The 57,671-nt window shown below is 64.3% G+C and carries 50 protein-coding genes and 5 pseudogenes (2 of these 55 cut by a window edge); 20 read left to right on the top strand and 35 right to left on the bottom strand.

The features are described from left to right. A protein-coding gene (locus tag ALC15_RS23885; RefSeq protein ID WP_050629380.1) for a carboxymuconolactone decarboxylase family protein crosses the window boundary here: on the bottom strand, positions 1-104 show its 5' portion. It extends 379 nt beyond the left edge of the window; only the first 104 of its 483 coding nucleotides appear in the window; its start codon is at positions 102-104; its stop codon lies beyond the left edge, outside the window. 83 nt (positions 105-187) lie between these two features. Here ALC15_RS23885 and ALC15_RS23890 point away from each other — a divergent pair, with 83 nt between their 5' ends. From ALC15_RS23890 to ALC15_RS44875, 4 genes are all read left to right on the top strand, one after another. Next, positions 188-757, top strand: coding sequence for a MarR family winged helix-turn-helix transcriptional regulator (locus tag ALC15_RS23890; RefSeq protein ID WP_094194062.1), 570 nt, complete (start codon positions 188-190; stop codon positions 755-757). 112 nt (positions 758-869) lie between these two features. Next, positions 870-2,105 carry a lytic murein transglycosylase gene (locus tag ALC15_RS23895; protein WP_050629381.1) on the top strand — a complete coding sequence of 412 codons (1,236 nt, stop codon included), beginning with the start codon at positions 870-872 and terminating at the stop codon, positions 2,103-2,105. A 295-nt stretch (positions 2,106-2,400) separates the two neighbouring features. Further along, complete coding sequence (locus tag ALC15_RS23900) at positions 2,401-2,634, top strand: DUF6894 family protein (RefSeq protein ID WP_050629382.1); 234 nt, start codon at positions 2,401-2,403, stop codon at positions 2,632-2,634. Between the two features lie 9 nt (positions 2,635-2,643). Next, on the top strand, positions 2,644-2,811 hold the full coding sequence (locus tag ALC15_RS44875) for a hypothetical protein (RefSeq protein ID WP_167350163.1): 168 nt from the start codon (positions 2,644-2,646) through the stop codon (positions 2,809-2,811). 333 nt (positions 2,812-3,144) lie between these two features. Here the strand turns inward: ALC15_RS44875 and ALC15_RS23910 are convergent, their stop codons facing one another. The 7 genes and pseudogenes from ALC15_RS23910 to ALC15_RS23940 all read right to left on the bottom strand — a co-directional run bounded on the left by ALC15_RS23910 (position 3,145) and on the right by ALC15_RS23940 (position 10,828). Next, complete coding sequence (locus ALC15_RS23910) at positions 3,145-3,954, bottom strand: SDR family NAD(P)-dependent oxidoreductase (RefSeq protein WP_050629384.1); 810 nt, start codon at positions 3,952-3,954, stop codon at positions 3,145-3,147. Positions 3,955-3,971: 17 nt separating this feature from the next. Beyond that, positions 3,972-5,813: a single-stranded-DNA-specific exonuclease RecJ gene (gene recJ / locus ALC15_RS23915; protein WP_050629385.1), complete on the bottom strand. Its 1,842-nt coding sequence runs from the start codon at positions 5,811-5,813 to the stop codon at positions 3,972-3,974. Positions 5,814-5,868: 55 nt separating this feature from the next. After that, on the bottom strand, positions 5,869-6,588 hold the full coding sequence (locus tag ALC15_RS23920; RefSeq protein WP_050629386.1) for a haloacid dehalogenase type II: 720 nt from the start codon (positions 6,586-6,588) through the stop codon (positions 5,869-5,871). 93 nt (positions 6,589-6,681) lie between these two features. Then, the gene (glpX, locus tag ALC15_RS23925) at positions 6,682-7,680 is read right to left on the bottom strand and encodes a class II fructose-bisphosphatase (protein ID WP_029083354.1); all 999 of its coding nucleotides are present in this window, start codon (positions 7,678-7,680) and stop codon (positions 6,682-6,684) included. A 79-nt stretch (positions 7,681-7,759) separates the two neighbouring features. Then, a pseudogene (locus ALC15_RS23930) lies at positions 7,760-9,078 on the bottom strand (homoserine dehydrogenase). Positions 9,079-9,116: 38 nt separating this feature from the next. Next, the gene (locus ALC15_RS23935) at positions 9,117-10,337 is read right to left on the bottom strand and encodes an LL-diaminopimelate aminotransferase (RefSeq protein WP_050629387.1); all 1,221 of its coding nucleotides are present in this window, start codon (positions 10,335-10,337) and stop codon (positions 9,117-9,119) included. Positions 10,338-10,552: 215 nt separating this feature from the next. Then, on the bottom strand, positions 10,553-10,828 hold the full coding sequence (locus ALC15_RS23940) for a hypothetical protein (RefSeq protein ID WP_050629388.1): 276 nt from the start codon (positions 10,826-10,828) through the stop codon (positions 10,553-10,555). A 292-nt stretch (positions 10,829-11,120) separates the two neighbouring features. On the opposite strand from ALC15_RS23940, the gene ALC15_RS23945 reads away from it, so the two are divergent. Continuing rightward, entirely contained in the window at positions 11,121-12,929 is a 1,809-nt protein-coding gene (locus tag ALC15_RS23945) for a PHA/PHB synthase family protein (protein WP_050629389.1), read from the top strand. A gap of 73 nt (positions 12,930-13,002) precedes the next feature. Beyond that, positions 13,003-13,401, top strand: a complete 399-nt coding sequence (locus tag ALC15_RS23950) for an MAPEG family protein (protein WP_050629390.1) — start codon at positions 13,003-13,005, stop codon at positions 13,399-13,401. 172 nt (positions 13,402-13,573) lie between these two features. On the opposite strand, the gene ALC15_RS45525 is transcribed toward ALC15_RS23950, so the two are convergent. Further along, positions 13,574-13,717 carry a hypothetical protein gene (locus ALC15_RS45525; protein WP_158226507.1) on the bottom strand — a complete coding sequence of 48 codons (144 nt, stop codon included), beginning with the start codon at positions 13,715-13,717 and terminating at the stop codon, positions 13,574-13,576. Between the two features lie 157 nt (positions 13,718-13,874). Beyond that, entirely contained in the window at positions 13,875-14,228 is a 354-nt protein-coding gene (locus tag ALC15_RS23955; protein WP_210168602.1) for a hypothetical protein, read from the bottom strand. A gap of 321 nt (positions 14,229-14,549) precedes the next feature. Between ALC15_RS23955 and ALC15_RS23960 the strand changes: the two genes are divergently transcribed. Further along, the gene (locus ALC15_RS23960) at positions 14,550-15,977 is read left to right on the top strand and encodes a DUF1254 domain-containing protein (RefSeq protein WP_050629392.1); all 1,428 of its coding nucleotides are present in this window, start codon (positions 14,550-14,552) and stop codon (positions 15,975-15,977) included. 160 nt (positions 15,978-16,137) lie between these two features. On the opposite strand, the gene ALC15_RS23965 is transcribed toward ALC15_RS23960, so the two are convergent. The 6 genes and pseudogenes from ALC15_RS23965 to ALC15_RS23990 all read right to left on the bottom strand — a co-directional run bounded on the left by ALC15_RS23965 (position 16,138) and on the right by ALC15_RS23990 (position 21,550). Then, the gene (locus ALC15_RS23965; protein WP_050629393.1) at positions 16,138-16,728 is read right to left on the bottom strand and encodes a class I SAM-dependent methyltransferase; all 591 of its coding nucleotides are present in this window, start codon (positions 16,726-16,728) and stop codon (positions 16,138-16,140) included. Positions 16,729-16,739: 11 nt separating this feature from the next. Further along, complete coding sequence (gene argC / locus ALC15_RS23970; protein WP_050629394.1) at positions 16,740-17,717, bottom strand: N-acetyl-gamma-glutamyl-phosphate reductase; 978 nt, start codon at positions 17,715-17,717, stop codon at positions 16,740-16,742. Positions 17,718-17,820: 103 nt separating this feature from the next. Beyond that, positions 17,821-18,867, bottom strand: a complete 1,047-nt coding sequence (gene argC, locus ALC15_RS23975) for an N-acetyl-gamma-glutamyl-phosphate reductase (protein ID WP_050629395.1) — start codon at positions 18,865-18,867, stop codon at positions 17,821-17,823. Next, positions 18,867-19,537 (bottom strand): annotated as a pseudogene (locus ALC15_RS23980) (FMN-binding negative transcriptional regulator). Before ALC15_RS23980 ends, argC (ALC15_RS23975) begins: the two are co-directional and overlap by 1 nt. A 346-nt stretch (positions 19,538-19,883) precedes the next feature. Next, complete coding sequence (locus ALC15_RS23985; RefSeq protein WP_050629396.1) at positions 19,884-20,873, bottom strand: MBL fold metallo-hydrolase; 990 nt, start codon at positions 20,871-20,873, stop codon at positions 19,884-19,886. Positions 20,874-21,019: 146 nt separating this feature from the next. Then, positions 21,020-21,550 (bottom strand): DedA family protein, encoded by a 531-nt coding sequence (locus ALC15_RS23990; RefSeq protein ID WP_050629397.1) that lies wholly within the window; start codon positions 21,548-21,550, stop codon positions 21,020-21,022. An 82-nt stretch (positions 21,551-21,632) separates the two neighbouring features. Between ALC15_RS23990 and ALC15_RS23995 the strand changes: the two genes are divergently transcribed. The 4 genes and pseudogenes from ALC15_RS23995 to ALC15_RS24010 all read left to right on the top strand — a co-directional run bounded on the left by ALC15_RS23995 (position 21,633) and on the right by ALC15_RS24010 (position 26,277). Beyond that, positions 21,633-22,106 (top strand): cbb3-type cytochrome c oxidase subunit I, encoded by a 474-nt coding sequence (locus ALC15_RS23995; protein ID WP_244486230.1) that lies wholly within the window; start codon positions 21,633-21,635, stop codon positions 22,104-22,106. 126 nt (positions 22,107-22,232) lie between these two features. Further along, positions 22,233-24,291: pseudogene (gene parE, locus ALC15_RS24000) on the top strand (DNA topoisomerase IV subunit B). A gap of 226 nt (positions 24,292-24,517) precedes the next feature. Continuing rightward, positions 24,518-25,309, top strand: a complete 792-nt coding sequence (locus tag ALC15_RS24005) for an outer membrane protein (protein WP_050629399.1) — start codon at positions 24,518-24,520, stop codon at positions 25,307-25,309. 198 nt (positions 25,310-25,507) lie between these two features. Further along, positions 25,508-26,277: pseudogene (locus ALC15_RS24010) on the top strand (glucose 1-dehydrogenase). Positions 26,278-26,350: 73 nt separating this feature from the next. On the opposite strand, the gene ALC15_RS24015 reads toward ALC15_RS24010, so the two are convergent. From ALC15_RS24015 to ALC15_RS24025, 3 genes are all read right to left on the bottom strand, one after another. Next, the gene (locus ALC15_RS24015) at positions 26,351-27,127 is read right to left on the bottom strand and encodes an outer membrane protein (protein WP_050629400.1); all 777 of its coding nucleotides are present in this window, start codon (positions 27,125-27,127) and stop codon (positions 26,351-26,353) included. A gap of 197 nt (positions 27,128-27,324) precedes the next feature. Then, positions 27,325-28,569, bottom strand: coding sequence for an FAD-dependent oxidoreductase (locus ALC15_RS24020; protein WP_200914689.1), 1,245 nt, complete (start codon positions 28,567-28,569; stop codon positions 27,325-27,327). Between the two features lie 63 nt (positions 28,570-28,632). After that, on the bottom strand, positions 28,633-30,129 hold the full coding sequence (locus tag ALC15_RS24025) for a caspase family protein (protein WP_050629401.1): 1,497 nt from the start codon (positions 30,127-30,129) through the stop codon (positions 28,633-28,635). 219 nt (positions 30,130-30,348) lie between these two features. On the opposite strand from ALC15_RS24025, the gene ALC15_RS24030 reads away from it, so the two are divergent. The 7 genes from ALC15_RS24030 to ALC15_RS24060 all read left to right on the top strand — a co-directional run bounded on the left by ALC15_RS24030 (position 30,349) and on the right by ALC15_RS24060 (position 40,390). Further along, the gene (locus ALC15_RS24030; protein ID WP_050629402.1) at positions 30,349-31,302 is read left to right on the top strand and encodes an AraC family transcriptional regulator; all 954 of its coding nucleotides are present in this window, start codon (positions 30,349-30,351) and stop codon (positions 31,300-31,302) included. Positions 31,303-31,417: 115 nt separating this feature from the next. Beyond that, complete coding sequence (locus tag ALC15_RS24035; RefSeq protein WP_050629403.1) at positions 31,418-32,032, top strand: TetR/AcrR family transcriptional regulator; 615 nt, start codon at positions 31,418-31,420, stop codon at positions 32,030-32,032. 186 nt (positions 32,033-32,218) lie between these two features. Further along, positions 32,219-33,016: a helix-turn-helix transcriptional regulator gene (locus ALC15_RS24040; protein WP_094194064.1), complete on the top strand. Its 798-nt coding sequence runs from the start codon at positions 32,219-32,221 to the stop codon at positions 33,014-33,016. A 153-nt stretch (positions 33,017-33,169) separates the two neighbouring features. Further along, entirely contained in the window at positions 33,170-33,397 is a 228-nt protein-coding gene (locus ALC15_RS24045; RefSeq protein WP_050629405.1) for a hypothetical protein, read from the top strand. Further along, positions 33,394-37,017, top strand: coding sequence for an autotransporter outer membrane beta-barrel domain-containing protein (locus ALC15_RS24050; protein WP_050629406.1), 3,624 nt, complete (start codon positions 33,394-33,396; stop codon positions 37,015-37,017). The genes ALC15_RS24045 and ALC15_RS24050 overlap by 4 nt, the downstream gene beginning before the upstream one ends. A 517-nt stretch (positions 37,018-37,534) precedes the next feature. After that, positions 37,535-39,007, top strand: coding sequence for a DEAD/DEAH box helicase (locus ALC15_RS24055; RefSeq protein WP_050629407.1), 1,473 nt, complete (start codon positions 37,535-37,537; stop codon positions 39,005-39,007). 315 nt (positions 39,008-39,322) lie between these two features. Beyond that, the gene (locus ALC15_RS24060; protein ID WP_050629408.1) at positions 39,323-40,390 is read left to right on the top strand and encodes a GGDEF domain-containing protein; all 1,068 of its coding nucleotides are present in this window, start codon (positions 39,323-39,325) and stop codon (positions 40,388-40,390) included. A gap of 238 nt (positions 40,391-40,628) precedes the next feature. Here the strand turns inward: ALC15_RS24060 and ALC15_RS24065 are convergent, their stop codons facing one another. From ALC15_RS24065 to ALC15_RS24125, 13 genes and pseudogenes are all read right to left on the bottom strand, one after another. Continuing rightward, positions 40,629-41,354, bottom strand: coding sequence for an ABC transporter ATP-binding protein (locus tag ALC15_RS24065; RefSeq protein ID WP_050629409.1), 726 nt, complete (start codon positions 41,352-41,354; stop codon positions 40,629-40,631). Next, positions 41,351-42,094 (bottom strand): ABC transporter ATP-binding protein, encoded by a 744-nt coding sequence (locus tag ALC15_RS24070; protein ID WP_050629410.1) that lies wholly within the window; start codon positions 42,092-42,094, stop codon positions 41,351-41,353. The genes ALC15_RS24065 and ALC15_RS24070 overlap by 4 nt, the downstream gene beginning before the upstream one ends. A gap of 2 nt (positions 42,095-42,096) precedes the next feature. Continuing rightward, on the bottom strand, positions 42,097-43,101 hold the full coding sequence (locus tag ALC15_RS24075) for a branched-chain amino acid ABC transporter permease (protein WP_094194065.1): 1,005 nt from the start codon (positions 43,099-43,101) through the stop codon (positions 42,097-42,099). Continuing rightward, positions 43,098-43,967: a branched-chain amino acid ABC transporter permease gene (locus ALC15_RS24080; protein WP_050629411.1), complete on the bottom strand. Its 870-nt coding sequence runs from the start codon at positions 43,965-43,967 to the stop codon at positions 43,098-43,100. The genes ALC15_RS24075 and ALC15_RS24080 overlap by 4 nt, the downstream gene beginning before the upstream one ends. A 41-nt stretch (positions 43,968-44,008) precedes the next feature. Beyond that, positions 44,009-45,187 (bottom strand): ABC transporter substrate-binding protein, encoded by a 1,179-nt coding sequence (locus ALC15_RS24085; protein ID WP_244486232.1) that lies wholly within the window; start codon positions 45,185-45,187, stop codon positions 44,009-44,011. Between the two features lie 586 nt (positions 45,188-45,773). Next, positions 45,774-46,253 carry a TfoX/Sxy family protein gene (locus ALC15_RS24090; RefSeq protein ID WP_050629413.1) on the bottom strand — a complete coding sequence of 160 codons (480 nt, stop codon included), beginning with the start codon at positions 46,251-46,253 and terminating at the stop codon, positions 45,774-45,776. A 146-nt stretch (positions 46,254-46,399) separates the two neighbouring features. Then, positions 46,400-46,789, bottom strand: a complete 390-nt coding sequence (locus tag ALC15_RS24095; RefSeq protein WP_050629414.1) for a HesB/IscA family protein — start codon at positions 46,787-46,789, stop codon at positions 46,400-46,402. Between the two features lie 74 nt (positions 46,790-46,863). Further along, complete coding sequence (locus ALC15_RS24100) at positions 46,864-47,235, bottom strand: SUF system Fe-S cluster assembly protein (RefSeq protein WP_021081118.1); 372 nt, start codon at positions 47,233-47,235, stop codon at positions 46,864-46,866. Next, the gene (locus ALC15_RS24105) at positions 47,232-48,479 is read right to left on the bottom strand and encodes a cysteine desulfurase (protein ID WP_094194066.1); all 1,248 of its coding nucleotides are present in this window, start codon (positions 48,477-48,479) and stop codon (positions 47,232-47,234) included. The genes ALC15_RS24100 and ALC15_RS24105 overlap by 4 nt, the downstream gene beginning before the upstream one ends. Then, positions 48,476-49,798 carry a Fe-S cluster assembly protein SufD gene (sufD, locus tag ALC15_RS24110; RefSeq protein WP_050629415.1) on the bottom strand — a complete coding sequence of 441 codons (1,323 nt, stop codon included), beginning with the start codon at positions 49,796-49,798 and terminating at the stop codon, positions 48,476-48,478. The genes ALC15_RS24105 and sufD overlap by 4 nt, the downstream gene beginning before the upstream one ends. A 17-nt stretch (positions 49,799-49,815) precedes the next feature. After that, entirely contained in the window at positions 49,816-50,568 is a 753-nt protein-coding gene (gene sufC / locus ALC15_RS24115; RefSeq protein ID WP_050629437.1) for a Fe-S cluster assembly ATPase SufC, read from the bottom strand. Positions 50,569-50,626: 58 nt separating this feature from the next. Continuing rightward, positions 50,627-52,122 (bottom strand): annotated as a pseudogene (gene sufB / locus ALC15_RS24120) (Fe-S cluster assembly protein SufB). Positions 52,123-52,215: 93 nt separating this feature from the next. Then, entirely contained in the window at positions 52,216-53,373 is a 1,158-nt protein-coding gene (locus tag ALC15_RS24125; protein ID WP_050629416.1) for a cysteine desulfurase family protein, read from the bottom strand. A 440-nt stretch (positions 53,374-53,813) separates the two neighbouring features. Here ALC15_RS24125 and ALC15_RS24130 point away from each other — a divergent pair, with 440 nt between their 5' ends. Further along, positions 53,814-54,461, top strand: coding sequence for an alpha/beta hydrolase (locus ALC15_RS24130; protein ID WP_016843213.1), 648 nt, complete (start codon positions 53,814-53,816; stop codon positions 54,459-54,461). A 78-nt stretch (positions 54,462-54,539) separates the two neighbouring features. On the opposite strand, the gene ALC15_RS24135 is transcribed toward ALC15_RS24130, so the two are convergent. The 3 genes from ALC15_RS24135 to ALC15_RS24145 form a co-directional block, all read right to left on the bottom strand. After that, the gene (locus ALC15_RS24135; RefSeq protein ID WP_050629417.1) at positions 54,540-54,869 is read right to left on the bottom strand and encodes a DMT family transporter; all 330 of its coding nucleotides are present in this window, start codon (positions 54,867-54,869) and stop codon (positions 54,540-54,542) included. A 3-nt stretch (positions 54,870-54,872) separates the two neighbouring features. Next, the gene (locus ALC15_RS24140; RefSeq protein WP_050629418.1) at positions 54,873-55,550 is read right to left on the bottom strand and encodes a glutathione S-transferase family protein; all 678 of its coding nucleotides are present in this window, start codon (positions 55,548-55,550) and stop codon (positions 54,873-54,875) included. An 82-nt stretch (positions 55,551-55,632) separates the two neighbouring features. Then, the gene (locus ALC15_RS24145) at positions 55,633-56,736 is read right to left on the bottom strand and encodes an anhydro-N-acetylmuramic acid kinase (protein WP_050629419.1); all 1,104 of its coding nucleotides are present in this window, start codon (positions 56,734-56,736) and stop codon (positions 55,633-55,635) included. A gap of 152 nt (positions 56,737-56,888) precedes the next feature. Between ALC15_RS24145 and tyrS the strand changes: the two genes are divergently transcribed. Beyond that, positions 56,889-57,671: the 5' portion of a tyrosine--tRNA ligase gene (gene tyrS, locus ALC15_RS24150; protein ID WP_050629420.1), read on the top strand. 471 nt of this gene lie beyond the right edge of the window; 783 of the gene's 1,254 nt are visible here — the first part of the coding sequence; its start codon is at positions 56,889-56,891; its stop codon lies beyond the right edge, outside the window.

The following is a 57,671-nucleotide window of genomic DNA, read 5'->3' on the forward strand; positions in this document are numbered from 1 at the left end:
TCGAGACCGGCCTTCGCCGCGAACTGGCCGAGCTCACGCACGACGGCGAAGACATCGGGGGCGAGCTTCTCGAAGTCGGCGTATTCCTTGCGGGCATGTGACATTGGCTTGGCCTCATGTTATCAGTGTACTGACATATTATCAGAGCTCTGATATAGAGCAAGGCGCGGACATTCGCGAAGGCATCATGGCGGCAATGCAGAAACGAGGGAAATCCGGTACGGCCGAGCGGCGCCCGGCAGAAAGAGCGGCGGGCAAGGTTGCGACGGCGGCCGGACCGGCCGCGGACGCCCTGCCCGCCTCCGCCGTGCCGCCGCCCGGCGAAGGCAAGCGCGGCGAACAGGGCTATCTCGCCTATCTGCTGCGGCAGGCGCATGCCGCCTCACGGCTGTCGATGGAGCGCCAGCTGGGGAGCCTCAACGTCACCTCGCCGCAGTTCGTGGTACTGACCATGCTGAAGGCCTATCCGGGGCTCTCAGGCGCCGATCTGGCCCGGGTGGCGCTGCTGACGCCGCAGACCGTCAGCGTGATCATCCGCAACCTCGAGCGCGATGGCGCGATCCGCAAGTCGCCGCATCCCGTCCATGGCCGGGTGCTGCAATGGACCCTGACCAGTCATGGAACCACGCTGCTGGAGAAATGCCGGCATATCGCCCAGGCCCAGGAGCGGCGGCTCGCCGCCGGCCTCGATGCCAAATCGGAACAGGTGGTTCGGCAATGGCTGTCAAAAATCGCCACAGATTTGCAGGATAGCTAGAGCATGCCCCGGAAAAGTGGGAGCCGGTTTTCCGACAAGGTCATGCTCAAATCATACTTCCTGCGGCGGCGTGGCTTTTGGCTCACCCGATCGGCGCCGCTAGACTGGCCCGATGAAACAGCCTGATTCTCCGAATTCCCCTGCACGCCGCACCTTCCTGAAGGGCGGGCTCGCCGCAGGTGTGACGCTTGCCAATCCGTTCGGCGCGCTGGCCGCCGCCCCTCCGGGCTTCGATCAATGGCGCGACAATTTCCGCGCCCGCGCGCTCGCCAAGGGCATCTCGGAGGCGACCTGGAATCGCTGCATGGGGCGGGTCGAGCCCGACATGAGCGTGTTCAGGCAGATGCGCAACCAGCCGGAATTCCACGAGCAGATCTGGCAGTACATCAACCGCCGCGTCTCCGACTGGCGCATCATCCACGGCCGCGAGGCGCTGAAGAAGAACGAGGCGCTGTTCGCCAGGATCGAGCGCGACTTCGGCGTCGAGCGCGGCACGCTGCTCGCGCTGTGGGGCGTTGAATCAGCCTATGGCGATCCGCTGGTGCAGCAGAACCACATGACGCCGGTGTTTCCCTCGCTCGCGGCGCTCGCCTGGAACGAGCCGCGCCGCAAGGCCTATTGGGAGACGGAGCTGATCAACGCGATGAAGATCGTGCAGCGCGGCTGGAGCACGCCCGAGGAGATGAACGGCTCCTGGGCCGGAGCGATGGGCCATTCGCAATGGATGCCGGAAGTCTGGCTCAATGTCGGCTTCGACTATGACGGCGACGGCAAGGTCTCGCCGTTCGGCCGGCCCGACGATGCGTTGGGCTCGACCGCAAAATACCTCGTCAATCGCGGCAAGTGGCACCGCGGTGAGCACTGGGGCTACGAGGTCCGCGCGGCGAGCGGCGGCGCCAGCGGCAGCCGCACCTATGCGGCCTGGGCGAGCGCCGGCGTCGTCAGAGCCGACGGCCAACCATTCCCGCAGCCGAATGCGTCGGCGCAGCTCTGGATTCCCGTCGCCGGCGGCCCCGCTTTCCTGCTGGGCCCGAACTTCAACTCGGTGAAGAGCTACAATCCCTCGATGAACTACGCGCTCGCGATCTGCCATCTCGGCGACCGCTGTCTCGGCGGGCCGCCCTTCATCCAGCCGTTCCCGGGCTCCGAGCGCGCGCTGACGCTGGCCGAGGTGCAGGAGATGCAGACGCGGCTGACCAAGGCCGGCTTCGACACCGGCGGCACCGACGGCCGCGTCGGCAACGACACCATGAAGGCGATCAAGGATTTTCAGATCAAGGCCGGCCTGCTGCCTGCCGATGGTTACGGCGGACTCAAGGTGCTGGCGCGGCTGCGGCAGGGAAGTTAGCTCTCGTCATCGCGAGAAGCGCGCGACAAAACTGCAAGGCAATTTGCGCTGAAGCTACCGAAGCAATCCATGTTCTCCGCAGTGATTGCTTCGCGGGGCCCGTCATCGGGCGCGCCGTCATGCGTTCTGGTGCCGACGAGGGCTACGCGCTGACCTGCCTCCCAGGCATCCACACGGGCACCAGCGCCACGACGGACGTCTTCCGTACCTGCCCTTAGGGAATCGACCTGAATTTCCTCCTGACATCTCCAATGCTACCCAACCACCGTGAGGTCCTGCCTGAAGGAGACGGACAATGGGTCAGCTCTATTTCCACTGCTCCCACCCGAAGGGGACATTGATCGACCGATGCGGCGCCGCCATAGCCGATCTGAACGAGGCCCACGATCATGCCACCGGCGTCGTGCGCTCTTTCCTCATGAAGCTTAGTCCTGAGGACTGGCGCAGCTGGGTACTGCATGTCTGCGATGATCGGGGCGACGACGTGTTCTTGATGCCCTTCTCCTTCGTGCTCGGCAAGCCACACTGAGAGGCCGCCATGTCCATCACACAGTCACTCCTGGTCCTTGAACAGCCACTGAAGACCTCCATCGCGAAGTGGTGGGAGCTGCTCGACAAAGCCCGCGATCCCTACCGTCCAGAGCGCTACTACATGCGTGGCCCGGGCCCGAAATGGCGCGCCAAGCATGGCAACGACGCCTTGTAGATTGGAGCCTTGTCCGGCTTTCCCCCGGAGCAGCATCCAGGTTTGCGCGGCACGATCAATGTTGACGATGTTCGCGATTACGGGTGCCACACGACAATCCAGCGGCAAATCAGTGCTTCCGTCGTCGAGCCAGTTGCCGTGGGAATGCGAACTTACATCCTCGTTGCTGTTTGACGACTGAATCCGAAAGCCAGCCTCGTCATTGCGAGAAGTTGCGCGACGAAGCGATCCATCGCTCCGCGGATGCGGAACCGTGGAGCGCTTCGCCTCGCTCGCAATGACGCGTCAGACGCGCCGCCGTCGTCCACGCAGCGTGGACGATGCTTGCTCCGCTCAGGGCTGCCGCACCACGCCGCCGGCGTTCATGCCGCCATCGATCACAAGCTCGCTGCCGGTGACGTAGCGCGAGGCATCCGAGGCGAGATAGAGCACGCCCTGCGCGATCTCGATCGCCTGGCCGGCGCGGCCGAGCGGCGTCGCGAACCTTGCGCGCTCCTCCGGATCGATCGGTGCGTTCTGGCCGGCGCCCGTCGCGCCGGTCGGAATCTTACCCCAGATCGGCGTGTCGATGATGCCGGGATGCACGGAGTTGACGCGGATGCCATCGCCGACCTGCGCGCATTCCATTGCGATCGACTTGGCGAACAGCCGCACCGCGCCCTTGGTCGCGCTGTAGCCGGAGAGCGACGCCGCACCGCGCAGGCCGGCCAGCGACGACATCATGATGATCGAACCGCCGCCATGCTTGCGCATCAGCGGCAGCGAATGCTTCACCGACAGAAACACGCCATCGATGTTGATGGCAGTCTGCCGGCGCCAATCAGCGAGCGACATCTCGACGATCGAGGGCGCGCCGATGCCGATGCCGGCGTTGGAGACCATGATGTCCAAGCGGCCATGGCGCTTGCCGATCTCAGCGACGACCTCGATCCAGCGCTCCTCGCTGGTGACGTCCTGCGGCAGGAAGCTCACCTTGCGTCCGGCCTTGGTGAGCCGCGCGGCAAGCTCGGGCCCCCTCAACTCGTCGATATCGGTCGCAATGACGGTCGCGCCTTCCTGCGCCAGCAATTCGACGATCGCCTCGCCGATCCCAGATGCGCCGCCGGTCACCAGCGCGACCTTGCCTTCAACCTGTCCAGACATGTCCTCTCCAACGTTTCTTATCGGATCACCGTCGGGCCCTGATCCGGCGCCGCGACGTCGAGGACACGGAATTGCACACGTTCGGTGCCTTGCCAACGGTCGACTGCAAGAGAGCCCGCCACGTGCAATTGCTGACCGCGATTTTGCGTCAAGGCGCTGCCGAGCTTCTGTCCGATGGAGCGGAATGCGATACCGTTGACGATGGAACCGTCGCCGGACTTGAAGCGCAGCCGCAAATGCGCCTGCCCGACTTCGTCGGCATAGACCAGCTGGTGCGACGGCAGCGCGATCACCGGCTCCGGATTGGCGCTGCCGAACGGTCCTGCGCGATTGAGCGTCGCGGCAAATTCCGGCGTCACTGCGCGTGCGGTGACGGCGCCATCGATGAACAGCTCGTTCTCGTGGCGCGAGTTGGCGACGTCGGCCGCCAGCGCGCTTTCCATGTAGGCACGAAATTCAGCGAGCTTCTCCTTGCGCAGCGTGACGCCCGCCGCCATCGCATGCCCGCCGCCCTTCATTAGCAGGCCGTCATGCACCGCCTGCCGCACCGCCTTGCCGAGATCGACGCCGCCGATCGAGCGGCCCGATCCGGTGCCGATGCCGCCCGGTTCGAGCGCGATCGCAAATGCGGGACGCGCGAACTTCTCTTTCAGCCGCGCCGCAACCAACCCGACCACGCCGGGATGCCAGCCTTCCGCCGCGGTGACGATGACAGCGCCCTTGTCCTCGAGCCCGAGCGAAGCCAGTGCCTCCGCTTCGGCCTGGGCTTCAGCCGCCTGCTCGATCACGCGCCGCTCGGTGTTGAGACGGTCGAGCTCGGCCGCGATCCGCGCCGCCTCCGAGACGTCGCCTTCGAGCAACAGCCGCACGCCGAGATCGGCGCGCCCGATGCGGCCGCCGGCATTGATCCGCGGCCCCAGCATGAAGCCGAGATGCCAGGCCTCCGGCGGGCCATTGAGCCGCGCCACATCCATCAGCGCGGTGTGGCCGACATGATCACGGCGGCGCATCGCGATCAGGCCCTTTGCAACGAAGGCCCGGTTGAGCCCGATCAGCGGCGCGACGTCGGCGACGGTGCCGAGTGCGACGTGGTGCAGTACGCTGAGCAGGTCCGGCTCCGGCATCTCACGGCTCCAGAAGCCACGCTGGCGCAGCTCGCGATTGACGGCGACCAGGGTAACGAACACCAGGCCGACGGCGGCGAGATGACCGAGCCCGGAGAGATCGTCGGGCCGGTTCGGATTCACCAGCGCGTCGACCTCGGGCAATTCATCGCCGGTCTGGTGATGATCGATCACCACGACCGACATGCCGAGCTTCCTGGCTTCAGCCAGCGGCTCGATGCTGGTGGTGCCGCAATCGACGGTGACCAGCAGTGTCGCGCCCTTGGCCGCCAGCGCGCGGACGGCGTCGACGTTCGGCCCATAGCCTTCGAAGATGCGGTCGGGAATGTGGATCAGCGGGTCCAGCCCGCAATGACGCAGATGCCAGGTCAGCAGCGCCGCCGAGGTGGCGCCGTCGACGTCGTAGTCGCCGAAGATCGCAACTTTCTCGCCGCGCACCGCGGCATCCGCGATGCGCTTGGCCGCGTGCTCCATCTCGGTGATCGTGTACGGATCCGGCATCAGCTTGCGGATGGTCGGGTCGAGGAAGTCGGCAACCTCGTCGATTGCGACGTCGCGCCCCGCCAGCACACGCGCCAGCATTTCCGGCAGGTTGTAGCGCTGCACGATCGCGAGCGCCCGCGCCGCCCCTCGCGCATCCAGCCGGTCGCGCCAGAGCTTTCCGGTCAGCGACCGCGTCACGCCGAGGAACGCCTGTGGCGCCTCGATCGGCAGTGCGGATGCGTGGAGCGTCATGATTCCTTGTCCATTCAGCAGGAATCGTAGCGCTTCAGTGAATCCCAGGCCAGTTCTAGCAGCCCATCCGGCTGGCGATTTCCCCGAAATCCTTGGCCACGATGTCCCAGCTGCCGGTGGCCTCGAAATCGACCTTCTGCAACGGACCGTACTCGGTCGGCCGCGCCACGAAGGCGGTCTTCAGGCCGTGCTTCTGCGCGTGCTTGAGGTCGTAGTTGTGGGCGGCGACCATCATCACCTGCTCCGGCGGCAGGCACAGCAGCTTCGCGGCGCCGAGATAGGTTTCCGGATCGGGCTTGTAATGCTCGAATAGCTCGGCCGACATCACGAGGTCCCAGGGAAGTCCTGCGAACTTCGCCATGTTGGTCAGCAGCGCGACATTGCCGTTGGAGAGCGGCGAGATGATGTACTTCGTCTTCAGCCGGGTCAGGCCAGCGACGCTGTCGGGCCACCCATGCAGGCGATGCCAGCCCAGCGTCAGATGATGCAGGTCGGCTTCGGTCAGCCCCTTGATGCCGAGCTGCGCGACCAGCTTCTCCAGCGAGCGGCGGTGCAAGACGTCGAGGATGACATAGCCGTTCTGCGGGTTCTTGCGCACCTCGTCCATCGAGGCCGTATAGACCGCGCGCCAGCCGTCGACCAGCGCGGTCCAGTCGGCATTGATGCCCCGCGTCTCGCCCCATTTGGTGAAGTCGTTGATCAGGCTGGTGCGCCAGTCGACCACCGTGCCGAACACGTCGAACACCAGCGCCTTGACCCCGGACAGATCGGACATGCGCGTCTCCCTTTGTTGTTCTTGTTGGTTCGTCATTCCGGGCCGAAGCGAAGCGTCGAGCCCGGAATGACGGAGATCGTAGTCCGCCTTTGGTTAGTCGAGGTGGAACTTCTCGAGCTGGCGGTGCTCGGCCTTGATGTAGCGCACGGTGCCGGTGACCGAGCGCATCACGACCGTCTCGGTCTCGATCACGTCCTTCTTGAACTTCACGCCGGTCAGCAGCGAGCCGGTGGTGACGCCGGTGGCGGCGAACAGGCAATCGCCCTTTGCCATGTCCTCGATGCCGTAGATCATCTTCGGATCGATGACCCCCATCTTGTGCGCGCGCTCGCGCTTCTCCTCGGTGTCGAGGATCAGGCGGCACTGCATCTGGCCGCCGATGCAGCGCAGCGCGACCGCCGCGAGCACGCCCTCCGGCGCGCCGCCGGTGCCGATATACATGTCGACGCCGGTCTCGTCCGGCTTGGCACAGTGGATGACGCCGGCGACGTCACCATCGGTGATCAGCTGCACGGCGGCGCCGGTCGAGCGCACGCTGTTGATGATGTCGGCATGGCGCGGACGGTCGAGCACCAGCACGTTGATGGCGGTCGGGTCGACGCCCTTGGCCTTGGCAAGGCGGCGGACGTTGTCGGCCGGCGGCGCGTCGAGCTCGATCACGTTCTTGGCGTAGCCCGGACCGATCGCGATCTTCTGCATGTAGACGTCGGGTGCGTGCAGCAGCGTGCCGCCGTCGGCCATCGCCATGGTGGCGATCGAGCCCGGCATGTTCTTGGCGCACAGCGTGGTGCCTTCGAGCGGGTCGACGGCGATGTCGACCTTGGGACCGGCATTGAGGCCGACCTTCTCGCCGATGAACAGCATCGGCGCCTCGTCGCGCTCGCCCTCGCCGATCACGACCGTCCCCTCGATCGGCAGCTTGTTCAGCTCGCGCCGCATCGCGTCGACCGCAGCCTTGTCGGCGGCCTTCTCCTGACCGTGGCCGCGCAGCCGCGCGGCCGACACCGCCGCGCGCTCCGTCACGCGCACGATTTCGAGCGTCAGGATGCGCTCGAGCAGCATCTGCGGCGGAACGGAAATATGGGTCGACATCGGCGTACTCCTTAAGCCTCGGGGACAGGCCAGCCTGCCCGCATCAATCGTCTCACGCCCGACCCGTTCAGGCCATGCGTTAGTTTTTCTCGATCCGGATCACCTGCGGCCGGCCGCTGATGACCTTATCGCGCTGCACTGCGGCCAGCGCCCGATGCACGGCATCCTCGCTGGTCGCATAGGTAATCAGAATGACCGGAACCGGTGAAGGTTTTTGGCCGCTCCATTCACATCGACGCCATCCGGGTGGCGCTGCACGATGGATTCCAGAGATATCTTCTGTTCCGCAAGCCGGGTGGCGATTGTTGCGGCAGTGCCTGCAAGATCGCGCGCCATCAGGCGGATATAGTAGCCACCTTCATGGCGTTCCATCGGCGCCTTGGTGGTGTCGCGCAACCGCTCGACCGGCCGGCCGAACGGCTTGGCGCGGATGCCGCGGGCGACGTCGGCGATGTCGGCGACCACGGCCGAAGCGGTCGCGCCGCCGCCGGCGCCCGGGCCGACCAGCGTGATCGGCGGAATCCCCTCGCCGTCGATCGCGACCGCATTGGTGACGCCCATCACCTGCGCGATCGAGGATGATTTCGGCACCATGGTCGGGTGCACGCGCTGCTCAATGCCCTTTGCCGTGCGGACGGCAACGCCGAGCAGCTTGACGCGGTAGCCGAGTTCCGAGGCCGCCTTGAGGTCTTCCGGCGTGATCGAGGAGATGCCTTCGACATAGACCGCGCTTTCCGCAACCTTGGTTCCGAAGGCGAGGCTCGCCAGGATCGCAAGCTTCTGTGCGGTGTCGTGACCATCGACGTCGAATGACGGATTGGCTTCGGCGTAGCCGAGACGCTGGGCGTCCTTCAGGCATTCCTCGAACGACAAACCCTCCTGCTCCATCCGGGTCAGGATGTAGTTGCAGGTGCCGTTGAGGATGCCGTAGACGCGGTTGACGCTGGTGCCGGCAAGGCCTTCGCGCAGCGTCTTTACCACCGGAATCGCCGCACCGACGGCGGCCTCGAAGTTCAGCGCACCGCCATGCTTCTCGGCGGCCGCGGCGAGACGCAGCCCATGCTTGGCGATCAGCGCCTTGTTGGCGGTCACGACCGACTTGCCCGTCTTCAGCGCGGTCTCGATCGCGGACAGCGCGGGATCGCCGGCGCCCCCCATCAATTCCACGAAGCAATCGATATTGGGATCCTCAGCCAGCGCCTGCGGGCTCTTCGCCCAAGCGATGCCGCGCAGGTCGAGGCCGCGCTTCTTGGCTTTCGAGCGCGCCGTGACGGCGACGACGCGAATGGGCCGGCCGCTGCGCTCGGCCAGCGCCCGTCCTTGCGTTTCGATGAGGCGGACGACATCGGCACCGACGGTGCCGAGCCCCGCTATGCCCACGTTCAGGGGTGCGACCATGGATTTAAGGGACCTGGAGATTAAGCAACCTGGAAGGATTAGCGTCGGTTGGCGAGAGGAACGACGTTGTGCAACGTTTCGATGCCGCTTTCAAGGAAGCGGCGCACGCCGCGCGCGGCCTGCCGGATGCGCTGCTCGTTCTCCACCATCGCGATGCGGACATAACCTTCGCCGTGCTCGCCGAACGCGACGCCGGGCGACACCACGACGCCGGATTTCTCCACCATCAGGGTCGCGAACTGCATGCTGCCGACCGCCTCGAACGCCTTGGGCAGCGGCGCCCAGGCGAACATCGAGGCCTGCGGCGGCGGAATGTCCCAGCCGGCGCGGCCAAATGACTCAACCAGCGCATCGCGCCGCTTGCGGTAGGTGTCGCGCATCTCGCGGATGCAGTCGTCGGGACCGTTCAGCGCGGCGGTCGCCGCCACCTGCACCGGCGTGAAGGCGCCGTAATCGAGGTAGGATTTGACCCGCGCCAGCGCTGCGATGATGCGCTCATTGCCGACTGCAAAGCCCATGCGCCAGCCGGCCATCGAGAACGTCTTCGACATCGAGGTGAATTCGACGGTGACGTCGAGCGCGCCGGGCACCTGCAGCACCGACGGCGGCGGCTTGTCCTCGTCGAAATAGACTTCGGCGTAGGCGAGATCGGACAGGATGAAGATGTCGTGCTTCTTCGCGAACGCGACGAGATCCTTGTAGAAGTCGAGGTCGGCGACATAGGCGGTCGGGTTCGATGGATAGCAGACGATCAGCGCGATCGGCTTCGGGATCGAATGGATGATCGCCCGCTCGACCGCCTCGAAGAATTGCGGTGTCGGCTCCGACGGCACCGAGCGGATCACGCCGCCCGCCATCAGGAAGCCGAAGGCATGGATCGGGTAGCTCGGGTTCGGGCACAGCACGACGTCGCCGGGCGCGGTGATCGCCTGCGCAACGTTGGCAAACCCCTCCTTCGAGCCGAGGGTGGCCACGACCTGGGTGTCGGGGTTGAGCTTGACGCCGAAGCGACGCGCGTAATAGGCGGCCTGGGCCTTGCGCAGGCCGTTGATGCCGCGGGAGGCCGAGTAGCGGTCGGTGCGCGGCTTGCCCAGCGTCTCCTTGAGCTTCTCGATCACATGCGGCGGGGTCGGCAGGTCCGGATTGCCCATGCCCATGTCGATGATGTCGGCCCCGGCGTTGCGCGCGGCCGCCTTGGCCTGGTTGACCTTTTCAAAGACGTAAGGCGGCAAACGGCGAATGCGGTAAAAATCTTCCATGGGACCCTTGCTCCGACAACCGCGATGCCAGAATCGCCCCCTTTGCTGGCTTTGCGGAGCCTCAACGGCCTCCTCCAGAAATCACACCAAATCAATGACTTAGAGCGAATTCAGGGGCGCGATCTGGGGGCTGTGCCCGGATCTGCGGTTGAATTGGATTTCTTTTAGCACGGACACCGGGCGGCGCCAGCGCTGATCGGCCGCCTGGTGGGGCCTTACTTGCCGGCCTGGGCCGCCGTCGAGGCCTGGTGCTCGCGCGCGGCGATCAGCTCCTGCTCGATCTTGGCTTGGTCCGCCGGCTTGATCGTCGGATCGGCGCGGTCGGGCGGAAGGTCATGGACCGGGAGGTAGCCGTTGGCATCCTTTTGCCGCGCCGGCGCATCGGCCGGCATCGCCATATCGGCGATCGTGCTCGAGCAGCCGCCCAGCGCCAGCGATGACGCGAGCAGCACTGCGGCCGCGAGCCCCCTGTTCTTTCGATCGATCGGCATGCGCCGAATTGTCCCCAACAAGCTAGCGCGCACGTGGCACGGTTGCCGACACGGGTCGCACTGGTACGAGCCTTGCAGCGTCCCCGCTGCGTTAATCCTGGCTTCAGCGTTTCAAACCATTGTCGCCCGAAACGCTTAAAGCGTGAACAGCAAAAGCGACCCCTGAGGCTTCAATATGACGGAACAAAGATTTTTTGTCGCACCGCAACAGAGCGAAACGTCTGATTTTCACTGATTTTCGTTGCCGCACCGCGCGATGACGCCCCCTAAACGACGCGATATTGTCCCTGAAATGAGCAACGTCAGCACCGATACCCAAGCCCCCCCGAAATTCAACGCCGAAGCCTTCGCCATGAACATCGCGCGGGCGATGGAGAGCAGCGGCCAGGCGCTGGCAGCCTATCTCAAGCCGCGGCAGAGCGGGGAAGTCCGCGACAAGCCGCCGAACGAGTTCGGCGAGGTCATCAAGACCTTCAGCGTGATCGCCGAATACTGGCTGTCGGACAAGGAGCGCGCCTCGTCGCTGCAGATGCAGCTCGGCAAGGATTACCTCGATCTCTGGGGCTCGGCGGTGCGCCGCATGGCCGGCGAAGCCGACGCCAAGCCCGCGATCGCGCCCGCTCCGCGCGACAAGCGCTTCCAGGACCCGGAGTGGAAGTCGAATCAGTTCTTCGACTTCATCCTGCAGCTTTACCTGTTGACCTCGAAATGGGCGCAGCAGCTGGTCAACGACGCCGACGGCATCGACCCGCACACGCGAAAGAAGGCCGAATTCTACGTCCAGCAGATCACCAACGCGCTGGCGCCGTCGAACTTCGTCCTGACCAATCCGGAGGTGCTGCGCGCCACGGTCGAGACCAATGGCGACAATCTGGTGCGCGGCATGAAGATGCTGGCCGAGGATATCGAGGCCGGCCACGGCACGCTGAAGATCCGCCAGTCCGATTCGAGCAACCTCGAGGTCGGCGTCAACATGGCGACGACACCGGGCAAGGTGATCTACCAGAACGAGCTGATGCAGCTGATCCAGTATTCGCCGGCAACGGAGAACGTGCTGCGCACGCCGCTGCTGATCGTGCCGCCCTGGATCAACAAGTTCTACATCCTCGATCTGCGTCCTGAGAAATCCTACATCAAATGGTGCGTCGACCAGGGCATCACGGTGTTCGTGATCTCCTGGGTCAATCCGGACAAGGAACTCGGCAAGAAGACCTGGGCCGACTACATGACCGAGGGCCCGCTCACGGCGATGGACGTGATCGAGAAGGTTACCGGCGAGATGAAGGTGCACACCGCCGGCTATTGCGTCGGCGGCACCATGCTCGCCTCGACGCTCGCCTACCTCGCCGAGAAGCGCCGCCAGCGCGTGACGTCGGCGACGTTCTTTGCTGCGCAGGTCGACTTCACCCACGCCGGCGATCTGCTCGTCTTCGTCGACGAGGACCAGATCTCGGCGCTCGAACGCGACATGCAGGAATCCGGCGTGCTCGAGGGCAGCAAGATGGCGATGGCCTTCAACATGCTGCGCTCGAACGACCTGATCTGGTCGTATGTCGTGAACAACTACCTGAAGGGCCAACCGCCCTCCTCGTTCGATCTGCTGCACTGGAATTCGGATGCGACGCGGATGCCGTCTTCGAACCATTCCTACTATCTGCGCAACTGCTATCTGGAGAACCGGCTGTCGACCGGCACCATGGTGCTCGACAATACGCTGCTCGATCTGTCGAAGGTGAAGGTTCCCATCTACAACCTCGCCGCACGCGAGGATCACATCGCACCGGCGGAATCGGTGCTGTACGGCTCGCAGTTCTTCGGCGGACCGGTGAAATACGTGCTGTCCGGCTCCGGCCATATCGCCGGCGTGGTCAACCCGCCCGCCTCGAAGAAGTACCAGTACTGGACCAACGACAACATCAAGGACATGAAGCTCGCCGACTGGCTGAAGGGCGCCGAGGAGCACAAGGGTTCGTGGTGGCCCGACTGGCGCAACTGGCTGGAGAGCCATGATCCGGAGACGGTGCCGGCACGCATGGTGGGCTCGAACGGGGCGCAGGTGCTCGAGGACGCTCCGGGCAGCTATGTCCGCGTCCGCGCGTAGCGCCAACTCTTCCGCTCAGCTATAAACGGACGATCCCGGCGGTCGGGAATCGAATTCACGTGAGGGGGAGACGATGACGCGCGAACTGTTCTGGCTGTCGCTGACGGTGATCCTGACCGGGCTGTTGTGGATCCCCTACATCATCAACCGCTGCCAGGTGCGCGGCCTCTCCGGCGCGATGGGCAACCCCTCGCGCACCGACAAGCCCCAAGCCGAATGGGCCAACCGGCTGATGTTCGCGCATGACAACGCGGTCGAGAACCTCGTGATCTTCGCGCCGCTGGTCCTGATCCTCAACGCAGCCGACTACTCCACCAAATGGACGGTGCTGGCCTGCGCCGTCTATTTCTGGGCCCGCGTCGCCCATCTGATCGTCTACACGCTCGGCCTGCCGGTGTTCCGCACCCTGGCCTTCACGGTGGGCTTCCTCGCCCAGGCCGTGCTGGCGCTCGCGATCTTCAAGATCGTCTGAACCGCGCGGTCACGCCGGCGGCGGCAACCGCCGCGCCGGCGCTTGTGTCTTACCCGCGCACGACGATACCTGCCGCCGGCGCCTCGCCGGTCGTCTTGATCATGCGTGTAACCGGCGAAAGTCGCATCGATGGCCGCCCACCCTCCTGCGCGCCGAGCGGGTGGCGGCGAGATCACGCCATCGCGATCGCTGCTGCGAATTCACCGGCAAGGGAAACTGCTCCTCGCACCCCGTACATCAGGTTCAGACTATTTCGCTTGGCAGGGTCGAAGGCAGCATTCGCGGAACGCAGTTGATTGCCGTCCCGCACGATCAATATGTTCTCCCGTTTTCTACCAGCGGTAGTATAATTGCGGATCAATACTGAATCGTGTCCTCGATCGAAGGCGTCCCGAATTGTCGCAGACACCGCCCGAAAATCCTCGTCACCAGTCCATTTTAGAGTTGCCGGATTCTCCGCCCGGTGAAGAAGTTTATACACCTGCGGATATTCGCGGGCCGCGATCCGGGGCCCGCAACGCAAACTCGCTCGCAATCTCTGGATTCAGACTTAGCGAAACTCCGGGTAATACCTGTCCCGGCGCATCTGTGGGGACGCTTTTTATTGCGTCGAATGTCCGCCCAGTACCGTGATAAAGAGGCGTCTCAGTCCTGAAGCCCATTTCACTGGCTCGCGCCATGCGCGACTCGATATCCATTGCCAGTTGCTTCCCCGCGCCACCTCCCGGCACCATACCTGCCGCCGCCTTGGCCGCGCCCCATAAGTCGTCGCGGTTCTTTGCATCGATCAGATCGGCCGCAAAGAACGGTACGGCGAAAGGCGTCAACGAGAGTATGTTGCCCATACCGTTTACGAGGTGACGGGGGCATAGGCGTCCGCACCGAGTGCCATAGGGCCGTCTACAACACGATCGCCAACCCATTCGCTCGGCGTTGATCTCGTTGCTTTCAGCTCGCCGGCGGGCCGGAAGGACTGTCTCCAATCGTAAGCCGGCGCGTCCGGACGGCCGGGCATCGCGGGAACATCGTCGGGCGCCTGCGTGTCGTTTGATCCGTATCAATGCCGTGCCCACGGCTCCTGCAATGGTTTCGATTCTGTCGGACCCGAAGCGCGGGACATCTCGCGCGGTGCTAAGCTGGGAGGCCTCATGAGAAAGAGCACGATTGGTAGTTTGCTCCTGGGTCTTGTGCTTTTGCCTGTCGTCTCCCTCGCTGCCCAGGCGCAGAGCACCGTCACCGAGCAGGAGGCGCAATCCATTGCCAGGGATGCCTACGTCTACTTCTATCCTCTGGTGAGCATGGATGTGACCCGCAAACAGCTTACGAATGTCGAGCCCGGCAAAGGGTACGGCGCCCCCATGAATTCATTTTCCCACGTTCCGACCTTTCCCACAGCCGACATGAGGCAGGTCGTCCGACCAAATTTCGATACGTTGTATTCTACCGGGTACCTCGACCTCACCAGGGAGCCGATGGTCCTCTCGGTCCCGGACACGGATGGGCGTTATTATCTTCTGCCGATGCTCGATATGTGGACGGACGTATTTGCTTCGCCCGGTTGGCGCACAACGGGAACGCAAGCGCGCAATTTCCTCGTCACGCCGCGCGGCTGGAGCGGAAACTTACCGGCGGGATTTATCCAAATCGAAGCGCCGACCCCGTACGTCTGGATTATCGGTCGCACCAAAACTGACGGACCGCCGGATTACGATGCGGTTCACAAAATTCAGGCCGGTTATAAAATCACGCCACTCTCGGAATGGGGCAAACCGTCCAAGCCCGTGGAGGTGAAAATCGATCCGACGATCGATATGAAGACGCCTCCAAAAACCCAGGTCGATAGCATGAAGGGCGGTGATTACTTCGTCTATGCGTCCGAACTTCTCAAGCTGCAACCGCCCCACCTCACTGACCAGCCGATTATTGCCCAGATGAAGCGGATCGGCATTGAGCCGGGCAAGAGCCTGGACATCAGCAAGCTTGATCCCGTGGTGAAGAAGGCGCTGGAGGATGCGCCGGCGGCCGGGCAACAACTCATGGAGTGGAAAGTGCCAACGATCGCCAGGATCGCAAACGGTTGGTCGATGAATACCGATACGATGGGCGTGTACGGCAACTACTACCTCAAGCGCGCCATTATCGCGCAGCTTGGCCTCGGCGCGAACGTACCGGAAGATGCGATCTACCCGCTCAACCTCGCCGATGAAACCGGCAAGCCGCTCGACGGCGCAAGCAAATACACCATCCACTTCGACAAGGGCGCGACGCCGCCGGCAAATGCCTTTTGGTCGCTCACACTCTACGACAGTAGCGGCTTTCAGGTTGCAAACAGTCTTAATCGCTTTGCGGTGAGTAGCTGGATGCCGTTCAAATACAACCCAGACGGCTCGCTGGACCTCTACTTCCAGAACGAGAGCCCGGGATCGGATAAAGAGGTCAACTGGCTGCCCGCGCCGAAGGGGCCGTTCAACTTGACGATGCGCGTCTATGCCCCAAAACCGGACGCTCTCACCGGCAAGTGGAATCCGCCGCCCATCACCAAGGTTCAGGGGGCGTCGAACCTGACGGCTCAGTAAACACCCAGGCGGGCATCACGTGGCTCAGGCATCTGTGCTCACGTTTCGCTGAATGTCGGCTCATGGCCCTTTTGCGGCCCCGAGAGATGTCCGCCTTTCCGCCGCTGTTGCGGTTGAGCGGACATCAGGCGGCCGGCCGCTTTATGAGTACACGACCTGGTCACCCGGCTTTGCGCACGACGATATGCAGCATCGTCGCCGGCGCTTCGTCAAAGCTCCTGATCTCGCTGGTGTCGGACGAGACTTGCGTCCAAGCACCTGACGATGCGTAGGTCGCCGCCAGCCAGTCGGCCTCGGGATAGTTGTAGTAGCGGCCGATGCTGTCACGGCCGTCGCCATGGCCGATCTTGTAGCTCGCGTAGAAGACGCCACCGGGTTTCAGCGCGCGATGGATGCGGCCGACGATGCCGGCCAATTCGTCGCGCGGCACGTGCAGCAGGCAGGCGCTAGCCCAGACGCCGTCATAGGCCTCGCGATCCCTTAGCTCATCGAACAGCATCGCCTCGACGGGGTGATTGATGCGACGCGCCGCGACCTCGGCCATCTCGGGTGAGCCGTCGGTCGCGCGCAGCACGAAGCCTTCGGCAAGCATGACGGCGGCATGATTGCCGGCGCCGCAGCCGAGTTCGAGGATCGCCCCGCCCGGCGGCAACAGCTTGAGAAAGCCGATCAACCGGGTGGACGGTGCTTTCGCCCACCCGGCATAGGCCTCGGCATTGCGCCGGTAGAATTGCAGCGTGGCGTCGTCCACGGTGCGTGCCGTCAGATGTCGGAGAGCCCGAGCATCAGCCGCATGTTCTGGACCGCGGCACCCGAGGCGCCCTTGCCCAGATTGTCGAGCCGGGCGACCAGCACCGCCTGGCGATGCTTGTCGCCGGCAAACACGTAGAGCTCGAGCTGGTTGGTCTCGTTGAGCGCTTCCGGCTCGATCTTCCCGCCCGCGGCGGCCTCGTTCTGCAGCGGCATCGCGGTGACGTATTTGCTGCCGGCATACCACTTCGCCAGAACGGCCTGCAGATCGGCTCCATCAGGCTTGCCCGGCAGCGCGTCGAGCTGCAGCGGCACCGACACCAGCATGCCCTGCCGGAAATTGCCGACCGACGGGACGAACAGCGGCCGCCGCGTCAGATGCGAGTACAGCTGCATCTCCGGCACGTGCTTGTGCTCCAAGCCGAGGCCGTAGAGGTGGAAGGCCGGTGCCGAGCCGTCCTCGAAGCTCGCAATCATCGACTTGCCGCCGCCCGAATAGCCGCTCACCGCGTTGATGGTGACGGGATAATCGGCAGGCAGCAGCCCGGCATCGACGATCGGCCGCAGCAGCGCGATCGCGCCGGTCGGATAGCAACCGGGATTGGAGACCTTCGGCGCGTTGCGGATCTTGTCGGCCTGGCCGGGCGCGAGCTCCGCAAAGCCATAGGCCCAGTCCGGCGCGACGCGATAGGCGGTCGAGGCGTCGAGCACCTTCGGCGCTGAATTCCCCATCGTGTCGATCAGCGCGACGGTCTCCTTGGCGGCATCGTCAGGCAGGCAGAGGATCACGAGATCCACCTCCTCCATCAGCGCACGCTTGGCACCGGCATCCTTCCGCTTGTCCTCGGCGATATGCTTCACCGCGACGTCGCCGATCGAATGCAGCCGCTCCTGGATGCCGAGGCCGGTGGTGCCGGACGCGCCATCGACGAACACGGTCTTGGTCGCACCGCCCTTGGTCTTCGGCTGATCGGTATCGGTGAGGGTCATGGCACGTTCCTTTCAAGCTCATTCGTTTGGTTTGCTAACACATCTGGCCGCGCCTGTGCTGCCATAGATTGAGCGCATCCTCGTCCGCGACAACAACCCCCGCTCACGGAAACAACGCGATCTGCTCCAGTCCGGTGGTTTCGGGCAAGCCGAACATCAGGTTCATGTTCTGGATCGCCTGTCCGGCCGAACCCTTCACGAGATTATCGAGCGTCGAGAGCACGATGGCGCGGTTCTTGATCCGGTCGGCGACGACACCGATCTGAACGTAGTTCGAACCACGCACGTTCTGCGTCTGTGGCAGCACGCCCTTCTTCGTCACATGCACGAACGGCTCGTTGGCGTAGGCCTTTTCCAGTTCGGCGCGCAAATCGTCCGGCGTAGCCCCGTTGAGCTTGACATAGGATGTGCAGAACTCACCACGCGCCATCGGAATGAGATGCGGGGTGAAGTTCACCGTCACGGCCGAGCCGGCGGCTGCGCCGATCTCCTGCTCGATCTCCGCCGAGTGTCGATGGCTTCCGATCGAATAGGGCGACAACCCTTCGCCGGCCTCGCTGAACAACGTGTTCTGCTTCAGTCCGCGTCCGGCGCCGGTCACGCCCGACTTTGCGTCGATGATGATATCGTCGACGTCGATCAGCTTTGCCTTCGCCAGCGGAACAAGCGCCAGCAGCACCGCCGTCGGATAGCAGCCGGGACAGGCCACCAGCCGCGCGGCCGTGATCTTCTCCCGGTAGAGCTCGGTCAGCCCATAGACGGCCTCGTCCTGCAATTCGAGCGCCCGGTGCTCATGACCGTACCATTGCGCGTAGCTGTCCTTGTCGCGCAGCCGGAAATCCGCGGACATATCGAGGATCTTGATTGCGGGATTGGCTTTCAGCACCGCGGCGATGATCTCTTGCGTCGTCCCGTGCGGCAGTCCGCAGAACACGGCATCGAGCCGCGTCCAGTCGACCTTTTCCCATTCCACGAGTCTTGGCAGGTCGAGCATGAAGAAGTGAGGAAACACCTCGCTCATCGTCTTGCCGGCATGGGTGTTGGCGGTAAGCGCGGTGATCTCGGCATTCGGGTGCCGCGCCAACAGCCGCACCGCGTCGGAGCCGGTGTAGCCGGACGCGCCCAAAATTCCGATTTTCTTCTTCGTCATCACTCGCCCCTCGGAAGCGCAGTCAGTTCGGTCTGTATTGTCGCGAAAGCCTGCGGGCGCACCTCGCGCATCAAGGCAGCGATGTCCCGGGCACCGGCTTCGGCCTGCAGAGCGAGCGCGTCGCCGACCGCCGCGAAATCGGTTTCGGACTTGTGCTGGTTCAGCTTGAAGCTGCCCTCCACCTCTTCCACCGTCATCTCCAGACCCACGATGGCCTTCTTCATTGCTTCCAGCCGCGCGGCGGTCATCTTGCCCGACACCCACGGCTTTTTCGGCAGCAGCCGGCCCTCGAACTTGGCGCTCAGTGCGTCGATCTGAACGGCAAGCTCCTGATCCGACAGTGTCCGCACCGGCCCGGTCAGATGCACCGCCTGATAGAGCCAGGTCGGCACCTGATCGGGTGACACGTACCAGTCCGGCGAAACATAGGCGTCGCGCCGGTGACGGCCAGCAGCCAGGGTACCCCGCCCGCCAGCTTTACCAGCGGATTGTGACGGGCAACATGAAACAGCGCCCGCGGCGTGCCGTCGGCGGCGTAGGTCAGATAGAACGGCAGCGCGGAGGCGATCGGCTTGCCGCCGTCCCACGCGCAGGCAAGGCCGAAGCCGCGCGCCTCAGCGAAGGCGAGGCTTGCGGCACGGTCGGGCTTGAAAGGCTGCGGCGTATACATGGTCGAAACTCCTGCATAACGAGGAGCCGCCAGATCGAACCGCGTGTCTTTTTGAGGAGAGCGCCGCGGGATCAGATCCGGCGGCAGAGGCGATGGTCTTAAACGCGAGCGACCGCCCATACCGCGAGAATGCGGCGGCGGCGGGCGATGATGATGGTCGCGGCGTTGATCATGCGCGCGGCTATAGGGCCGCGCCCCTCTTGCGTCAAGATGTAGTCTCGTCATTCCGGGGCGCGCGCCTTGCGCGCGAACCTCAGATGCGCAATTGCGCATCGGGGAACTAGAGATTACGGAGCGAGATTCCGGGTTCGATGCTCACGCACCGCCCCGGAATGCCCCGCTAAGTCTAGATCACCGGATTCCACGGAGCCGGCACGACACGGTAGCCGCTGCCGTCCTTCACCACATTACCGAGGCCCGGGAACGGATAATGGAAGCCCTGCACCTGGAGCCGCTCCGCGACGATCATGTCGTAGACGCGGCGGCGGGTCTTCTCGGCGACGTCGGCGTCCTGGTCGAAGAACGCGTGCCAGCCGGGATTGGTCGCGAACAGATACGGATTGTTGGTGACGTCGGACTGGATGAAGACCTTCTCCGAACCCGAGGCCAGCACGTAGGAGGTGTGGCCCGGCGTATGGCCGACAGCCTCGACCGAGGTGAGGCCCGGCGCGATCTCCTTGCCCCATTCATAGGGGCTGACCTTCTTCTTGAGGGCAGCCTCGAAGATGTTGCGGTTGTTCTTGAACAGGCCCTGCATGCGGCCGGCCGGCGCCCGGCTCATCTCGCCATCGTCCATCCAGAACTTCCATTCGGTCGCCGGCACCAGCACTTCGGCGTTCGGGAACGCCGGCGCGCCCTCGGCGGTGAGCAAGCCGTTCACGTGATCGCCGTGGAAATGCGAGATCACGACCATGTCGACATTCTTGGGATCGAATCCGGCTGCGACGAAATTGTCGGCGAACAGACCGTTGGCGCCCTTGGAACTGGCCTTGGCCAGCGCGCCATTGCCGGTGTCGATCACGACCAGCTTGCCGCCGGTATTGAGCACCAGCGGCGCGTACCAGATCGTCACCATGTCACGCGGCATGAACGCCTTGTCCAACGCCGCGTTGACGTCGTCCCGCTTCGCGTTCGGGATGAAGGAGTCCTCCAGCTTGAAGACGGTCTTGCCATCGGACACCGCGGTGACCGTGATGTCACCAACCTTGTAGCGATAGAAGCTCGGCGCCTGCTTGTCGGCCGCGGGCGACGCGGCATTGGCCGGGAGCGCCGGCAACAACGGTGCAGCGGCGATGCCGGCAGCGCCGGCGAGAGCGTGACGTCGTGTCAATTCCATGTGTTGTCCTCCCAGTGAAATGGCGCCCGATGAACTCGCGCTTGGTGACGCGGTTGTAACAACGTTTCGATGCTCGCGCGATGGTGGCATCACGAGCACTTGTCATCCCGCCTAACCCCTGCATTGCAGCCTTATTCCGGCTCCCGCTACACCGCGCGCCACATCCATTCGAGGGCCTGGGCAATGACGTCGCCGAACAAAAGGAGCGCCGCCGACCAGACCAGCGCGGAGACGAAATTGGCGATCTGGAACTGCCAGTACGACATCTCGAAAATGCCGGCTGCCAGCGGCACCGAGGCGCGGAGCGGACCGAAGAAGCGGCCGATGAAGATGCTGGGCACGCCCCAGGTCTTCACGAAGGCTTCGCCGCGCGGCAGGATCTCCGGATAGCGCGACAGCGGCCACATCTGCGCGACCTGCTCCTTGTAGCGATAGCCGAACCAGTAGGAGACCCAGTCGCCGAGCGCGGCGCCAATGCCGCCCGCGATCCAGATCGGCCAGAAATTGATTCCGCTGACGCCGATCAAGGCGCCGATCGCAACCAGCGCGCCCCAGGCGGGCACCAGCAACGAAATGAAGGCGAGTGATTCAGCGAACGCCAGCAACATGACGATCGGAGCGGCCCAGGCCTGGTGGTGGCGGACGAATTCGGCCAGGGCCCGCGCAAAGTCTTCCATCTCGTCGTGTGCCTTCCGCTCCGTTGAACCTCGAATGAACCTTTCTAGCGGCACGCAGCCTAAGAACAGGTAAGCCAGCCCATTGCGTGACATCAAGTCACAAAGGCGGGGATCAAACGTGATTTCCGGTAAGGCCCCTGCGGTCCGGCTGGCTGGCATCTCCCTCACAAGAAAAAGGAAATACTGGATGATCGGGTCGCTGATGATGTGCGTGGGCGTTGTCGTCTTGCTGTTCGGAATGCTCGCGGGCATCGCAATGGGTATCCAGCACGACTTCACGCTGGGGCCGGCGCACGCGCATCTCAATCTGGTCGGCGGCGTGCTGCTGTTCCTGTTCGGCCTGTACTACCGGCTGGTGCCGGCGGCCGGCCGCATGCTGCTGGCTAAAATCCAGGGCTGGCTCCATATCATCGGTGGCGTGCTGTTTCCGGCCGGCGTGGCCGCCGTGCTGTTGGAAGGTCCAGCGTTCGAGGCAGCGCCCATCGTGGGATCGCTGATGGTGGTCGCGGCAATGGCCCTGTTCACGGTCGTTGTATTCCGCACCTCGCGGGCGTAATCGCAGGCTCCTATCTATGGAGACGGCCGGGCCCGAGGCGCGGTCGCCCCCATTGGCAGCCCGTTCCGTGGCATAGTCAGAGCAACCGATTCGCCGCGCCAGGACTGGCGCGCCACTTGAAGAAACATGGCCAAATCATTGAAGTCGAACGCCAAAAGCAAATCTGCTGACGATCTGTTCGGAGCGCCGGAACAGAAGGCGCGCACCCCGGCGAAGGCCGCTTCCCGGCCCGCGGGAGGCGCCGAAGCCGGCTATACCGCAGCTGACATCGAGGTCCTGGAGGGCCTGGAACCGGTCCGTCGGCGCCCCGGCATGTATATCGGCGGCACCGACGAGAAGGCGCTGCACCACCTGTTCGCCGAGGTGATCGACAACTGCATGGATGAGGCGCTGGCCGGTCACGCCACCTTCATCGACGTCGAACTGACCGCCGACGGCTTCCTGACCGTGACCGACAATGGCCGCGGCATTCCGGTCGACCCGCATCCGAAATTCCCGAAGAAGTCGGCGCTCGAAGTCATCATGTGCACGCTGCACTCGGGCGGCAAGTTCGACTCCAAGGTCTACGAGACCTCGGGCGGCCTGCACGGCGTCGGCGTCTCCGTGGTCAACGCGCTCTCCTCGCGGCTCGAGGTCGAGGTCGCGCGCAGCGGGCAGCTGCATCGCATGACCTTCGAGCGCGGCCATCCCAAGGGCAAGCTCGAGGACCTCGGCAAGGTCAACAACCGCCGCGGCACGCGGATCCGCTTCAAGCCTGATACCGACATCTTTGGCGCCAAGGCGGCGTTCAAGCCGCAGCGCCTGTTCAAGATGACGCGCTCGAAGGCGTATCTGTTCGGCGGCGTCGAGATTCGCTGGCACTGCGACCAGGAACTGCTGAAGGGCGTCGAGGACGTCCCGGCAGAAGCAAAATTCCACTTCCCCGGCGGCTTGAAGGATTATCTCGCCGCGGCGATCCACGCCGACACGCTGGTGCATCAGGATATCTTCTCCGGCAAATCCGGCCGCAGCGGCGCGCATGGCGCGTGCGAATGGGCTGTCGCCTGGACGGCCGATGCAGATGGCTTCCTGTCGTCCTACACCAACACGGTGCCGACGCCCGACGGCGGCACGCATGAATCCGGCCTGCGCAGCGCGCTGCTGCGCGGCCTGAAGGACCACGCCGAACGCGCCGGCCAAGGCAAGCGCGCAGCTCCATCACCTCGGAAGACGTGATGGTGGCGCGGCCGTCATGCTCTCGGTGTTCGTGCGCGAGCCCGAATTCCAGGGCCAGACCAAAGATCGCCTCGCCACCGCCGAAGCGCAGCGCATCGTCGAACAGGCGATGAAGGACCCGTTCGATCACTGGCTGTCGGGCAACCCGAACCAGGCCAACCGGCTGCTCGATTTCGTGATCGATCGCGCCGAGGAACGGCTGCGCCGCCGCCAGGAAAAGGAAACCGCGCGCAAGACCGCCGGCAAGAAGCTGCGCCTGCCCGGCAAGCTCGCCGACTGCTCCGACGCCGGCACCGAAGGCTCCGAACTCTTCATCGTCGAAGGCGACTCGGCCGGCGGCAGCGCCAAGCAGGCGCGCGACCGCAAGACGCAGGCCGTGCTGCCATTGCGCGGCAAGATCCTCAACGTCGCATCGGCCGGCAAGGACAAGCTGACCGCCAACGCGCAGCTCTCCGATCTCGTGCAGGCGATCGGCTGCGGCACGCTCGCGCATTACCGTGAAGAGGATCTGCGCTATCAGCGCATCATCATCATGACCGACGCCGACGTCGACGGCGCGCACATCGCTTCGCTATTGATCACCTTCTTCTACCGGCAAATGCCGCGGCTGATCGACGAGGGGCATCTCTATCTGGCAGTGCCGCCGCTCTACAAACTCAAGCACGGCACCAAGTCGGTCTACGCCCGCGACGACGCGCACAAGGAAGAGCTGCTCAAGAGCGAATTCAACGCCAACGCCAAGGTCGAGGTGAATCGCTTCAAAGGCCTCGGCGAAATGATGCCCGCGCAGCTCAAGGAAACCACGATGGATCCGACCAAGCGCACGCTGCTGCGCGTGGTGCTGCTGGCCGACGATCGCGAAGGCACCGCCGACTCGGTCGAGCGGCTGATGGGAACCAAGGCGGAAGCCCGCTTTGCCTTCATCTCCGACAAGGCCGAATTCGCCAGCGACGACCTGCTCGACGTCTAAGCCCAACCGGCTGATCTGAAACGATTTTTTGGCCGCCTCCGCTCGGGGCGGCCGTTTTTCATTCGGCTGTTTGGAGAGCGTCGGCGGCTTCGTTTTCGGGCGGTTGTGTCTCACCCGCAACAGCATTTCCGGCGGAACCACGTATAGTCCCCAACATGAGTTTCGGGAATCGGTGCCAGCGCACTCCCGTCAGCGACCCGATCGAACGCTAGTCGAGGATTTGGATATGAAGAAGATTTTGCTCGCTCTGACCGCGGTTGCTGCGATGACGGGTTCCGCGTCGGCTGCCGATCTGGCCGCCCGCCCCTACACCAAGGCTCCGGCCCCGATCGCGATGGCGCCGAGCTGGACCGGTTTCTACATCTTCGGCGGCGGCGGCGGCGGCGTCTGGGACGCTGACACCGGCGTGCAGTCGACCGTCACCGGCGCGCCGATCCTCGGCTTCAACCAGCGCCAGGGCGGCGATGGCTGGTACGGCACTGTCGGTGCCGGTTATGACTGGCAGACCGCCAACAGCTGGGTCCTCGGCGTATTCGCCGACGGTCAGTTCGGCAGCCTGAAGGGCACGATCCAGGATCAGGGCCTCGGCGTCGCCGGTACCATCAAGAACGACTATAACTGGGCCGTCGGTGCACGCCTCGGTTACCTGATCGCGCCGAACGTTCTGTCCTACGTCAACGCCGGCTACTCCAGCTCGCACTGGAAGGGCACCACTCTGTTCAACACCGCGACCGCGCTCCCGGTCGGCGGGCACACCGACGGCTTTGACCGCAGCGGCTGGTTCGTTGGCGGCGGCGTCGAGAACAACCTGAACATCTTCGGCATCACCGCGCCGGGCTGGTTCATGAAGACCGAATATCGCGCCGCCTACTACGACAGCAAGAACATCTCTGAGCTGGCTGACGTCACCAACATCTCGAACGGTCGCGACATCACCTTCAAGCCGCTGGTGCAGACCATCAGCACCTCGCTGGTCTACCGCTTCAACTGGACCGGTCCGGTTGTTGCCAAGTACTGAGCTACAGACTGATCCCTGCTGATCCAGCAGACGAAAAGCCCCGGCATTGTCCGGGGCTTTTTTGTTGCCTGAACACTTCCGGGAGCAATCTCCCGCGCACCCTTTTGCTGCAGGGCCGACCGGCCGCGCCCGATCTGGTCAGGCCTGTGACGATCAGGCACTCTCGCGACCGGATTCAAACCACAGCGGACAACAACAATGAGAAACGGACAGTTTGATCTCTCGGGCCGGGTCGCGATCGTCACCGGCGGCAATGGCGGCATCGGGCTCGGCATGGCGCGCGGTCTCGCCGATGCCGGCGCGGCGGTTGCCGTGGTCGGCCGCAACGAGGCGAAATCGAAGGCCGCCGTCGAGGAGCTCGGCAAGCGCGGCGTCAAGGCGATCGCGGTGGCCACCGACGTCACCGACAAGGCCGCCGTCGCCGCCATGGTCGAACGGGTAATCGGCGAGCTCGGCCGGATCGACATCCTCGTCAACAACGCCGGCATGAGCATCCGCAAGCCGCCGCACGAGCTCGAGCTCGACGAGTGGAGCAAGGTGATCGACACCAACCTCACCAGCGCCTTCCTGTGCTCGAAGGCGCCTACCCTGCGCTCAAGGCGTCGGGCCACGGCAAGATCATCAATATCGGCTCGATGATGTCGATCTTCGGCGCCAGCTTCGCTGCGGCCTATGCCGCGAGCAAGGGCGGCATCGTGCAGTACACCCGCGCCTGCGCCAACGCCTGGGCTCCCGACAACATCCAGGTCAACGCCATCCTTCCCGGCTGGATCGACACCGATCTGACCAAGGGCGCGCGTCAGCAGGTTGCCGGGCTGCACGAACGCGTGCTCGCACGGACGCCGGCGGCGCGCTGGGGAGCGATCGACGACTTCGCCGGCATCGCCGTATTCCTGGCCTCGCCGGCGTCGGATTTCGTCACCGGCACCGCGATCCCGGTCGACGGCGGCTATTCGGTCATGGCCTGAGACCAACGCGCGCCAAAACACAAGAGCCCCGGCGCGCCGCCGGGGCTCTTGCATCCTGTTCGCCTCGTAGAACTCAGTAGCGCGCGATCACCGGCGCGTCGAACTTGTAGTTCACGCGCACCACCGCCCACTGGATATCGCGCGGCTTGGCGTCGAACGTATAGGTGCCCACCGCCGTGCCGGCGAGCTGATAGGTCTGACGCTCGAACGCTGCGTAATTGTATTCGACGCCGATGGTCCAGTTGCGGGTGATGCCGTACTCCCAGCCCGCACCGACGGTCCAGCCGCTGGCCCAATGGGTCTGGCTGCCGGAGCCGGTCGCCGGCGGAACGTTGTCGACGACCGACAGGCGATTGTTCACGCCGGCATAGCCGCCCTTGAAATAGAGCAGATTGTTCTGGATCGCGTAGCCGGCGCGGCCGACGATCGTCGCCATCGCATTCGAGCGCCAGTTGAACTGATCGTCGCGGCCGGCGCCGAACACCGTGTTGGTGACGCGGCCCGAATTATCGAGCCCGGAGATCGTGCCCTCGACGCCGAACACGAAGTTGTTGGCCTGCCAGTTGTAGCCGATCTGGCCGCCGCCCATGAAGCCCGAGCCGCGCTGCCGAAAGCCCTGGCCGGGTGCGAGATCACCGAACACCGTCGTGTTTGCGCTGTTGACCCACTGCTCGTTGGTCCAGGCGCCGCCGAGATGGCCGCCGATGTAGAAGCCGGACCAGTTGTAGAGCGTTTCGACATAGGCCGGCGCCTTGGTGTAGGGACGCGCGGCGAGGTCGGCGGCCGCAGCGGCGCTGAGGCCGAGCGCGCTGGCTGCAGTCAAGGCGGCAATGAATTTGGCATGAAACACGGCGGCACCCCCAGGTTGTCTGATGGGCACAGCTTTCACAGAGAGCCCTTACCAAAAGAAAACCGCGGGAACCGGCAGCGCAGATTCCGTGTCCGCCGGTTTCGAATCATGTCCCGCTGTTGCAGCTACGCAACTTCTAGCGGCCAGATTAAGCAGCTGTTATCCCTGATAAATTCCATCCAAAGCGCGGCCGCGCGTCAGCTCGCGGCCGGCGAATGCACGTGCTCCGGCCGCACCCCGACCGCGACGAGACGCGCCGTCAGGCCCTGCAGCCAGGGCATCGCCGTGATCAACCGCAGCGCGAACGGGACCGGCTGATCGCCTGCCTTCAGCGCGGCGCTGATGATGTTGTCCTGCGCGATCACCTGCATGCGCTGCGTCACACGCACCGGGAATTCGCGGCGCCGGCGCACCGCGTCGAGTTCATTTTCGGACGGCACGCCGTGAACGAGCTTCGCCGCCAGGACGTTGGCGGTCGCGACCGCGTCCTGCACCGCGAGGTTGACGCCGACGCCGCCGATCGGCGACATCGCGTGCGCGGCGTCGCCGATGCAGAGCAGGCCCGGAAGCGTCCAGCGCGTCAGCCGGTTGATCGCGACCGTGAGCAGCTTGACGTCGTCAAAGCTCTTCACGTCGGCGATGCCGGCTTTCAGGATCGGCGCCAGTCGCAGCACGTCGTCGAGCAACGCCGGCAATCCCCTCGCCTTCACCGCCTCGTATTGTCCCTTGGCGATCACGTAGGCGCATTGCCAATAGTCGCCGCGGTCGAACGTCACCATCATCTTGCCGTGGTCGATCCGCGCGAACAAATTCTCGGTCTCGTCCGGACGCCGCCCGACGCGAAACCACAACACGTCCATCGGCGCGCCGATCTCCTCGACGGCAAGACCGGCGCGCTCTCGCACGATCGAATGGCGGCCGTCGCAGCCGATCACAAGATCCGCCTCGATGTCGATCGGGCCATCCGGCGCGTTCGCACGCACGCCGGCAACCGCGTCGCCGCGCCGCATCAGGTCGGTCGCCTCCGCGTTCATCAGCACCTTCAGCGAGGCAAAACGCTTGCCGCTCTCGCGCAGGAAATTGAGAAAATCCCACTGCGGCATCATCGCGATGAAAGGATATTTGACGCTGAGGCGGCTGAGGTCGGCGATCCGGACCGAGGTGCCGCCGAACATGCCGTCGAGCTTCTGGATGTCCTGGTGCGGCAGCTTCAGGAAGCCGTCGATCAGACCGAGTTCGTCCATCACCTGCAGGGTCGAGGGGTGCACGGTGTCGCCGCGAAAGTCACGGAAGAAGTCGGCGTGCTTCTCCAGCACCACGACGTCGACCCCGGCGCGCCCGAGCAGATAGCCGAGCATCATGCCCGCCGGCCCGCCGCCGACCACGCAGCAGCGCACCTTCATCCGACGTCTGTTCGATCCTGCCGGATTGCCCGCATCCATGATGCTGTCCTTACGGTTGTCTCGCCGCTCCCTTGGTAACGCGGGTCGGGCGACAAGGATAAACTATCGCCTGAAGGTCTTGATCTCCGACACGCTGCCGTCGCGATAGGTCAGCTCCACCGAGACCGATTTGGTCTGCGGCGCGAGCTTCAGATAGGGTTGCGCATCGGACGGGATCGCGCTCGGATCGCGCGAATTGCAGGACGGCATCTTCAACACCTTATCCGGCACCGCGCTGTCGATGCCGATCCGCACCTCGCGGATCGCGCAGCGATACGACATCAGGTGGGTGTAGTAGACGAGCAGCCCGTTGAACTCGCGGAACGACAGCCAGCTCGTCGCGGTCATGTCGAGGATCTTGCGCTGGTCGCGGATCAGCGCGGCGTCGGGATCGAACTTGATCGGGAACGGTCCCTGCATCTCGCCCTGGGTGTCGACATAGCGAAGCTCGATCGTGGCCGCCGGCGCGTCGGCCGGCAGCTCGATCGACGGATTGGGCATCCGCTTGCGCGTGCGCGGATCGAGCGTGTCCATGAAGCCGGTCTCGCGGAAATCGCCGCTGTCGCCGATCCGCCAGGAAATGCCGAGCGTCGGATCAGCGATCGAGAACACCACGGTCCAGCCGCCATTGTGCCGCGAGAAGCTCGCGATCGGCGCGTTGATCGAGTCCTCCTTCGGCAGTTTCGGCACCGATACCGGCGGCAGCGCAGCCACCTGCTGCGGCGGCGCGGACGGCTTGGCCGCCTCGGCCTGCGCCTTGGCGTTCCCGTTCAGGAAGACGTCGTCGACCATCTGGTCGAAATAGACCGGGATCTGCTTGTGCTTCACGGTCTCGGCCATCTCGCTGACCAGGCGCCGCGTACGCTGGGCGACCTGCACGAGGTTCTCGCCGGGCTGCAACAGCTCCTTGGCAAAGGTCCGCGTGAACACCGAATTGGGATTGGCATCATCGTTCGACAGCCGGTCGAGCGCGGTCTGGCGCGGCCCGGCCGAGAACACCGAGAACACGCCTTCCGGCAGCTGCATCATCGGCGCAAGGCCACCGCCGCCGGCAACCGCGCGCGTGCCGGCCCGCTCGAACGGATTGTTGCGGCAGGCGTCGAACACCAGGATCGAGGTGCGCGCCTTCTTGTTCTGCAATCGCTCGATGATGCGGTCGGCGAGAACCGAGGCGTCGCGCACCAGCTCCTCCTGCCCTTCGGTCGCCGCCGGCACGTCGGTCGGCAGCAGGAAGTTCTGGCCCGCGATCTCGAAGCCGTGACCCGCATAGAAGAAGAACGCGGTATCGCCGGGTTCCACGGCGCGGTCGAACGCGAGCAGCGTCTCGGAAAACGCCTGCCGGTTCAGATTCTCGGCCACCATGACGTTGAAACCGAGCTGCTTCAGCGTGTCGCCCATGGTGCGGGCGTCGTTGACCGCCTTCTGCAGCTTGGGCACGTTCCTGTAGTCATTGTTGCCGATCACCAGCGCGACGCGCTTTTCGGCCTGGGCAGGCGCCGCCGATGCAACGAATGCGACCGCCAACAGGGTCGCCGAAAGTCTTGAAAGCCAGCTCTTCATCCCAATTCCCGCCTGCGCCGCGCGTGAGACCGCCGCCTAATAGTCGGATCAGCCGTTTGGCCGGTTCAAGGCCCGCGGCGGATGGCCGTCATGGCCGCCCATCCCTGGTGACCATGGGGCGCCCCACCCGTCCCAGGTCAAGTTTCTTTTTACGGCCCGCGTGATAGATTTGGGCCCTCACTCCCGCGCGAGCTCTCCACAGGTCCCAAGGGCTTTTCCGTGTACACATGGTCCACTGAGCAGGTCGATCCCCGGGATCGCTTCGACTATTGGCGCGAAGTGCGCGCCAAGGGGTTATTCGGTGTCACGGCCGAACTCGAGTCCGAGCACCGCCGCAATTTCTTCGGCGAGTTCTCGCTGCGCAAGCTCGGCGATGCCGGCCTGGTCGAGCTGCGGGCCTCGCCCTACCGCGTCGAGCGGCGCGCAGGCGACATCGCCGATGCAGCCAGCGACAGCCTGTGCATCTACCAGCAGCTCGGCGGCGGCGGCTGGTTCGGCGGCGCGCGGCTCGATGAGTTCGCGGTGCGCGACGGCATGTTCGCGACCAGCTATTCGGATCTGCCCTATCGCACTCTCCCGCTGCACCAGGACGGCTTCCACCTGCGCATCATCAAGATCCCGGTGACCGACATCGTCCCGCCGGGCGCCGAGCTCGGCGAACTCGTGGCCAGGCCCGTGCAGGATGAGACCGCGCTGCAGCCGCTGCTGGAATCATGCTTCCACGACCTCGTCGACGGTAACGATGCCGCGGCGGCGGACCCGGCCCCGATGGTGCAGGCGCTGGCCCATATCGCGCTGATCGAGCGCGGTATCATGCGGCCAAAGAGCCGGCTTGCGCAGCAGGCGTTGCGAACCGCCCACCTGTCGCTGGCCCGCCGCCTCATCCGGCGCCATCTGTCGAATGCTGCAATGACGCCGGGCCTGATAGCCGGCCTGCTCGGCATCTCGGTCCGTCACCTGCACATCCTGTTCGAGGAGACGGAGAAGAGTTTCTCGGAGACCGTCACCGCGCTTCGGCTCGCACAAAGCCGCCGCCTGCTCCGCGAGCAGTCCGGCCAGACCATCGCCGAGGTTGCCTTTGCCTGCGGCTTCGAAAGCCTTGCGACGTTCTACCGCCTCTTCAATGCCTCGGAATCGATGACGCCGGGCGACTACCGGGCCCGCCTGGCCTAAGCGTCCACCCGGACGCGCAGGCGCACCGGGCTCTTGCGGGTTGCTAAAGCGCGCTGATGCCCGTAATCGGGATTCCCGGCGTCACGCGCCGTTCCTCGTCGTCCCCGGACTCCTGATGTCGAAGAAGATGATCAAGCCTGGTCCCGACCTGCTGACGCAGGTCAATCAGGCTTTTCTCGACTACGGCTACAGCGGGCTGTCGATGGTCGGGCTGGCCAAGGCCTGCGGCTTCACACAGCGCGCGCTGTACTACTACTTCAGCAACAAGGAAGAGGCGTTTCGCGCCGTGATCGCCTGGCGCCACGTCGAGGACGTCGCGCTCGCGCTGGAGGCCGGCCGATCGGTGCGGGCAAAGGGCGGCGGCGCGCTGGATATCTTCGCGACGATTCTCGACGTCCGCTACGGCGAGACGCGACGCCGCCTCACCGGCTCGCCGCACACCGTCGAGCTCAATGCCGAGGCCTTCAGGCGCTGCCGCGACTTGATGGTCAAATCTGCCGTCTCGTTCCAGGCCGATCTGGAAAGACTGGTGATCGACTTGCAGGCCGCGCGGCTGCTGAAGCTGAACGGTGAGTTCACGCCGGAGCAGATCGCACAGGCGCTTGCCGACGGGGCGCGCGCCGTCAACCAGGCATTGCCGCCGATCGCGCGCGACGACTTCTCGGCCCGCTACCGCCAGATGTGCGCCATGGTGCTCTACGGCTGCGCCGTGATGCCGAAGCGGAAGTAATCCGCGCGACCACCGGCGCGCAGCCGGCGCTGATCCACAAACCCCTCCGACAATCGGCCATTAGGCGCCGGCCGGACCGTTTCGCCGGCCTACCGATAAGTTTTGGCACGTGTTAGCTATTTCATATTTTACATGACTATGTGAAATATACGATATTGCATCGCAAGACCTTTTGGGGAGTCTCGAATGGCTGACACGGGGCAAACGGACGATCCGGCCGACCGTCGCGCGATCCGGCATCCTCTGGATCGAAGTGAACAGCCTGCGCGCATTGAGAAGATAATTTCCGTCGACTTCGCCAGAACCGCGCTGGCGCTTCGCCCGGTCTCGGCACAGCCGATTTCCTTACCTGCGAGGCGCGCTCTGATGCAGAGCGAGGGGTTTTGCACGATGCGCACAAAGCTTGAGGACGGCACGCACACGCGCGCCGGCGATGCCGTGGATCAGACCGCAGCTCTCGAGCTTGCCCGTCGGGGTTCTCCGACGACCAGCAATCGCGGCTGGGCACCGCTGCTCGAAGCCTGCCTTGCCGACTTCAAGGACGCGACGGAGGCCGGAGATACGGTGAGCATTCCTGCGCTGGTTAAGATCGTGGCCGACCTTGCGCTGATCGAGCGCGGCGCGATCAGGCCGGGCAGCCGCCGCGCGCAACAGGCGCTGCGCGTCGGCCGGCTCAGCCTCGCGCGCCGTCTGATCACCCGCCACCTCGCGAAGCCCGCGCTGTCGCCGGGCATGGTCGCCGACATGCTCGGCGTCTCGGTCCGCTATCTGCACGTCCTGTTCGAAGCGACCGGAGCGAGCTTCTCGCAGACCGTCACCGCCCAGCGCCTGAGCGAGAGCCGCAAGCTGCTGTGCGAAAAGCCGCCGCGGCCGATCGCCGATGTCGCCCTCACCTGCGGGTTCGGCAGCCTCGCTACCTTCTACCGGATCTTCAGCGCATCCGAAGGCCTGACGCCCGGTGAATACCGGGCTGCGGGGCTCTAGCCGCGACAACGACCTGATGAGGCCATACGGCCACAGTTGGCTGCATTTTCGCAGCAAGTCCGCTTTGGATCGACGGTATGCGCGCACTGAGAAGACGGCGCACGAATGTTGCGCCAGAAACAACCAGTTACATTGGCATGCGGGGGCAAGGTCATGGCGAGCGGCGGCAGGCCGGGGATGTGGCGCGGCGCGCTGCTTGGATCGGCGTCGTTGATCGCGCTGAGCTCCACGGCAGAGGCTGCGGTCTATTGCACGGGCGTCGGCACCGCCAACGTGCTCTGCGATGCCGCCCATCCATCGGACGGCGGACTCAACACGAGTTTCGGCGGTGATCTCACGGTCAACATCACGCCGGCGCCGGGATCACGACCCGCGGCGTGACCGCGAGCAGCAGCGGCAACCTCACTTTCAATCACAATGACCCCGCAGGCATCACGGCACAACAGCCGTACAATGGCATCGGCCTCTCCGCCCTCGGCACGATCACCTACACGGGATCGGCCGACGTCACCGCCGACGGGTACGCGATCACTGCCGGGATCGGCAACGGTCTGACCTCCATTACACAGACCGCCGGCACGATCAGGGGCGGCACCGGCATCCAGGCCATGGGCAGCGGACCGAATGCCAGCGTCAACATCAACACGGTTGGAAGCCAGATCGTGGCCGGCCTTGGAATCTACGTCCTGACCGACGGCAGCCAATCCGATGTCACGATCGCGACAGGCGCAGTCACCGGCACTGCGCCCATGGGCGCCAGCGCAATCTTCGCCCGGATGGGACAGAGCCTCCATACTGCGCGCAATCTTTCCGTCACCACCAACGGCGCGATCGTCGGCGACATCTATCTTCAGAACGGCGGCGTCGGCACTGTCGACCTCACCACCAATGCGAGCGTCTCGGGCAACATCACCCTCGAGGGAAACAATTCGGCGAACACCAGCGCGTTCACGGTGAAGCTCAATCAGGATGTCAACGGCTCCGTGACCTTGCAGAACTACGGTACCGGCACCACGACGGTCCGAACGCACAGCATCACCGGCGGGACGCTTTCGGTGTCCGCCGGCGGCGGTGCCAACAACAGCCTTGTCGTGGACGGCAATATTGCCAGGGGAAGCGGCCCCGATACGGCCTACTACGGCGCCCTGGCGTCCGTCGTCTTCTCTGCCGCCAGCGGCACCAACACCGCGACCTTCAATGGCGACATTTCCGGAACCTTCGACACCAGGACGTCGACCTCCGCTTCGGCCGGTGGCACGGTCGTCGGCCTCGCGGCCCGGCTGGGAAGTTCATCCAGCAACGGATCGGCGACACTGAATGCCAACGGATCGATCACGGTCACCGGCATGACAAGGTCCGGCTACGTCGCAAATGTGACCGGAGCGTCCCTGTCGGCCTCCGGCGTGGTCCCGGTCGACTTCAACCTGCACGGCGCAGTGACGGCAACATCGATCAGCGACATTGCGTCGGCAGTTGCTGGCATCAGCATGGTACAAAACAATCTGGGCGCAGTTCGGTTGACCGCCGACGGCGCCGTGACGGCGACCGCGATCGGCGCTGGCAGCACGGCCACCGGAATCAGCGCGTCAGGCAGCAGCTTTGCTCCGAGCAACATCAACACCGGCACGCTCACCGTTCACGCCAATGGCGATGTGAGCGCGACTTCGGACGGCGCCGCAATCGGCATCACGCTGAACCGTGGCAGCACCAGATTCGCTGCCCTGACCGCGGGGCTGGGCGGCATCGATCTCGATACCAAGGGGACCGTGAGCGCAACCTCGGCAAGCGCGGCGGCGATCGGCATCAGCGGCGTCATCGTCAATGGCGCCGACAACGCCGCAGCGCTGTCGCTGCGCGCCGAGGGCAATGTGATTGCGAGCGGCAAGGCGCCCGGAAGCTACGGCATCTTCGCCCAGCGCGACGGTCTCGGCGACATCAGGATCGAGGCGCTTGCCGGCGTGCAGAGTTCGGGCATCGGCATCGCCGCCTCGCGCTCGACGCCGGGCAACATCTTCATCACGACCGGGACGTCAGTCACCGGCACCACCGGCATCGTGACGTCGGGCGGCACCACCACGCTGATCGCCAACGGCACCATCACCGGCACCGGCGGCACTGCCGTTCAGTTCGGCGGCACCAACGATGTGCTGCAGGTGCAGTCCGGCGCCGTGTTCAACGGCAACATCGTCGGCAGCGGCACCAGTATCGTGCAGTTCGGCGGAACGACCGCGTCGAGTTTCGATCTCTCGAAACTTGGTATTGGCTTTTCCAATTTCGGGGTTCTTGCCGGCTCGAACTGGAGCTTCACCGGCAGCAATTCGAGCTTTGCCGGGACCGTCAACGTCGACAGCATGTTCATCCTCAACGGCGCAATGCCGAATGCCAATGTCACGGTCGGCCCGAGCGGGACCCTCGGCGGCAACGGCACGATCGGCAACACTGTGATCAGCGGCACGCTGTCGCCCGGCAATTCGCCGGGGACCATCACGATGGCAAGCCTGACGATGACGACGGCGGCAACCTATCTGGTGCAAGTCACGAACACGGTCAGCGACAAGGCGGTCGTGACGGGCACCGCCAACATCGCCGGCAACGTCATTGTGCAACCGCTCGAACGGATCACCAGGAAGACCACCTACACGATCGTCAACGCGGGAACGTTGAGCGGTACCTTCGGCTCGGCAAGCCTGTTGCTCGCCAACAACCTCGCGCGCAATCCGATGCTGAGCTATGTCGGCAACGACGTGCTGCTGTCGGTCGATCCCGGCCTGCTCTCCCCGATCCTGCCGGCCAACGCGGGCGGCAATCACAGGAGCGTCGCAGGCGCGATCGACAACAGCCTGCTCGGCGGCGGCAATCTCTCCGGCGCCTTCAGCGCGATCTTCAACCTGTCGGGCGACAATCTGCTGAACGGCCTGACCCAGCTCTCCGGCGAGAGCGCGGCCGGATCGCAGCAGACCACGTTCAACGCCATGAACCAGTTCATAGGCACGATGCTCGATCCCTTCGTCGACGGCCGCGGCGCCACGGCGACGCCGGCCGGCGCGACGCCTTACGCTGACGACAATTCGCTGGCCTACGCGGCAAAGCATCCGACCGGCGACGCCACCGCCGCGATCTATCGCAAGGCGCCGGTTGCACAGGGCTATGATCCGCGCTGGAGCATGTGGGCGGCGGCCTACGGCGGCTCACAGTCCACCGACGGCAACACCGCACTCGGCTCGAACAACACCACGAGCCAGGTGTTCGGCACCGCCATCGGTGCCGACTATCGCTTCTCCCCGAACACCATCGCCGGCTTCGCGCTCGCCGGCGGCGGGACCAATTTCAGCGTCGCCAACAGCGGCGGCGGCCGCTCCGACCTGTTCCAGGCCGGCGCTTTCATCCGGCACAATATCGGCGCGGCGTATCTTGCAGGTGCGTTGGCCTATGGCTGGCAGGACGTCACGACGGATCGCACCGTGATGGTCGGCAGCGTCGATCGCTTGCGTGCCGAGTTCAAGGCCAATGCCTGGTCGGGGCGCGCCGAGGGCGGCTATCGCTTCGTCGCGCCATGGATCGGCGGCATCGGCCTCACGCCCTATGCCGCCGGCCAGTTCACGACGTTCCGGCTTCCGGGCTACGCCGAGCAGGCCATCGTCGGCGCCAACACCTTTGCGCTCGCCTACAACGCCAAGAGCGTCACCGACAGCCGCAGCGAGCTCGGCCTGCGCGCCGACAAATCCTTCGCGCTGTCGGATGCCGTGCTGACGCTGCGCGGCCGCGCCGCCTGGGCGCATGATTTCAATCCCGACCGCAGCATCGCCGCGACATTCCAGACCCTGCCCGGTGCAAGCTTCGTCGTGAGCGGCGCGGCGCAGGCCGCCGACTCCGCGCTCACCACCGCCTCCGCCGAACTGAAATGGGCAAACGGCTGGTCGGCACTCGCAAGCTTCGAGGGCGAGTTCTCCAACGTGACCCGCTCCTACGCCGGCAAGGGTGTGGTCCGTTATGCGTGGTAGCGCCATCGATCCGCGGCGGAGCTGTCACATGTGGCTATAGGCCATGACGACGTGGAAACGTGCATCTGCGCGATTTCTGAATATTAGAAACGTACCCGCGAGTTGCCCGACGTGTCAACCTGCCTGGTCGAACGCCGGCCGCCCGCCGCCTCCTTTGCTTTGCATGGGGTTGTTTTCGATATTTTGGCGACGCGCCCCCCGCAAAGGCGGCGCGGGGTCTCGTCATCGGATCCGGGACTGGCGATTCATTTGACCGCCAAATGACGGAAATGGCGGTTATTTTGGCGAAAACGTTAAGGTTTTTCGGATATCCGGCCGGTTCCAAGATTGACTTTACCGGTTTCGCCCCTATGTTGCGGGGCAACGCGGCCCTCGGATCGAAACGCGATTCGTCAGGTTTGCCGTCCGTCAGCGTTAGTCAGAGCCCCCGAGCTTTATAGAAAAGCGAGCCGTTTCGGGGCCGAACGCGACAGCCTTTTACCTTCGATTCCGAACGGCGGTTTCGACCAGAGGCTCAATGTCTTTTTCCAATCTAGGCCTGTCCGATAAGGTCCAAGCCGCAGTTGCGGCCACCGGTTACACCACCCCCACCCCCATCCAGGAACAGGCAATCCCGCACGTTCTCGCCCGGCGCGACGTGCTCGGCATTGCCCAGACCGGCACCGGCAAGACCGCTGCCTTCGTTCTTCCGATGCTCACCATCCTCGAGAAGGGCCGCGCCCGGGCACGGATGCCCCGCACCCTGATCCTCGAGCCGACCCGCGAGCTTGCCGCGCAGGTGAAGGAGAACTTCGACAAATACGGCGCCGGCCAGAAGCTCAACGTGGCCCTCTTGATCGGCGGCGTCTCGTTCGGCGACCAGGACTCCAAGCTGATGCGCGGCGTCGACGTCCTGATCGCAACCCCCGGCCGCCTGCTCGACCACACCGAACGCGGCGGACTGCTGCTCACCGGCGTCGAGCTGCTGGTGATCGACGAAGCCGACCGCATGCTCGACATGGGCTTCATCCCCGACATCGAGCGCATCTGCAAGCTCGTCCCCTTCACGCGGCAGACCCTGTTCTTCACCGCGACGATGCCGCCGGAAATCAGCCGCATCACCGAAGCCTTCCTGCACAACCCGGCCCGGATCGAAGTCTCCAAGCCCGCAACGACTGCGGTGACCGTGACCCAATCCCAGGTGCCGGCCGGCCGCGAGCCGCACGAGAAGCGCGAGATCCTCCGCCGCCTGCTGCGTGACGCCAAGGACCTCAACAACGCGATTATCTTCTGCAATCGCAAGCGCGAAGTCGCCGTCCTTCACAAATCGCTGCAGAAGCACGGCTTCAGCGTCGGCGCCCTGCATGGCGACATGGACCAGAGCGCACGCATGGCCGCGCTCGATCAATTCCGCAAGGGCGAGCTGCCCCTGCTGGTGGCCTCCGACGTCGCCGCCCGCGGCCTCGATATCCCGGCCGTCAGCCACGTCTTCAATTTCGATGTGCCGCATCATCCCGACGACTACGTCCATCGCATCGGCCGCACCGGCCGCGCCGGACGTACCGGCACTGCGATCTCCATCGTCACCCCGCTCGACAGCAAGTCGATGGCCGCGATCGAGAAGCTGATCGGCCAGCAGATCCCGCGCACCGAGGGCGACTACACCGTTCACAGCGAAGCCGGCGACGAGGATGCCGCGCCGCGCCGCTCGCGCAGCCGCGACGGTTCGCGCGAGGGTGCCCGTGGCGGCCGCAAACCGCGGCGTGAGCGCGAAGCGCGCCATGGCGAACGCGAGCCGCGTCACGACCAGGAGCCCCGCCAGGAGCGTGCAGCCAAGCCGGAGCGCGAGCCGCGCCATGGCCGCGGCAGTTCGCCTCAGGCTGCTCCGTCGCACGTGCCGTCGATCGGGCGTGCCGAGCCTCGGCGGCCGCAGCGCGAGGTCGACCACGAGCCTGCCGATCATTCGCACCTGCCCGCCTTCCTGCTGCGACCGGTGCGCGCACGCGCCTGAGGCTTGCCGTGCAGCCGCCGCGCCAGCGGCGGCCAATCCGGACCGTTGACGTTGCCGCCTAGCTGTCACCGCACCTGCTGATCTCCGGCGTTTGAAGCAAATGCGCGCGGTTTTCGTATCGCACTGGCACGCAAGCGAAATGCTGCCGAAAGCCGCATGCAAACGCGACAGCGGAAGGTGCATCAACGACAGTCACGGCCGGCGTCCCGTAGTTCTACTGTTTACCTTGCCTTCACTCTCGTCCCGTACCCTCGCCCCAATAATTTAGTCATTGCTGCCGGGCACGACCGGCATGGGCGCATTGAGGACGTAACAGTGGTCAAACTGCTGGACGAACACGAACGTACGTTGGCCTTTGCCGAAGTCGCGCTTGGTCAGATCCGCTCGCTTCGCCAGACTGCCGTCCCCCGCAACTATGAGATCTGGTACGTCTACGCGACCGGATACAACGCTCCGCTCAACAAGGTCATCAACGAGACGCTGGCGCGCAGCGGCAAGCTCTCTGAATCCGATCTCGAGCAGATCTACGAAACCTACCTTTCGCACATCAAGACCTCGGACCGCATCGACAAGGTCGGCGCCCGCGTCATCGGCGAGATCGATGCCGTCATGAAGCTGATCACCGATGCGCTCGGCGTGTCCGCGACCTATGACGCCAGCCTCGTCGGCGCCAGCGACCGCCTCTCGACCGCGACGACCCGCGACCAGATCAAGACCATCGTCGAGGGGCTCGCCAAATCAACCCGCGAGATGCGCGAGACCAACCAGGCGCTGGAGAACCGGCTTGCGCTGTCGAAGTCGGAGATCAACGAGCTGCAGCACAGCCTCGAGGCGATCCGCGCCGAAAGCCTGACCGATCCGCTCACCGGTCTCGGCAACCGGAAATATTTCGACCGCTCGATGGACATGGCAGTGCAGGCGGCATTGGCCAGCGGCGAGCCGCTGTCGCTCCTGATGTTCGACATCGACCATTTCAAGTCGTTCAACGATTCCTACGGCCATCTCACCGGCGATCAGGTGCTGCGGCTGGTGGCGCAGTCGCTGAAGCAGACCATCAAGGGTCAGGACATCACCGCCCGCTACGGCGGCGAAGAATTCGCCGTGGTGCTGCCCAACACCGCCCTGCGCCAGGCGCTGACGGTCGCCGACCATATCCGCCGCGCCGTGATGGCGAAAGAATTGAAGAAGAAGTCGACCGGCGAGATCCTCGGCCGCGTCACGATCTCGGTCGGCGTCTCCATGCTGAAGCCGACCGACGATACGGATGCGCTGATCGAGCGCGCCGATGCCTGCCTCTACGCCGCCAAGCGCGCCGGCCGCAACCGCGTGATCTGCGAGGCCGATCCGGAATTCAGTGCCGAGACCCAGACCCGCGTCGCGTGACCTGGAAGCGGGATAGAGAGACGCGACCGCGTCCGATCCCGCCATCCTTCATTTCGTCGCAAGTTCAAGGCATGCCGTCTCAGACCTGCCTTCGATGGAAGCGATATAGCAGCACGCCAAGAGCGGTAGTGGCGATCGCGTAGAACAGCATGACATCGACGTTCGGATGTCCCTCGAGAAGCGTCAGCATGTTTTCCCTCCTGGCTATCGCGAGGCCGACTTGGCGCCGCATACGGCCTCAAATGTCGCTCGTGACCCATTCCTTCGCACTGGCACCGGCCATCGAGCGGACGCGCTCCTCGTCGCCGGCGAGTTCGGCCGCACTGCCGCTGTAGATGATCGCACCATCATCAAGCACGTAAGCGCGATCGGCGACGGCAAGACTGACCCGGACATTCTGTTCGACCAGCAGGATCGAGATTCCCTCCTGGCGCATTGTCTTGATGATCTGAAAAACTTCCTTGACGATCAGGGGAGCAAGTCCCTGGCTCGGCTCATCGAGCAGGAGAAGTTTTGGGTTGAGCAGCAAGGCTCTCGCGATCGAAAGCATCTCCTGCTCGCCGCCGGAAAGCTGCCGGCCGCGATTGTCCCGTCGTTCGGCGAGGCGCGGGAAGGTCTCGAAGACGCGCGTGGTATTCCATGGACCGGGGCGCACGGCGGGAACCCGCAAATTGTCCTCGACGGACAGGTTGGCGAAGATCTTGCGCCCCTCCGGCACGTAACCTACGCCGAGTCCCGCCACCCGATAGGGTGACATCCGCGTCGCATCTGTCCCGAACAGCCTTACATTGCCCTCGCGGGGTGGTGTCAGCCCCATGATGCTGCGCAGCGTCGTCGTCTTGCCGGCGCCATTGCGGCCAAGCAGAACGACAATCTCGCCCTCTTTCACCGTCAGGCCGACATCGTGAAGGATGTGGCTCTTGCCGTAGAACGTCTGCAAGCCCGAGACCTCCAGCGGCGTCATCGGCTCTCTCCAAGGTAGGCGGCCTGCACCGCCTCCGAGGCGGCGATCTCGTCGGGCTTTCCTTCGGCAAGCAAGCCGCCCTGATCGAGCACCGTGATGTAATCGGCCAGGTGAAACACCACGCGCATGTCGTGCTCGATCAACACAATGGTGTAGTTCCTCTCCCTGTGCAGACGGCGAATGAGCGTCGTGATCTCGTACGTCTCCTGATCGCCCATGCCGGCCGTCGGTTCATCGAGCAGCAGCAAGCGCGGAAGCTGCGCCAGCGCCATTGCAATCTCGGTGGTCCGCTGGTCGCCGTGGGAGAGTTCTCCCACCAGGCGGTCCGCTTTGGCCGTGAGTCCGACAAGCGCCAGCATCTCGGCTGCGACGTCGTTGGCCAGCTTGGCGTCGGCCCGGTTTGGCAGCATGTGCAGGGTCTGGCCCGCCTTGACCTCGGCCGCGGTGAGCACGTTCTCGTGGACGGTCAGCTCCGGAAAGACCTCGGTGATCTGGAAAGTGCGCCCCATGCCGAGCGCAACCCGCTGATGCGCGGGCACGTGCGTCACGTCCTCGCCCTGAAACAGGATCGATCCCTTCGTCGGCGGAAAGTACCCGCTGATCATGTTGAAGAACGTCGTCTTCCCCGCCCCGTTCGGGCCGATGATGGCGCGCAATTCGCCGATCTTCACCGACATCGACACGTCCTTCACGGCAACGAGATTGCCGAAACGCTTCGTGATGTTCCGAACCTCGAGCATCGCTACGCCGATCCGCGGATCCGCCGCATGCCGAGCAAGCCGCGCGGAAAGAACAGCACAACCAGCACGAAAATCGCGCCGACAAAGGACATCCAGTTCACGGTCATCGACGAGATGTAGTCCTGCAGCACCACGAACAACGCCGCACCGACCAGCGGCCCCCAGAACGTCCGCATGCCACCCATCACGCACATGACAACGAAATAGCCCGATAGCGAGTAGTGCAACGCCAGAGGATCCGCGAAGTTGTTGAGCAAGGCATAGAGCGTGCCCGCAAGCGCGGTGAAGAAGCAGGAGATCGAGAACGACAGCCATATCTGACGTTCGACCGGGATCGCCAGGAAGCGCGCACGACGCTCATTTTCCCGGATCGCCCGCAACGTATGGCCGAACGGCGAGCGCACCAGAAGGCCCATCAGGCCGACGGCAGCCGCGAAGACGGCGAGAAGGAAGAAATAGAAGCGATCGCCACCTTGGGCGATGTCGAGCGTCAGCCGGCCAAATCCGATCGGCTCGCGGTGGAAGTCGCGCAAGCCATCAAAGCCTCCGGTGAAGTCATTCCAGCTATAGGCCAGGTAGTACCAAAGCTGCCCGAACGCGATGGTGCACATCGCAAAATAGACGCCGCGGCGGCGAACGATCAGGAGGCCGAACAGGCTGCCTGCCAACCCACCCAGGAGCGTTCCCAACAGCATGGCGAGCGGAGTGCTGTGCGCGAGATACCGCAACGTGAGGCCGGCGCCATAGGCGCCGAGTCCGAAATAGGCGGCATGGCCGAAACTGAGGACGCCCGTGAAGCCGAGCAGCAGGTTCAGTCCCATCGCGGCCAGTCCGAACACCAGCACGCGCCCCGCGAGCGCCGTGTAGCCACCAAGCAACGGGAGCCAGTACGGAACCGCGATCAGGACGGCCCAGACCAGGATGAGCACACCCCATCGCGGGACGATCGGGCTCCGCCTGGCCGCGACCGAAGTGATGGCCGGGCTCGTGCCGACGTCGGTGCTCATGCCATCATTCCTTCCTCGCCCATCAGGCCCCGCGGACGAACCAGAAGGACGATCATCATGATCGCATAGATCACGGCCTCGCTTCCGGCCGGAAAGAATACCGTCGTAAGCGCCGCCGCCACGCCGATCAGCAGCCCGCCAAACAGCGTGCCGATCAAGCTCCCGACGCCGCCGACGATGATCGCGATGAAGCTCGGCATCAGCAGATCATCGCCCATGTTGGGATTGAGGCCGATCTGCCCGGCGGCGAGCACCCCGCTGAGACCGGCCAGCAAGCAGCCAAGCGCGAAATTGAAAGTTCGCAACAGGCTGATATTGACGCCGAGCGAAGCCACCGTCTCGAGATCGAGCGTGCCGGCCCGGATGCGTATGCCGATGCGCGTGTAACGAAGGAACGCGAACAGCCCGAGCACGGCGACGATAACGACCGCGACCATGAAGACGCGATACCAGGTGATGAAGAACAGGGTTGGATTGATCGGCTGCGACAGGAACTCGGGCAATCCGAGCGGCAGCCCGTTGGGTCCCCAGATGAAGCGAGCGGCATCCTGCATCACGAAGGCGAAGCCGAACGTCAGCAGCAGGCTGTAGACCGGATCGCGATTGTAGACGCGCCGGATCATCAACCGCTCGACCGCGAGACCGATCAGCGCCGTGATCAGGGGCGCGACCAGTAACGCCCCCCAGTAACCGAGCGTCGGCGACAAGGTGAAAGCAAGATAGCCGCCGAGCGCCAGGAAGTTGCCGTGAGAGAAGTTGATGACGTTGCTGAGATTGAGGATCAGCGACAGGCCCAACGCCATCAGCACATAGAACGCGCCGATGATGAGACCATTGGTGACGTTGAACAGTATGACCTGGATCATCCGCCCCTCCGGGCCGCCAATTGTTCAGCCGATGGGTCGGGTCAGGCCGGCTCCACCATCTTGCAGCCGGTGTCAGCCACGGACCCTGCGGCCTCTTCGCCAGGGACGAGCGTCGCGGCCGTGAACACGTCATCCGGCGAGGACTTCGACGGGTGCACTTCGCCGACGAAGATGTTCGGCATCAATTCATGATCTCCGGCCCGGTAGCGCACCTTTCCCGGCTGCAATGCAACGTCGGGCGGCAGCTCGAGGTCCTCGAGCGCCTTCGCCATTTTCGGGCCTTCCAGCGATTTCGCCCTCTCGGCCGCAAGCCGGACCGTGTGCATCGCCACGTAGCCGAACCAGTCGCGGGCGGACGGCGTCTTCTTGGTGGCCGCGCGGAAATCGCTCACGAACTTCACGACCTCGGGTACGTTGGGCTGATTCCACCACCACTCCATTGTCCACCAGCCGGTCTGAGCATCGGGCGGACATCCCTTGATGCTCTCGAGTTCGAACAACGCGCCCCCGAGTGCCATCTCCTTCTGCATTCCGAACTGCGTGAACTGCTTCATGCAATTGATCTGGGTCAGGCCCCCCATGTTGTTGAGCAGGACATTCGGCTTGTAGGCCTTGGCCTTGATCAGCGTCGCCGAGAAATCGGTGTTGTTGATCGGGAGCATGTCTCCCTCGTACGTCCCGCCGGCCTTCTTCAGCGCCTTGATGAAGGCGTCCTGCAACGTGTGCCCGTATGCGTAATCCGGCGTGACGAAGAACCACTTCTTGCCAAACTTCTTCACCAGCTCCGGCGTGACCGCGTTGGCGTCCATCGTCGTGGTATTGCAGATGCGGAAGACATTCCATTTGCAGTTCGTGCCGGTGATCGGATCAGTGTGACCGCCAGGAACGATGTGGAAGACCTTCTTCTCGTTGGTCACTTGCGACATCGCATAGGCGATGCCGGAATTCACGTCGCCGAGAATCACAGCGACATTGTCCCGATCGATCAGCTTTCGGGTCTTCTGCACGCCGGTGCCGACGTCGTTCGCGGAGTCTTCGACCAGAAGCTGGACCTGGCGACCCAAAATGCCGCCCTTCTTGTTGATATCGGATTCGGCGTATCTGGCGCCGTCAACCTCGCTTTGAGCCAGCGCGGAAAGCACGCCGGTCAGAGGATTGACCATTCCGATCTTGATCGGTTCGTCCGCCAACGACTTGACGATGAATGGCACACCAATCACCTGGCTTCCAGCCAGAGCGAATCCGGACTTGATGAGCGTACGACGATTGATCGAAAGCCGAATCGTAGCCATTTACGTACCTCCCGGTTTTGTCGTCTTTTTTGCGAACGCTATTTCATGAAGACAAACTCATTCCTGCTGCCCCAAATGATCCCGAAGAGATCACAGTCTCGAAGACCAAGGGCGATTTGACATCGCTGTTAGGAATTGGGCGCGCGGCGCGGCTCTCTGTTCTTCCTGCATCGCAGGATGCGGCAGCTACGGCGCTCCGATGCGGCAGATTGCCTCACTCCTTCCGAAGCACAAATTCGCAATTCGTCTAACTTTGCTGCGGTTGTCCCGTCTCGACTAACGGACACGCCGTGTTCGACTTGCTGCCGTGCAGCATCGGACGTTCGCCGCAACATGAACTTTGCGAAGGAATCCCGATCGCTCGGGAAAATGAATCGGACATCGCCCGCGGCGCATCGCAAACGTCCGATACGGCTACCGCATCGTGCGGAAGAGCGCGAAGCGGCCTTCCGGAAAAATCATGCTCGAACAAGAATCCAAAGCGCGATGATGCATCACCCGATTGCATCGTGCTTTAGCGAGTCCGGCGCACCCGCTTCGCTTTGCTTCGGCTGGATTTCTTTTTCGGGTGCGCTTTCCGGAGCGACGATCGTTTTGTGGCGGGCTTCTTCACCGGCTCGCTGCTCAGAACCGTCTTCGCGCGAGGCTTCGCCTTGCGCGTGCGCGGCCGCTTGCGCAACGCCGCACGTTGGGCCGCGCCGAGCGCAAGGCGTGCCCAGACGGCGAGCTCCTCGGCATCGTCGAACAGCCGCGCCGGCAGTTGCCAATAGGAGTTCACCGTGACCGTCTTCGAACTCGTCTGGTACTGGAACGGCTTCGAGCCCTCCGCCTCGAATTGCGGGATGGTCTCTTCGTCGGCGCGAAAGTAGAGCCCGGCACGCAAGGCCAGCGCGAAGTTGGTGCCGTCGGCGGAGATACCGTAACCGGAGAACATCCGGCGCAGCGTGACCGGGCCGAAATCGACGAACAGGTCGGTGAGAAATTCACGGTCCATGTGCCCACCCTCATTGCAGCGCAACCGGACACGCCTGCCGAGCCCGCTGGCTGAGCAGTATGGTCGACGAGTACGTCGACCCGCAACGATGGTGGCATCTGGTTCAAAGCGCGAGCGCGATTGCGCGCTCGCCGGTGCGGCAGCGATCAGACCGTTGCCGGCTTGAGCTGCACCGATTCGCCGCAGCCGCAGGCGGAGACCTGGTTCGGGTTGTTGAACACGAACTGGGCCTGCATCTTGTCGGCAACGTAGTCCATCTCGGTGCCGAGCAGGAACAGCACGGCCTTCGGATCGACCAGGATCTTGACGCCCTTGTCCTCGACCACTTCGTCGGTCGGACGGATTTCATGGGCGTATTCGACGGTGTAGGACTGACCGGCGCAGCCGCCGTTCTTGATGCCGACGCGCAGGCCGACGATCTCGGAATCGGCGCGCTTGGTGAGCTCGCTGATCCGCTCCGCCGCCGCGTCGGTCAGCTTCATGACCTGCGGTCGCGGCCGCTTCGGCTTGGCTGGGGTTGGTGAAGCTTGCGTCATGTCACTCATGTGGTCAGTCCCAGCGGCAAATCAATTGCCGATCTTCTCGAGCCTAAGTCCAATCCCCTAACGCATCACCACATATTGAGGACGAGGCGCGCCTCGTCCGACATCCGGTCCGGCGTCCAAGCCGGATCCCAGACCAGATTGACGTTGACGACACCGACGCCGGGAACGCTGGCAACCGCGTTCTCGACCATGGTCGGCAGTTCGCCGGCAGCCGGGCAGTTCGGCGTGGTCAGGGTCATCAGGATGTCGACCGAACGATCATCCTTCAGGTCGACCTTGTAGATCAGGCCGAGCTCGTAGATGTCGGCCGGGATTTCCGGATCGAACACCGTCTTCAGCGCCGCGACGATCTCGCCGCTCATGCGCTCGGTCTCCTCCGCCGGCAGTGCCGAGGTGGTTTCCATGGTGGCCGTCTTGACTTCGGCTGTATCGGTCATGCGAACAATTCCCGCGCCTTGATCAGCGCCTGCGCCAGATGGTCGACTTCTTCCCTTGTATTATACATCCCGAAGGACGCACGGCAGGTAGCCGTCACGTTGAACCGCTCTAAAAGCGGCATCACGCAATGCGTGCCGGCGCGCACCGCGATGCCCTGGCGGTCGATCACGGTCGCGACGTCGTGGGGGTGCGCTCCCTTCATCTCGAAGGAGATCACCGGGCCCTTGTTGCGGGCGGTTCCGATCACCCGCAGCGAATTGATCTCGCGCAGGCGATCCTGCGCATAGGTGAGCAAATCATGCTCATGCGCGGCGATCCGCTCCTTGCCGATGGAATTGACGTAGTCGATCGCGGCGCCGAGCCCGATCGCCTCGACGATCGGCGGCGTCCCGGCCTCGAACTTGTGCGGCGGATCGCCATAGGTGACCCAGTCCTTGGCCACTTCGCGGATCATCTCGCCGCCGCCGTTGAACGGCCGCATCGCGACCAGATGCTCGTGCTTGGCGTAGAGCGCGCCGATGCCGGTCGGCCCGTACACCTTGTGGCCGGTAAAGGCATAGAAATCGCAGTCGAGGTCCTGGACGTCGATCGGCAGATGCACCGCGCCCTGCGCGCCGTCGACCAGCACCGGAATGCCGCGGGCGTGCGCCAGCCGGATCACCTCCTTGACCGGGACCAGCGTGCCCAGCGCGTTCGACATCTGAGTGATGGCGACGATCTTGGTGCGCGACGTCAGGAGCTTCTCGAATTCCTCGATCAGGAAGTTGCCTTCATCGTCGACCGGCGCCCACTTGATCACGGCACCCTGGCGCTCCCTGAGGAAGTGCCACGGCACGATGTTGGAGTGGTGCTCCATGATCGAGAGGACGATCTCGTCGCCCTCCTTGATGTTCTCTCCGCCCCAGGACGACGCCACCAGATTGATCGCCTCGGTGACGTTGCGGGTGAAGATGATCTCCTCACTGCGGCGCGCGTTGATGAACTGCGCGACCTTGCCGCGGGCGCCCTCATAGGCCTCCGTCGCGGCATTGGCGAGGTAGTGCAGGCCGCGATGCACGTTGGCGTATTCGCTCTTGTAGGCCTCGGTCATGCGGTCGAGCACCGCATTCGGCTTCTGCGCCGAGGCCGCGTTGTCGAAATAGACCAGCGGCTTGCCGTAGATCTGCATGGCGAGCGCCGGGAAATCCTGCCGCACCAGCGCGACGTCGTAAGAACCGTTGGCGACCGCCTTGTGCATGCTCACGCCCTCGCCTCCAGCCAGCGCTGCGCGGTGGCAATTGCCACCTCACGCAACGCGTCGCTGGCAATGCTTTCGATCGCCTCGCCGACAAAGGCCTGGATCAGAAGCGCCTGCGCTTCCTTCTCGGGCAGTCCGCGGGCGCGCATGTAGAACAGCAGGCTCTCGTCGAGCGCACCGGTGGTCGCACCGTGACCGCAGGTGACGTCGTCGGCGAAGATTTCGAGCTCCGGCTTGTTGTCGGCTTCCGCGTCGTCGGACAGCAGCAGCGCGCGCGTCATCATCTTGGCGTCGGTCTTCTGCGCGTCCGGACGGACGATGATGCGGCCCTGGAATACGGAATGGGCGCGGTCGTCGACGACGGCACGGAAGATCTCGCGGCTCGCGCAGTGCGGCACCGCGTGATCCATGAACAGCGTGGTGTCGGCGTGTTGCGTGCCGTTGATCAGGTTGACGCCGTTGGTCTCGACCTTCGAGCCCTCGCCGGCGCAGGTCACCGTCAGCTGGTAGCGGCTGACATGACCGCCCGAGGTCAGGCCGAAGGTGTTGAAATGGGCGTGGGCGCCGAGCGACACCGTCGCCGAGGAAATGTTGAAGGCATCGACGCTGTCTTCGATCAGACGCACGTGATCGAGCCGTGCGTTGTCCCCGATCGAAACGATCAGCCCGTCATGGGCCTGATAGGCCTTGGCGCCCTCGCCGGCGAGATAGCTCTCGACCAGCGTCACGCCGGCATCGCGGCCGAGCCGGAGCAGCGAACGCGTGAACATCGAGGCCGGGGCCGTTCCGGATGCGACGTGTACGATGTGCAGCGGCTGCACCAGCACCGTGCCGTCCGCGACCTCGATGACGACGCCATCGGTCGCCATCGCACCGTTCAGCGCAATCATCGGATTGGAGACGTCGGTCGCGATGGCCTGCGTCGAGAGTGCGCCGTCGCCGGCGTCGAGCACTTCGCGCAGCGGGCGGATGGTGAGGCCCTTGTCGAGATTGCCGAGATCGGAGAGATCAGCAGCGAACGCGCCATCGACCAGCACCAGGCGGCGTACGCCGTCGATCGCCCGCAGCTTGACCGCGGCAGCAGCGCGACCCAGCGCCGCGGCATCCGGCGCAGGCGCGAGCGGCAGCACCTCGCGCATCAGCGCGCGCAGGTCAGTGTATTTCCAATCCTCGATCCGGCGATGCGGCAGGCCCAAGCGCTCATAGGCGTCGAACGCCTGGCGGCGCTGATCGGCGATCTTGCCCTTGCCCGGCAGACGGTCGCGCGCGACGGCGAATGCATCGCTCAGCGCGCGCCCGGTCTCGGTCTTTGCGACAACGTTCATCTGAGAACCCGTATCCGTCAGGCAGCGTCTTCGAACTGCGCGTAACCGGACTCTTCCAGCTCCAGCGCCAGTTCCTTGCCGCCGCTCTTCACCACCCGGCCCTTCGACATCACGTGCACGACATCCGGCACGATGTAGTTGAGCAGCCGCTGGTAGTGGGTGATCACGACCATCGCGCGTTCCGGCGAGCGCAGCGCGTTGACGCCGTCGGCGGCGATCCGCAGCGCGTCGATGTCGAGGCCGGAATCCATTTCGTCGAGGATGCAGACGGCCGGCTCGAACAGCGCCATCTGCAGAATCTCGTTGCGCTTCTTCTCGCCGCCCGAGAAGCCGACATTGACGCCGCGCTTCAGCATGTCCTGCGGAATGTTCAGCGATTTGGCGACCTCACGGACCTTCTTGAGGAAGGCCGGCGACGAAATCTCGTCCTCGCCGCGCGCCTTGCGCTGGGCATTGAGCGCCGCGTGCAGGAAGTTCCAGGTAGTCACACCGGGAATCTCGACCGGATACTGGAACGCCAGGAACACGCCCTTGGCGGCGCGCTCGTTGGGCTCCATCTCCAGGAGGTCCTCGCCCTTGAACAGGATCTGGCCACCGGTGACTTCATAGCCCGGCTTGCCGGCGATGACGTGGGAGAGCGTCGACTTGCCGGAGCCGTTCGGCCCCATGATCGCGTGCACTTGCCCCGGGTTCACCGTGAGCGACAGCCCGTGGAGGATCTCGCGCTCCTCGACACGAACCTGCAGATCTTTCACTTCAAGCAGAGACATCTGATTTTTCCTGAGCATCACCCCGAGGCGCGTCGGCCGCGCCCTCACACGGGATGGATTAGCCAACCGAACCTTCAAGGCTGATCGAGATCAGCTTCTGCGCTTCCACCGCGAATTCCATCGGCAGTTGCTGCAGCACATCCTTCACGAAGCCGTTGACGACGAGGCCGACGGCTTCCTCCTGCGAGAGCCCGCGCTGGATGCAGTAGAACAGCACGTCCTCGGAAATCTTCGACGTCGTCGCTTCATGCTCGAACGTCGCCGAGGAATTCTTGGCCTCGACATAGGGCACGGTGTGCGCGCCGCATTTGTCGCCGATCAGGAGCGAGTCGCAGGCGGTGTAGTTGCGCGCGCCCGTGGCCTTGCGATGTGCGCTGACCAGGCCGCGATAGGTGTTCTGCGACTTGCCGGCGGCGATGCCCTTGGAGATGATCCGGCTCGACGTGTTCTTGCCGAGGTGGATCATCTTGGTGCCGCTATCGACCTGCTGGAAACCGTTCGAGATCGCGATCGAGTAGAACTCGCCGCTCGAATTGTCGCCGCGCAGGATGCAGCTCGGATACTTCCAGGTGATCGCCGAACCGGTCTCGACCTGGGTCCAGGAGATCTTGGAGTTCTTGCCGCGGCAGTCGCCACGCTTGGTGACGAAATTGTAGATGCCGCCCTTGCCCTCGGAATTGCCGGGGTACCAGTTCTGCACCGTCGAATACTTGATCTCGGCGTCATCGAGCGTGACGAGCTCGACCACGGCGGCGTGCAGCTGGTTCTCGTCGCGCTGCGGCGCGGTGCAACCTTCGAGATAGGAGACGTAGGAGCCCTTGTCGGCGATGATCAGCGTGCGCTCGAACTGACCGGTGTTGCGCTCGTTGATGCGGAAGTAGGTCGACAGCTCCATCGGGCAGCGCACGCCCGGCGGCACGTAGACGAACGAACCGTCCGAAAACACCGCCGAGTTCAACGTCGCGAAGTAGTTGTCCGAGGTCGCACCACGGTGCCGAGATATTTCTGCACCAGTTCGGGATGCTCGCGGATCGCCTCCGAGATCGGCATGAAGATCACGCCAGCCGCCTTCAGCTCCTTCTGGAAGGTGGTCGCAACCGAGACCGAATCGAACACGGCATCGACCGCGATCTTGCGGTTCGCCGACGGCGGTCCGCCCGGCGGGGGCTCGACGCCCTCGAGGATCGCAACCTCGCGCAGGGGGATGCCGAGCTTCTCATAGGTCTTGAGGATTTCCGGATCGATCTCGTCGATCGACGACAGCGTCTTCTTCGGCTTCGGCGCCGCGTAGTAATAGATGTCCTGGTAGTCGATCTTCGGATAGTCGACGCGCGCCCAGGTCGGCTCGGTCATGGTCAGCCAGCGGCGATACGCCTCCAGGCGCCATTCCAGCATCCAGGCCGGTTCATTCTTCTTTGCTGAGATGAAGCGGACGGTGTCTTCCGACAGCCCCTTTGGGGCCTTGTCGGACTCGATCTGCGTCTCAAACCCATATCGATACTGGTCGACGTCGATGCGCCGGACGCGCTCGACCGTCTCTTGTACAGCAGGCATTCATATCCTCCGCTCGCGGTTTCAAGGACCGCGGTGGATCTCAGTTCCGAAATTCTCTTACGATGCTTGAAGACGAAATCCGCTTAGAACAGTTCAAGCTGTGTTTCGTCGTTCCCCCTTAACTAAGGTATCGGCGAGCTTTCGCCAAGCCTTGAGGGTCAAATCCACGTCTGTCTCCGTGGTAGACCAGCCAAGACTGAGCCGCACCGCTCCCTGGGACACCTCCGAACGGTACCCCATTGCCTCCAAGACGTGGGACGGCTGGACCTTGCCGGACGAACAGGCGGAACCGGAGGACACCGCGATTCCCCCGAGGTCGAACCCGATCACGGCCGTTTCGGCCTTCATCCCCGGTGCGGTGAAAAGAACGGTATTCGGCAACCGTTTTACGTCGTCGGAGAACACCAGCAGGTCCGGCGTCTGCCGCAGCCCGTGCTCGAGCCGGTCACGCAGTCCCCTGACGCGGGCGGCGTCGGCCTTCAACGCCGCCATCGCGGCCTTCGCAGCCGCACCAAAGCCTGCGATCCCCGCGACGTTCTCGGTCCCGGCCCGCCGCCCGAGCTCCTGCCCGCCGCCGCGCAGCGACGCCTCCAGTCCTTCGACGCCTTCGGCGAGCACCAGCGCGCCGGTGCCCTTCGGTCCGCCGATCTTGTGCGCCGACAGCGTCACGAGATCGGCCTGGGTCGAAGCGAGGTCGAACGGAATCTTGCCGAACGCCTGGATCGCATCGACATGCAGCAGGCCGCCGGCCGCGTGGACGATCGCGGCGACGTCGGCCACTGGCTGGATGGCGCCAGTCTCGTTGTTGGCCAGCATCACCGAGACCAAAGCTGGCGGACCTTCCGCCAGCAGCGCGCGCAGATGATCGAGATCGATCACCCCGGCGCGCGTGACATTGATGGTGCCGATCGCTTCACGCGAAAACCGCCCGCCCGCGAGGACGGACGCATGCTCGATCGCGGACACCAACAGCCGCTCGACCGGCGCGCCCGCACCGCGGTGCAATCCCGGCGTCAAGGCGAGCGCATTGGCTTCGGTCCCGCCGGAGACAAACACGACGTCCTGCGACCGGCCGCCGACCGCCTTCGCCACCGCATTGCGCGCATCCTCGACCAGCCGGCGCGCGCGGCGTCCTTCGCTGTGCACCGAGGACGGGTTGCCGCTCAACTCCCACGCCGCAGCCATCGCCGCTTTCGCCTCCTGGCGAAGCGGCGTGGTGGCATTCCAGTCGAGATAGACGCGATCGGCCATCGAGCTTGTCCGCGGCAACCACCGTGGTTGCGGCCTTCCATTGCGACATAACGACAGTCGGGCGGCGAGACCAGATCAGAGTGAGCGGCGCCGGAGATTTTTCACGCCCACGGAAGACCTCACCTGTGCTGCCAGGCGAGACATCCGTTTGCGGCAAGCGCGATAGCAATGTGACAAACCAAAACTTCAGGTAGCCAACGAGCAATTCGGCGTGTTGATCCGGATCGCGCGTCGCCGCGCGGATTCACGCCGGCCAAGCGGCACAATTTCCTTGATTTTTGCCCCTTGCGTCATGCTAGAAGGCCCTCCAGCGTGCCGCCCAGCGGCGCCTGTGCCGATTTCATCATGAGCCGCCCTGTTCGCGCCCCGCCGCTGAAGATGGCTCCAACCGGTTGATTGATCGACGTCAATCAAGGGAACGCGTCAATCAAGGGAACACAATGCCTGAAGTGATTTTCACCGGCCCTGCTGGCCGTCTCGAGGGCCGCTATCATCCGGCCAAGCAGAAGAACGCGCCGATTGCGATGATCCTGCATCCGCATCCGCAGTTCCACGGCACGATGAACCACCAGATCGTCTATCAGTGCTACTACGCGTTCGCGCATCGCGGCTTCTCGGTGCTGCGCTTCAACTTTCGTGGCGTCGGCCGCAGCCAGGGCTCGTTCGATCACGGCACCGGCGAACTCTCCGATGCCGCAAGCGCGCTCGACTGGGCGCAGGCGATCAATCCCGAGGCGCGTGCCTGCTGGGTCGCGGGCTTCTCGTTCGGCGCCTGGATCGGCATGCAGCTCCTGATGCGCCGGCCGGAGGTCGAGGGCTTCATCTCGATCGCGCCGCCCGCCAATCTCTATGACTTCTCGTTCCTCGCGCCCTGCCCGTCGTCGGGCCTGATCGTGCACGGCGACAAGGATGCCGTGGTGCCGCCCAAGGACGTCAACACGCTGGTCGAGAAGCTGAAGACGCAGAAGGGCATCGTGATCGACCAGCAGGTGATCCCCGGCGCCAACCACTTCTTCGACGGCAAGCTCGAGCCGCTGATGGAGACGGTAACCGGCTATCTCGACATGCGCCTCGCCAACGTGCGGTGACGCCGACGCTTTGGTAGCCCGGATGGAGCCAACGGCGCGCGCGAACGGGCGCCCGATGGCTCCATCCGGGCTACGCATTTACTCCGGCGCCAGCTTCAGCGCCGCGATCCCGATCAGCACCAATGCTATCCCCGTGACCTTCATCGGGTTCAACGCCTCGTTGAACAGCAGCACCCCCATGGTCAGCGTGCCGACCGCGCCGATGCCGGTCCAAACCGTGTAGGCGACGCCGACGCCGAGCACCTGCAGCGCGCGTCCGAGCAGGAACACGAACGCTGCGAGCAGCACGAGCGAGACCAGCGTCCAGCCGAGCCGCGTATAGCCCTCGGCATATTTCATCGAGATCGCCCAGCCGACGTCGAGAAGACCGGCGACGACCAGCGCGACCCAGGCAATGGAATGCGACATGGCTTACGCGGCAAGCTTCAGCATGTGCGCGCGGTGGCCGACCAGGAACGCGTGCAACAGCGCGGGATAATCGGGCGACACCGCGCTGCGCACGCTCGGCCGCTGCGCCAGTGCGCTGCGCCAGGCACGGAGTTTTGGCGTATGGGTGAATACCGCGAGGTCGGTCAGCTGATCGAACAGATCGAAATAACGGAAGATCGGCGCGAACACCGCATCGACCAGGCTGAACTTCTCACCGGCGAAGAACGGGCCGGCGCCGAGCGCAGCCTCGACGCGCGCGAATTTTGCCGCCACCGCCTGCCGCTTGCTCTCATGCGTCGCAGCATCAGTTGCGGTCTCCAGTCCCCAGAGATCACCGAGGATAGCCGAGCCGAACTCCATCCAGGCGCGATGCTCGGCGCGGGTGAGCGGATCCTGCGGATGCAGCTTCGCGCCGGCTTGCGTCTCCTCGATGTACTCGCAGATCACGTTGCTCTCGAACAGCGCGACCTCCTTGCCGTCGTCGCGGGTCACGACCAGCACCGGCACCTTGCCGAGCGGCGAGATCTTCAGGAACCAGTCCGGCTTGTTGGCGAGATCGATGTCGATCCGCTCGAACGGCACGCCCTTCTCCTGCAGCGCGATCACCGCGCGTTGTACATAGGGACAGAGCTTGTGGCTGATCAACTTCAGGACGGCCATGACGAACCTCGCGTTCAATGCAACTGCATCCAACTAAATGCAGCGGCATGGAACTGTCAAGGTAGATGCATTTGCATCTAAATCACGGTCGCGCGATAATGCCACCGGTCATCGGGATCGGCACCCCCGTGGTGGCGGGGTAGCTCAGCGGCAGGCCCTTCATCCCGCGCGCGGCCAGGAAGCCGAAAGCCTGCGCCTCGATCGCGTCCGCGGCCCAGCCGAGCGCCTCGGCAGGCTCGACGGTCGCCGGCGCCAGGCGCTCGCGCAGCATCCGCAGCATCGTGAGGTTGGAGGCGCCGCCGCCGCAGATGATCCAGCTCTTCGGCCGTTTCGGCAGCAGCGGCACGACGCGGGCGATCGCGGCCGCGGTGAACGCGGTCAGCGTCGCGGCGCCATCGGCCGGCGCCACGGCGCCGAGCTTCAGGCCGGCAAAGTCGTTGCGGTCGAGCGATTTCGGCGGTGGAACCGAGAAGAACGGCAGCTTGAGCGCCTGCGCGATCCAGGCCTCGTCCGGCTTGCCGAGGGCTGCGAACTTCCCGGCGGTGTCGAACGGCTGATGCATCTGGCGGAACATGAAGTCGTCGAGCAGCGCGTTGCCCGGCCCGGTGTCGCAAGCGATCAGCGTGTCCGAGCCATCGATATATGTAATGTTGGAAACACCGCCGATATTGACCACGACGATCGGCCCCTCGCGGTTCAGCGACTGGGCCAGCGCACGGTGGTAGACCGGCACGAACGGCGCGCCCTGCCCGCCGGCTTCGACGTCGGCGGCACGGAAATCATGCATCACCGGGATGTGGATCGCCTTGGCGAGAGCCAGGGCGTCGCCGATCTGGACCGTCAGCCTCCGCTCGGGGCGATGCAGCACGGTCTGGCCATGGAACCCGACGATATCGATCTCCTGCGCCGAGATCCGGTTCTGCGCCGTGAAGGCGGCGACCGCCTCGGCGTGGGCTGTGGTGACGGCCTGCTCGGCCTGCCGCAGGATCCCCGGCCGGGCGTCGCGTTGCGACAGATGAACGGCCTCGGTCAGCGCCTGGCGCAGCAGGCTGCGCTCGCCCTCGCTATAGGGACGATAGCCCGAAGGTCCGAAGGCCTTGATCTGCCGGCCGTCGGTCTCGATCAGTGCCACGTCGACCCCGTCGAGCGAGGTCCCGCTCATCAGACCGAGTGCCGTTAACATCATTGTAGAAGCGCCCCAGCCGGGAACCCCCGGCTTGTCTCAAACAAGTACATCCTATAATGCCACTGCGCGTCCGCCTGCGGCAGCCTCAAGCATCAGGGTTCCGCAAATAGATGCAAAAACCGTAAAACAAGAATGATCTGGCTCGCCGACAAATGACTGCATTTAAATCGGATTTCCTGAACACTCTACAGGAACGCGGCTTCGTTCACCAGTGCTCCGATTTCGAGGGCCTCGACGCGCTGGCCGCGAAGGGCGAGGCCACCGCCTATGTCGGCTATGACTGCACCGCGCCGTCGCTGCACATCGGCAACTTCCTGACGATGATGATGCTGTACTGGCTGCAGCAGAGCGGCAACAAGCCGATCACGCTGATGGGCGGCGGCACCACGATGGTCGGCGACCCCTCCGGCAAGGACGAGACGCGCGCGATGCGTACGGTCGCCGAGATCGAAGCCAACAAGGCCTCGATCCGCGGCGTGTTCGCCAAGGTGCTGCGATATGGCGACGGCAAGTCCGACGCCATCATGCTCGACAACGCCGAGTGGCTGACCAAGCTGAACTGGATCGAGATGCTGCGCGACATCGGCCGGCACTTCTCGGTCAACCGCATGCTGACGATGGATTCGGTGCGGCTCCGGCTCGAGCGCGAGCAGGAGATGAGCTTCATCGAGTTCAACTACATGGTCTGCCAGGCCTACGACTTCGTCGAGCTGTCGCGCCGCGCCGGCTGCCGGTTGCAGATGGGCGGCTCCGACCAGTGGGGTAACATCGTCAACGGCGTCGATCTCGGCCGTCGCATGGGCACGCCGCAACTGTTCGCGCTGACCACGCCGCTGCTGACCACCGCCTCCGGCGACAAGATGGGCAAGACCGCCAAGGGCGCGGTATGGCTCAACGCCGACCAGTTCTCGCCGTACGACTTCTGGCAGTACTGG

This window comes from Bradyrhizobium viridifuturi, assembly GCF_001238275.1.
Taxonomy (GTDB): Bacteria; Pseudomonadota; Alphaproteobacteria; order Rhizobiales; family Xanthobacteraceae; genus Bradyrhizobium; species Bradyrhizobium viridifuturi.

What these genes read in the sequence shown, in the direction of transcription:
- ALC15_RS23985 (WP_050629396.1), bottom strand. Translation starts at nt 20,873, where the DNA reads ATGGAATTGACACGACGTCACGCTCTCGCCGGCGCTGCCGGCATCGCC.
- ALC15_RS23935 (WP_050629387.1), bottom strand. Translation starts at nt 10,337, where the DNA reads ATGGAAGATTTTTACCGCATTCGCCGTTTGCCGCCTTACGTCTTTGAA.
- ALC15_RS24055 (WP_050629407.1), top strand. Translation starts at nt 37,535, where the DNA reads ATGTCTTTTTCCAATCTAGGCCTGTCCGATAAGGTCCAAGCCGCAGTT.
- argC (WP_050629394.1), bottom strand. Translation starts at nt 17,717, where the DNA reads ATGACCCTCACCGATACCGATCAGCCGAAGACCAAGGGCGGTGCGACC.
- ALC15_RS23900 (WP_050629382.1), top strand. Translation starts at nt 2,401, where the DNA reads ATGGGTCAGCTCTATTTCCACTGCTCCCACCCGAAGGGGACATTGATC.
- ALC15_RS24020 (WP_200914689.1), bottom strand. Translation starts at nt 28,569, where the DNA reads ATGGATGCGGGCAATCCGGCAGGATCGAACAGACGTCGGATGAAGGTG.
- recJ (WP_050629385.1), bottom strand. Translation starts at nt 5,813, where the DNA reads ATGACGCTCCACGCATCCGCACTGCCGATCGAGGCGCCACAGGCGTTC.
- ALC15_RS23950 (WP_050629390.1), top strand. Translation starts at nt 13,003, where the DNA reads ATGACGCGCGAACTGTTCTGGCTGTCGCTGACGGTGATCCTGACCGGG.
- ALC15_RS24045 (WP_050629405.1), top strand. Translation starts at nt 33,170, where the DNA reads ATGGCGAGCGGCGGCAGGCCGGGGATGTGGCGCGGCGCGCTGCTTGGA.
- ALC15_RS23945 (WP_050629389.1), top strand. Translation starts at nt 11,121, where the DNA reads ATGAGCAACGTCAGCACCGATACCCAAGCCCCCCCGAAATTCAACGCC.
- ALC15_RS24005 (WP_050629399.1), top strand. Translation starts at nt 24,518, where the DNA reads ATGAAGAAGATTTTGCTCGCTCTGACCGCGGTTGCTGCGATGACGGGT.
- glpX (WP_029083354.1), bottom strand. Translation starts at nt 7,680, where the DNA reads ATGTCGACCCATATTTCCGTTCCGCCGCAGATGCTGCTCGAGCGCATC.
- ALC15_RS23890 (WP_094194062.1), top strand. Translation starts at nt 188, where the DNA reads ATGGCGGCAATGCAGAAACGAGGGAAATCCGGTACGGCCGAGCGGCGC.
- ALC15_RS24080 (WP_050629411.1), bottom strand. Translation starts at nt 43,967, where the DNA reads ATGATCCAGGTCATACTGTTCAACGTCACCAATGGTCTCATCATCGGC.
- ALC15_RS24025 (WP_050629401.1), bottom strand. Translation starts at nt 30,129, where the DNA reads ATGAAGAGCTGGCTTTCAAGACTTTCGGCGACCCTGTTGGCGGTCGCA.
- ALC15_RS24145 (WP_050629419.1), bottom strand. Translation starts at nt 56,736, where the DNA reads ATGATGTTAACGGCACTCGGTCTGATGAGCGGGACCTCGCTCGACGGG.
- ALC15_RS23895 (WP_050629381.1), top strand. Translation starts at nt 870, where the DNA reads ATGAAACAGCCTGATTCTCCGAATTCCCCTGCACGCCGCACCTTCCTG.
- ALC15_RS24095 (WP_050629414.1), bottom strand. Translation starts at nt 46,789, where the DNA reads ATGACGCAAGCTTCACCAACCCCAGCCAAGCCGAAGCGGCCGCGACCG.
- sufC (WP_050629437.1), bottom strand. Translation starts at nt 50,568, where the DNA reads ATGTCTCTGCTTGAAGTGAAAGATCTGCAGGTTCGTGTCGAGGAGCGC.
- ALC15_RS24075 (WP_094194065.1), bottom strand. Translation starts at nt 43,101, where the DNA reads ATGAGCACCGACGTCGGCACGAGCCCGGCCATCACTTCGGTCGCGGCC.
- ALC15_RS24130 (WP_016843213.1), top strand. Translation starts at nt 53,814, where the DNA reads ATGCCTGAAGTGATTTTCACCGGCCCTGCTGGCCGTCTCGAGGGCCGC.
- ALC15_RS24135 (WP_050629417.1), bottom strand. Translation starts at nt 54,869, where the DNA reads ATGTCGCATTCCATTGCCTGGGTCGCGCTGGTCGTCGCCGGTCTTCTC.
- ALC15_RS24035 (WP_050629403.1), top strand. Translation starts at nt 31,418, where the DNA reads ATGTCGAAGAAGATGATCAAGCCTGGTCCCGACCTGCTGACGCAGGTC.
- ALC15_RS44875 (WP_167350163.1), top strand. Translation starts at nt 2,644, where the DNA reads ATGTCCATCACACAGTCACTCCTGGTCCTTGAACAGCCACTGAAGACC.
- ALC15_RS24125 (WP_050629416.1), bottom strand. Translation starts at nt 53,373, where the DNA reads ATGGCCGATCGCGTCTATCTCGACTGGAATGCCACCACGCCGCTTCGC.
- ALC15_RS24070 (WP_050629410.1), bottom strand. Translation starts at nt 42,094, where the DNA reads ATGCTCGAGGTTCGGAACATCACGAAGCGTTTCGGCAATCTCGTTGCC.
- ALC15_RS23910 (WP_050629384.1), bottom strand. Translation starts at nt 3,954, where the DNA reads ATGTCTGGACAGGTTGAAGGCAAGGTCGCGCTGGTGACCGGCGGCGCA.
- ALC15_RS24040 (WP_094194064.1), top strand. Translation starts at nt 32,219, where the DNA reads ATGGCTGACACGGGGCAAACGGACGATCCGGCCGACCGTCGCGCGATC.
- ALC15_RS23940 (WP_050629388.1), bottom strand. Translation starts at nt 10,828, where the DNA reads ATGCCGATCGATCGAAAGAACAGGGGGCTCGCGGCCGCAGTGCTGCTC.
- ALC15_RS23960 (WP_050629392.1), top strand. Translation starts at nt 14,550, where the DNA reads ATGAGAAAGAGCACGATTGGTAGTTTGCTCCTGGGTCTTGTGCTTTTG.
- ALC15_RS23920 (WP_050629386.1), bottom strand. Translation starts at nt 6,588, where the DNA reads ATGTCCGATCTGTCCGGGGTCAAGGCGCTGGTGTTCGACGTGTTCGGC.
- argC (WP_050629395.1), bottom strand. Translation starts at nt 18,867, where the DNA reads ATGACGAAGAAGAAAATCGGAATTTTGGGCGCGTCCGGCTACACCGGC.
- ALC15_RS24100 (WP_021081118.1), bottom strand. Translation starts at nt 47,235, where the DNA reads ATGACCGATACAGCCGAAGTCAAGACGGCCACCATGGAAACCACCTCG.
- ALC15_RS24065 (WP_050629409.1), bottom strand. Translation starts at nt 41,354, where the DNA reads ATGACGCCGCTGGAGGTCTCGGGCTTGCAGACGTTCTACGGCAAGAGC.
- ALC15_RS24140 (WP_050629418.1), bottom strand. Translation starts at nt 55,550, where the DNA reads ATGGCCGTCCTGAAGTTGATCAGCCACAAGCTCTGTCCCTATGTACAA.
- ALC15_RS23990 (WP_050629397.1), bottom strand. Translation starts at nt 21,550, where the DNA reads ATGGAAGACTTTGCGCGGGCCCTGGCCGAATTCGTCCGCCACCACCAG.
- ALC15_RS24090 (WP_050629413.1), bottom strand. Translation starts at nt 46,253, where the DNA reads ATGGACCGTGAATTTCTCACCGACCTGTTCGTCGATTTCGGCCCGGTC.
- sufD (WP_050629415.1), bottom strand. Translation starts at nt 49,798, where the DNA reads ATGAACGTTGTCGCAAAGACCGAGACCGGGCGCGCGCTGAGCGATGCA.